The sequence below is a fragment of the Actinoplanes sp. NPDC089786 genome, assembly GCF_040684855.1.
Lineage (GTDB): Bacteria > Actinomycetota > Actinomycetes > Mycobacteriales > Micromonosporaceae > Actinoplanes.
This window is the reverse complement of the sequence record NZ_JBFBGU010000015.1, coordinates 115,344-173,014: the sequence shown is the minus strand read 5'-3', so window position 1 is coordinate 173,014 and position 57,671 is coordinate 115,344. Positions and strand designations below refer to the sequence as shown.

The following is a 57,671-nucleotide window of genomic DNA, read 5'->3' as shown; positions in this document are numbered from 1 at the left end:
CGCCGGCGAGCTGGCCGAGGCTCTCCAGCCGCTCGGACTGCCGCAGGCGTCGTTGCAGCTGCTCCCGCTCGGTGATGTCGTCGAGAATCGCGCAGCGCACCGTGCGCCCGGCGAAGACGGTGAGGTGTGAGGTCACATCGACGTCGGTAACCGTGCCGTCATGCTTGACGTGACGCAGCCGGCGGCCGCGTTCCACCGGTGCTGCCGTGGATACTGCCTGCGCCACAAGCGCGGCGTCGTCGACTGGGCACAGGTCGGTGACCGCCATGCTGAGTAGTTCGTCCCGAGTGTGCCCGAAATAGCGGACGGCGGCATCATTCACCGCCACGATGTGCAGTGTCTCGACGTCGAACAGATAGACCGGGTACGGACTGGCGTCGAACATCTGCCGGTAGTTGCGCTCGTGCTCCCGCGCGACTTCCTCGGCCTTGCGACGCTCTCCCAGCTCGCTGTCGACCGTGGCGAGCAGGGCGGCGAACTCCGCTCCGAGGCCGCTGACCTCTTGCGGCCCGGAAACGGTGACGGCCCTGTCCAGGTCACCGGTCCTGGCCGCGACGTGTACCGCCGCGCGCAACCGCCCGATGGGCCGGGTAATACGCCGATACACCAGCAGCGTCGCCAGTAGTCCGGCGAGCAGACCGACCGCGGCGATCACCGCCTGCCGTTGCGCCAGCCGGTGCCCCGCGGTCAGTGCCGCCGACCGCTCCGCGCCGGCGAACACATGCCAGCCGGCCCCGGCGACGTCGGCCTGCTCATATACCCGGCGCAAGCCCGAAACATCCACCCCTTCACCGGCAGCGCCCGGCGCACCGAAGCGGCTGGCACGCACCGCTGTGCCGGCCCACCGCGGGCCATCGGGCCATCGAGTCAGAACGGTCCCGCCGTCGCCGGTCGTGACCAGGAACTCGAGCCCACGCGTACCGCCGAACAGGTCTGCGACCGTCGCACCGAGCCCGACCAGGTCCACGAACGCCACCACCACCCCCAGACCAGGTATCGGGGCGCTGACCAGCACAGCCGGGCGACCGGTACGGCCATCCGCCACCGGGCCCAGCACCTGTTGCGCCCGGGTCGCGGCCGGCAGCCATGGCGCCCTCCGGTACACGGCGGCGTCGTCACCCGTCAGTTGATGCGACGAGCATGCGACCGTGCCGTCCGGGCGCAACAGATCCAGATGGCCGTCGTCGGGGCCGCCCAGGGAGAACGACAGCCGGCAGGAGGCCGGATCCGCGAACACCTGCCCGGCGCCCGGGCTCGACGCCACCGCATCGACACTCGACCGGACGACCGTGAGATTTTCCCCGATCTTGTCGGCCGCCTGTCGGGCGCCGTACCTCGCGTCCGCGCGGGCGGCCGACATCCCGTCTCGCTCGGCAAGGGCCCAACCGGAGCCAAGCGAGATCACGCCCGCCAACACGAACAGCCCCATCAAACCGGCCAGGTACGTTCGCAGCGGCCACTGCCCACGATGTGCGAGCATGCCGCCCAACATGTTTCCCCGCTGCATCGATGCCTCGATTCGGTGACCGCGACAGCGTGCCGCCACCGACCAGTACAGCATCAACCCGCGCGCAGCCAGCCGCAGATGAGCAGACCCGCCGCATGCGCCCGCGCGGCAACCGCTCACGCTCAGCCGAGCGGGGCTCCTCGAAGACCGTCACCTCCAGCCGCGGGAAACGACGGCGAAGCTCAATCAGCGCACCGGAAGCTGGCGTGTAACGAACCCCATCTGCACCGCTTCCACCAGCTGACTCACCAATGCATCGCAGCCCGACCGTCTCTCAGAAACGCACGGACGACGGTGGGCACCCGCCCGGACGAGTACGGGTGAACAAGCTGCATGCCGAGCTCCCGCTCCAAGGAGCGGATCTGCTGGGACACCGACGGCTGCGCAACTCGCATGAGGCACGCCGCCGAGGTCGCCGAACCCCGCTCAGCGACGGCCAGACGGCTTAATTGGAGAGACGTTGCCGATCGCCGGGCCGGCGGAAGGCGCTCGCGCTGTAGTAGCGGGTGACGTTGCCGTTGGTGTCGGTCTCGCGGCTGTAGTGCTTGAGGAAGTCCCACAGCATCGGGGACTCCTCGGCCATCGTGTTGTGCGATCGATAGAGGTTCTTGGTCAGCTTCAGGATGGGACGGCCGGTGCGGGTGTCGTTCCAGGTCCACGTCTGGAAGCGGTTCCGGTGGCCGCTGCGCCGCCCGGCGACGGTGTCCACGTCGTTCAGGGTGATCCCGTCGACCCGCAGGTGGTACCGCGCCCAGCTGTCGAGCAGGTGGGCAGGACCGTCTCGTCGTACCGGATCAGGTCGAAGCCGGGCGGGAAGTCGACCGGTGTGTAGCCGTCGGTCTCGCCACCGAACTCCCGCGCGGCGTAGGAGGCTAGATAGCCGGCGTTCAGGCCGGCGGAGTCAACGTACACCTGGCCGATGACGCGGAGCGGATGCGCGACGGCCCACGCCTCCAGGGCGGGGGCGCCCCGGCCGTACCCGACGAGGTAGTGCAGCCCGAAGATCGAGAAGTAGCGGTTGTTCTGGTGGAAGGCCATCGCCGCTTCGACGTAGGCGGCCTCGTCGCCGGGGCTGCCCCACCCGTCCGGTCCGGGCTCCAGGAGGAAAAGCCCCTCCTCCCGGCGGTCGGCGACCTCCCGCCAGGACGAGGACCGCAGGAACTCGGCGGTGCCGGTGTGGTCGGGCACCGCGATCACGGTGAAGTACGAGCGGATGGGAGTCCGCGGCGAGATGTACACCTTGGCCGTCCGGGTCGTGCCGCCGATGTCGAACGTCCTGGTCCAGTACCCGGTCATCTCGCGGGGCAGCTTGTTGGCGCGGGCGTAGTCGTAGGCGGGGAACGGGCGGTCGTCCAGGGATCGAGGCGGCGATGCCGACGCGGCGGTCTGCGGCAGGAGGGCGGCGGTCGTCGCGAGCGCGGCGGTGCCTTGCAGCAGACTGCGGCGGTCGATGGCGGTCATGAGATGGCCTTTCGGTTCGCGAGGTGGGCGCGCGAAGCGGCGATGGCGAGACGTGCGTGTTCCTTGCCGCCGACCTGGGCGACCAGGCGCGCCTTCGGGATTTCCAGCGCGTACGGCAGGCCGGGCGGCAGCGCGCCGAGGATGCCGTGGATGTCGATGCCGCCCTCGCCGGGAAAGAGCCGTTCGAACCGGGCGGTGTGGATGAGACCCTCGTTGGTGTCCGGCACGGCGGGCGGTGCGTCGCAGAGGTGTACGAAGTGGAACCACTCCGCCGGCAGCTCGCGAAGGTCGGCGACGCTCGACCCGGAGCGGGCGAAGTGCAACAGGTCGACCAGGATGCCCGCGTTGGACGCGCCGGCGCCGCGGAGCACCCGGACGGCCGAGTTCAGGTCGGGGGTCTCGGTCCAGGACGGGAATTCGAGGTCGACCGTGAGCCCGAGCGGCCGGGCCATCTCGCACAGCAGCGCGAACCGATCGGTCTTGCGGGCGCGATCGGGATCGGGCAGCTGCGCGATGACGTGGCGTGCCCCCAGCTCGGCCCCCGCCTCGAGGAACCGCTGGAAGTCACGTGGGTCCTCGTCGGGGCTGATCCGGGCCAGTTCGATGTCGAGGACCTCGACGCCGGTCGCGGCGAGCCGGACCTTGGTCGTACGCATCAGGGCGGGGTCGGTCGCGAGGGGGTAGTGCGGTTCCTGCGGGGTGACTCGGGTCAGCCGCAGGCCGACGTATCGGTATCCGGCCTCGGCGGCGGCGTCGACGAGCTCGGGTGGGGAGAGGCTGAGCGCGGTCAGATGGGCGAGCGAGAAGTCGGGTTGCTGGTCCGGGGCGGTGGGTGAGGGGTGCCGGAGGCTGAGCAGGCGGCGTTCGCGGTGGGCGGCCATCCGGACCGGGGCGCTGACCGGCCCGCCGTACCCGTCGTACCGATCGACGCGCTGCACCACCGCGAAGAAGACGCGGTGACCGAGCATCTCGGTGTAGAAGTGCAGGTAGGCGCCGGTGTCGTCACAGTCGTACAGGATCGAGTTGGCGCGCAGCTCGGCCAGCAGCTCGGGCGGCAGGGCGAGACGGGCGTCGAGGTCGCTGTAGTAGTTGTCCGGGATCTTGAGCAAGGGCGCGCCGCGCGCACGCATCGAGCGAGCGCTGGCTATGGCGTCCATGGTGCGGAAGGCGACGTGCTGGGGGTTCGGGATCACCGGCGCCCAGTCGCCTCGGCGGAGCGGCGCGGTGTTGAGCGAGATCCGCACGTGGCGGCCCGCATCGCCGACCGCCCGGGAGCGGATCATCCCGAACGGTGCTGCCACCTCGGAGCTCACACCCGCCTGCAGGCCCAGCACCGCTTCGTAGAAGAGGGCGGCCTCGTCGAAATCGTCGACCGAGCCGGTGAGGGAGATGTGGTCCGTACCCGTGATGTGGCCGGCGTCGGAAACAGGCTCGTCGCGGGGTTCGAAGTCCTGCAACCAGTTGCCGGCATCGGCGCCGGTGCGTACCAGAAAGACCGAGGTGCCGTCGGGTGCCGCGATCGAGGCCAGATCCGCCTCGGCCGGCTCGCGCAGGCGCGGGAGTACGGGCGAGAGCAGTCGTTCGGCCCGTTGGGTGGACCGCAGCGGATCCGTGCTCTCGACGGCCAGCGCGCAGACCGTGGCCGTGCCGGGGGTGACCGTACGTTCGGCGGCGAAGTTCAGCAGTACGCGGGCCTTGTCCTGTTGCCACAGTTGCACCGGCTTGGAGCGGTGCTGGCCGGCGTGCCGGAAGCCGAGTGCCGTCAGAGCGCGTTCCAGCACCGGGCCTGAGACGGTGTCGACCGCGAGTTCGGTGAAGACGATGCCGCTGACGCCGGGCGCGGGTGGCAGACCGTGCACCCGGAGCTTGTCCCGGACCGGGGGAGCGGCCGCCACGGCGACCGCCTCCCGCAGGCTGAGCAGCGACCGCATGCCGTTGATGGCGGCGTGACGTGGATCGGCTTGCCGATAGACGTCGTCCGAGACCTCGAGCACCAGGGGGCCGGCGTATCCGGTACTGAGAACATGCCCGACGAAGGCGGTCAGATCGAACGACCCCAGTCCGGGGAAGAGGCGCTGATGCCGGCTCCGTTCGGCCACGTCCATGGTGGAGGTGGCCGCGTCGGCGAGCTCGAGCTGGAAGATCTTGTCGCCGGGGATCACCCGGATGCCGGCCGGCGCCTCGCCGCGCGACAGGACGTGGAAGCTGTCCAGGCACAGGCCGAGTGCGGCGTGGCCGGCCCGGCGGACGATCCGCCAGGCGTGCGGGACGGTGTTGACGAAGCGGCCCCAGGCGAGAGCCTCGTAGGCGAGGCGCAGCCCGCGGGTCTCGGCGCGGGTGGCCAGCACGCTCAGCTGTTCGGCGGCGAGATCGTCGTCGTCCACGGCCTCGGCCGACATCGAGGAGCAGACGACGACCGTCCGCACGCCGATCTGCTCGAGGACGTCGAAGGTACGTTCGGCCCGCCGCAGGTTGGCGGCGAAGGTGTCCGGCGCCACCGCCTCGACGTCGGGCAGGGCCTGGTAGGCGTCGACGGTGAGTCCACGCCGGGCGCATTCGCCGCGGATGCGGTGCGGCGACCAGGATGTGGTGGCGAGATCGCTGCCGGCGAGGGTGATGCCGTGGAACCGTGCGGCCGCCGCGGCGGCGAGTTTGTCCTCGAGGGTGCCGGAGAGACATGTCGTGCCGACGGAGAGCTGGAATCCGGTCATGGATGTCCTCCTCGACCTAAGGACGTACTAGATAGTTCATTACCGGCCCAGCATTGAACCCTCAGCCCAGGTAGGTCGGGCGGATGGACGGCGGGATCGGTCCCTTGTTGCGGCGGCCCTGGCCGGTCTCCTCCCAGGCGTGAGCGAGGATGCCGACGCTGCGGCTGAGGACGAACAACCCGCGGGCCAGCGGTGCCGGGAATCCCAGTTCGGCATAGACGACGGCGGTGGCGCCGTCGATGTTCATCGGTACGGGCTTGATGCGACCGCGATTCAGCACGGCCTCGACCGCCAGGGCGGCTTGCCGGTGAGCGCCGCCCACCACCCCCGCCGCGGCCGCCTTCTCGACCAGGTCCAGTAATGGATCGCGACGAGGGTCGTGGGTGTGGAAACGATGCCCGAAGCCGGGAAGGTACTTGATGCCCCGGGTCCGCCACGCGCCGATGACGTCCTCGGCTGCCTGTGGCAACGCCGTTCCGGCCGTCACCCGCTCGCAGATCTCGTCGAGCAGCGTCACGCACTCCTGCCCGGCGCCGCCGTGTGAGTCGCCGAGCGTGTTGATCGCGCTGGCCATCGCGTTGTTCAGGCCGACGCCGCAGGTGGCGGCCATCCTCGCGACCGCGATGGAAGGGGCGTGCGGGCCGTGGTCCACGCCGGCGACCAGGGCCGCCTCGAGCAGGCTCGCCTGCGCGTCGCTGGGTCGTTCGCCACGCAGCATCAACCAGATCATCGAACCGAACCCGATGGTGCCGATCAGCTCCTGAACCGGGATCCCGCGCAGTTCGACATGATCGGGCTCGATGCGGGACACCGCGGTGCCCCACCAGTCGGCCGCCGCCGCATCGCTCATGGCGTGACATTAGCCGCCGGTCCGAGCTGTGGTCCATAGGGACCGCAGGGTGGATCAGAATTTCGGGAAACCTCTGGTTGTGCGGCACGAAACGTCGTCTTTATATTGAGCCGGACCTTACAGCGGACCGTATGGTCCGTCCAGTGGACCTCAAGAGGTGAAAGATGACCGAATTTCCACGGCGGGCGGTCCTGCGAGGGGCAGCGGTCACGGCAGCGGCGACCGCGGCAGCGGCGACGGCCGGGGGCCAACCGGCGGCGGCCGGCCCCGGGCACGGCGGCGGCACCGAACCGAGGACCAAACAACCGATCACCAGCCGAGTCCCGCGCGGTCTGGACGAGTACTTCGACCCCTACTACAACGTCGTGCGGGGCCAGGTTCCGGCGTCGTACCACCCGTGGGTGGCCGACCGGCAGGACCGCATCCTGCTCTACACGCGGACCGCGGGTCCGCGCCACGCCCACCTCGGCCCGGCGCTGCCGGCCGGTCTGAACCCGGCGCTGACCGCCGCCCATGTCCTGCAGAACGCCGTCATCACCTGGATGGGCGAGGTCGGTGTCCAGGTGGACTGGACCGAGGACGTCACCCAGATGCCGGGGATCGGCAGCACCTACAAGGCGGTCGTCTTCGGCAGCACCAGCCGCGACACGTTGTGGAAGCACGGCACCGCGGTGCTGCCGGCCGCCGCGGTGAACACGACGACCGGCGCCCACCTCGACGCCGCCAAGACCGCTCTGCGGCAGTACATGCGGGCCGGCGGTGGCTTTGTCGGCATTCACAACGCCATCGGTGGCACCGAGTACAACTGGCCGTACTACGAGGGCCTGTGCGGCGGAACCCAGTACTACGACCACGGCGCCAATCAGGAGGGCACCGTGGTCACCTACGCCAAGGACTCGTCCACCGAGGGACTGCCGCAGCGGTGGCAGTTCAAGGACGAGTGGTACAACTGGATGCCCTTCCCCGAGCGGGTCAAGTTCCTGCTCGGCGTCGACGAGTCGACCCTCGCCACCAGGTCGAGCACCCATCCCGGCCATGGGCGATTCCATCCCATCTCGTGGTGCCAGTACTACGACGGCGGCCGTTCCTGGGTGACCGCCCTCGGCCACGACTCCGCCGCCTGGACCGACGGCTCCGGCTTCGTCGGACAGGCCTTCTTCAAGAAGCACATCGTCAACGGGATCCTGTCCGCCATGGGCAAGCTCCCGTTCTGCGTCTGAGCCGCCGTGAGCGTTATACGTCTGAGCCGCCGTGAGCGTTCTGCGTCTGAGCCGCCGAGAGAATGAGAGACCGCAGTGGAGAGACGTAAATTCCTGGCGGGCGCGGCCGGTGCGGTCGGGGCGACAGCTCTGACGGGTACGCCCGCCGAGGCGACTCCGGCCATGCCCGCACAGCCGCAAGCCTTCGGGCGGCCGGGCCGGAACTTCCCCAAGGTCGGTGGCGACCTGGGTAACACCAACCACTCGAACCTGGGCCGGATCACCAGGCGAACCGTCCATCGCCTCGGCGGAGCGTGGCACACCAACCTCGAGGGCGGGAGCACCAGCAGCGCGCAGCAGAGCACCGCGGTGGTCCAGGACGGCATCCTCTACGTGCAGACGACCCAGCAGAACGTGTTCGCCGTCGACGGCCGCACCGGGGCCGTCAAATGGCGGACCAACCTCGGCGACAAGAGCACCAACATGCGCGGCGTGGCGTTGGGCGAGGGCAAGGTCTTCTCCAGTTCCGGTTCCAACGTCGTGTACGCCCTGGACCAGCGCACCGGCGCCGTGGTCTGGCAGAAAGCCCTGATCACCGCGGACGAGGGCGGCTCCGACAGCGGCTGCGATCCGGCCAACGGGCAGTGCGGAGGACTGGCCGGCACGCTCGCCGGCGCCGTCGTCTACTTCGACGGGCTCCTCTACGTCGGCATGCAGGGCAGCACCGGCGGCGCCCGTGGCCGGGCGTACGCGCTGAGAGCCGCGACCGGCGAGATCGCCTGGACCTTCTGGTCGGCGCCGGGCCCGGGCGAGTTCGGGCACGACACCTGGGAGGGTGAATCGTGGAGGACCGGCGGTGCGGTGCCATGGATCCATCCCGCCATCGACCCCGAGCTCGGCCTGGTCTACTGGACGTTCAGCGGTCCGTACCCGCGCACCGACGGCTCGTCGCGCGGCGGAGACAACCTGTTCGCCAACTCGATCGTCGCCCTGGACGCGAAGACCGGCCGGCGGCGCTGGCACTTCCAGTCCGTGCACCACGACATCTGGGACATGGACAACGTCATGGCCCCGGTACTGGTCGATCTGCGGATCGGCGGCAAGCCGCGCAAGGTCGTCGTCTACGGCAGCAAGGTCGGCATGTACCACATCCTCGACCGCCGCACCGGTGAGGCGGTGCACGGCATGACGGAGCGGCCGGTGCCGCAGGAGGTACGCCAGAAGACCGCGGCCACGCAGCCGTTCCCCGGCGGGGAACCGTTCGTGCCGCAGGAGCCGCGCATCGACAAGGCGACCCGGCCGGTGCCGTTCTACGAGACCGGCGGGCTCTACACACCGCACTGGGACCGGCCGGTGATCATCTTCCCCGGGGCGGGTGGCGGCGCCGACTGGTCACATCTGTCGTTCAACCCGCACACCGGCTGGATCTACGTGGGGTACGGCCTGATCAACTCCGGGTTCTCCAACGCCCGCGACGGCCGGGTCAACACGTCCCGGCCGCTGGGGGAGTACTTCGCCGGCGGCATCGCCGCGGTCGACCCGGTCACGAACACCCCGGTCTGGACCAAGGATGGCGAGTGGTCGCTCGCCCACGGCAACGGCATCCTCACCACCGCGGGCCGCGTGATGTTCCAGGGCGGCCCCGACGGAGTCCTGCACGCCATGGACGACACGAACGGCGAGGGCCTCTGGAGCTTCCAGACCGGCGCCGGCGTGCACACCAGCCCGATCTCGTACGAGATCGGAGGTGAGCAGTACATCGCCGTGTTCGCCGGAGGCAACGGCCTGCCGTACCCGGACATCCCCAAGGGCGACCACCTGTGGGCGTTCAAGCTGGGCGGCACGGTGGCGCCGGCCCCCGCGCCGGTCCCGCCCTCGAAACGCAACGACGTACGCAGCGCGCCGGTCACCGGTACGGCGGCGAACAACACCGTGACGATCGGCCGGGTCTGGGACGCGGCCAAGGGCGCTCCCGGCGCGACCGAGAACACGGTCGCCCAGAACGCGATGTCGCCCCAACACCTGACGATCCCGGCCGGGACGACGGTCACGTTCGTCAACCCGGCCGGCAACGCCTCCGCGCACGCGGCGGTGTCGTTCTTCGACGACGAGTTCGACACCGGCGTGCTGATGCCGGGCCGGAGCTGGTCGCACACCTTCGGCAAGCCCGGAACCTACTTCTACAACGACGCCATCTACCCGCAGAACACCGGCAAGATCGTCGTCACCTGACCGGGATCAGTAAACCTCGACCTTCCCGGTCGGACGGGGGCTGTAGCAGTCGTTGTAGAAGTACTCACCGCGCCGGTGGAAGGTGTAGGAGAAGGACTCGCCCGGCTGCAGTCGTACGTCGAAGAGCCCTTCGAAGAACTGTGTGGCGCCATGCTCGTGCACGTTGTCCGGCGGATTGACGAACGTGACGGTGGTGCCGGCCGGGATCCGCAGCCAGGTCGGCGCCATCCCGTTGACGGCGGTCGACTCGGTGCCGCCGACGGTGCCGGTGGCCCGGTCGTAGGTGCGGGCGAGCACCACGGTGTTGTTGACGGCGCTGCCCTCGACGGCGGCGCCGGACACCGGCCGGCGCACGGTGGGCGGCGTCGGGGCGGGCGCCGGGGCGACCGTGCCGCCGAGTTTGAACGCCCAGAGGAAGTCGCCCCGGGGCGCGGAGTCGCCGTAGGGGATGCCGGTGCCGCCGGCGTAGACGGCCAGATACTGCTCGCCGTCGACCTCGTACATGATGGGGCTGCTGCTGATCGCGGCGCCGCACTGCCAGCGCCAGAGCTCACGTCCGCTGGCGGCGTCCAGGGCGAGCAGGTTCCCGTCCGGCTGCCCGATGTAGATGACGTTCCCGGCGGTGCTCAGGACACCGTTGCCGTGCGCCATCGAGTACGGCAGCCGGCGCTTCCAGCGGACCAGGTTCGTGCTGGGGTCGACCGCCACGACGCCGCCGGTCTGGTACTCGCCCGGCGGCCGGAGCCCGTTGCTGGACTCGGTGAGCGAGTGCGCGGCGGCCACGTACCCGAAGCCGGTGTAGACCAGCCCGGTGCGGTGGCTGAACGAGTGCGCGTTCCAGCATGCCCCTCCGCCATGGCCCGGGATCGACAGCACCGGCACATCCCAGTGCGGGGTGTAGATGCCCGCCTGGACATAGTTGGGCACGGCCCGGTTGGGGTCGCCCGGTACGGAGGTGCCGAGCGGCTGGTCCACCACCCGGTTCTCGGTCCAGCCACCTTGACGGGGGAACGGCTGCGTGGGCCAGGTCTTCTGGCGAGGGTCCTGGGGCACCGGCACCTCGTCGATGCCCAGCGGCGCCGAGCCGTCGACGCGGTCGAGGATGAAGTACATGCCGGACTTGCTGCCGTACACGACGACCTTGCGCAGCCGGCCGCGGATGCGGACGTCGGCCAGGACCGGCGCCATGACGTTGTCCATGTCCCAGATGCCGTGGTGGATCGACTGGAAGTGCCAGCGATACCTCCCCGTCCTGATCTCCATGGCCACGATGGAGCTGGAGAACAGGTTCTGCCCGCCGCGTCCGGAGCCGTCCTGCGACGAGTTGCTGCCGCGGGCGTTGCCGAAGGTCCAGTAGACGAGTCCGAGCTCCGGGTCCAGGGCCGGGTGCATCCACGGCGTCGCCCCGCCGGTCTGCCACGAGTCGCCTTCCCAGGTGTCGTGTCCGAGTTCGCCCGGGCCGGGGGCGCCCCAGAAGTGCCACACGACCGAGCCGTCGGCCGCGCTCAGCGCCAGTGCGGCGGCGCGGTCGCCGTCGTGCGTGCCGACGTGCAGCAGGTTGTCGTGATACGTGACGGCGACCTTCTCCATGTTGCCGTAGCCGTTGATCTGCCGTTCCCACAGCACGGCACCGGTGCCCTGGTCCAGGGCGATGATCCAGTTCCCTTTGCCGTGGGTGAAGACCTTGCCGGCGCCGACCGCGACCCCGCGGCGGGTGAGCGGGCCGCGCGTCTGGGTGTAGGTCCATGTGGTGACGCCGGTGCGGCCGTCGACCGCGTGGACGTTGCCCAGCGCCGACTCGATGAAGAGCACCCCGTCGACGGCGACCGCGGTGCTCTGATTCGTGCCGGTGGTGAGGCCGCCCTCGATCCGGTTGACCCACGCGCCGCCCAGCCGTCGGACGTTCGCCTGGTCGATCCGGGAGAGCGCCGAGTAGTTCTGATTGCCGTAGTTGCCGCCAACCTGGGGAAAGTCGCGACCACCGGGCGTGGCGCAGGACGCCGGCGCGAGCTTCGGGGGCGCGGGAATCCGGCTGAGCGGGGCCGCGGCGGTCGCCGCGAGCGCGCCCTTCAGAACGTTCCGGCGGGGAACCTCCATGGAAGACCTCCTCGATACGGCGGCCCCTTGCGCCACCCGAAATCCGGTCTTTATATTGGGCCGGACCTCACAGTGGTGCAAGTGGTCCGCCTGGCGGACCGTGATCGGAGGGTTGATGAAGAAGAAGACCTGGACCAAGCCGCAGATCGAGTGCCTCGAGTCGCGCGCCGAGATCTCCGCCTACGCCGGGGTCGGCGAGCCGTGGCGCAAGCGGCGCTGACCCGCGACGAGTTCGCCGCGGCCCTGCGCGGGCTGTCGGTCCGCTACTGGGACCGGCACCCGTTCCACCTGCGGCTGCACGCCGGACGGTGTACGCCGGCCGAGGTGCGGTCGTGGGTGGCCAACCGCTGGTACTACCAGAAGATCCTGGCGCGGAAGAACGCCGCGGTGATCGCCGGCTGCCCGTTGCCCGAAGTGCGCCGGCGGTGGTTGCGGCGGATCGTCTTCCACGACGGCCTCGTCGATGGCGATGGCGGTCTGACCGACTGGCTGGTGCTGGCCGACGCTGTCGGGCTCGACCGCGGCGAGCTGACCGGCGAGCGGCACGTCGCCCGGGGAACCCGGTTCGCGGTCGACGGCTATCTGCACTTCTGCCAGACCCGGCCCTGGACCGAAGCGGCGGCCGCCGCCCTGACCGAGTTGTTCTCGCCCGACCTCATGACCGAGCGGGTGCTCGCTTGGCGCACCCACTACGACTGGATCAAACCCGACGGCTACGCCTACTTCGAGAAGCGGATCCCGGTCGTACGCGACGACGCGAGCTACACCCTCGACCTGGTGCTGACCCACTGTGCGACCGCCGACCAGCAGGAAGCCGCCGTTCGCGCGCTCGCCTTCAAGTGCGATGTGCTCGGCGCGATGCTGGATGCCATCGACTATCAGGGCGGGGTGGCGTGAGACCGGGCCTCGTGAACGGTGTCCGGCTGGTCCACGATCCCGTCCGCGACGCCGACGCGCTGCTCTACCCGGAGGGCAGCCTGGTGCTGGACGGACCGGCGGCCGACGTGGTGCGCGCCTGCGACGGCGACCGCGATCTGCCGGCGGTGGCCGAGATGCTGGCCCGTGACTACGACGACGTGGTCCTGTCGGACGTGGCGGAGCTGGTCGGCGACCTGGTCGGACGCCGGTTGCTGACCGACGGAGGAACGCCGGCCCGATGCTCCGACGCGGCTGGGCGTCCCGATCCGGACGGCGGTCTCGCCGACGGCATGGTCGCCGAGCTGACCTACCGCTGCCCCCTGCGCTGCACCTACTGCTCGAACCCGGTGCAGATCGCACCGCAGGACCAGGAGCTGACCAACACCGAGTGGTGCGACGCGCTGGAGCAGGCCCGCGATCTGGGCGTCCTGCAGGTGCACTTCTCCGGGGGCGAGCCGCTGCTGCGCCGCGACCTGAGCGAGCTGGCCGTGCAGGCGCAGCGGCTGGGCATGTACACCAATCTGATCACCAGCGGCTCGGGGCTGACCACGGCGCGCCTGACCGGCGTCGACCACGTCCAGCTCTCCATCCAGGACTCGGTCGCGGCCCAGGCGGACGCGGTCGCCGGAGTCCGCGCACATGAGAGGAAGATCCGCGCCGCCGCCGTCGTCCGTGGCGCGGGCCTGCCGCTGACGGTGAACGTCGTGCTGCACGCTGGGAACGTCGACCGTCTCGGCCCGATCGCCGACTTCGCGGTCGGCCTGGGAGCGGACCGGCTCGAACTGGCGCACACCCAGTTCTACGGCTGGGGTCTGGTCAACCGGGCCGCGTTGATGCCGACATCCGAGCAGATCGAGCGGGCCGGCGAGGCCGCCGCGGAGGTGCACGCCCGCTACGGCGAACAGACCGAGATCGTGTACGTGGAGCCGGACTACCACACCGGCCGGGCGAAACCGTGCATGAACGGGTGGGGCGCCCGGCAGTTCTCCATCACGCCGACCGGCGCGATGCTGCCGTGCCTGGCCGCCCAGCAACTGCCCGGTCCGGCGGCGCCGCAGCTGCGCGAGCAGCCGATGGCCGACATCTGGCGACGGTCGGAGCTGTTCAACCGGTTCCGCGGCACCCACTGGATGGCCGCGCCCTGCCGCGACTGCGCGCTGCGTGAACTCGACCACGGCGGATGCCGCTGCCAGGCATTCGCCCTGACCGGCGATCCGGCCGCCACCGACCCGGCGTGCTCGCTGTCCCCACGGCACCGCGACCTCGCCGCGGTGATCCGGACCGCCGGCTCCGACCCGCGGCCACCGGCCGTACCGCGGTGGTATCGGTGAAGGTACGGATTCTCGGCAGCGCGGCCGGTGGCGGCTGCCCGCAGTGGAACTGCGCCTGCCCGGTCTGCACGACCGCGCGCCGATCCGGCCGGCCGCGGAGCCAGGACTCGGTGGCGGTCAGCGGCGACGGAGCAGCCTGGTACCTGCTGAACGCGTCGCCGGACATCCGTACCCAGATCCTCGCCGCACCCGAGCTGACCCCCGGACCCGGCCCGCGCCAGACCCCGCTGCGCGGTGTGCTGCTGACCACGGCCGAGCTGGACCACACCCTCGGCCTGATGAGCCTGCGGGAGACGGCCGAGCTCACCGTGTACGCGACCGAGCCGGTACGCGCCGCGCTGGAACCGATGCGGTGCATGCTGGCCGCCTACACCAGGACCGATTTTCGGCCGATCGAGCCGACCCTGGACGGCGGATTGACCGTGCGGCGTCTCACGGTCGGTTCCAAACGCCCGCGCTACGCCGACGGCCGGCCCGGGGTGGACTGGATGTCGGCTCTCCGCCTGACCGACACGCGGACCGGCTCGTCGTTCGTCTACGCCACGTGCCTGCCGGCCTGGACCGGGGAGTTCGACGAGTTCCTGGCCGGCGCCGACGAGGCGCTCCTGGACGGCACCTTCGGTCATGACGACGAACTGACCCGCACGACCGGTCGGCTCGGCAGCGCGGCCTCGATGGGTCACCTGCCCATCGAGGTGACGCGGAAGCACCATGCCCGGCACCCGGGCACCCGGTTCCGCTACGGCCATCTCAACAACACGAACCCGGCGATCGGTGAGGACATCGCCGAGGACGGGCTGACGCTTCCGGTCCGCTGACCGATGACGGTCTTGACATCGGCATGTGTCGAGGTCAATAACTAACGTACCAGTCCGTACAAAGCCGCCGGGAGGTCGAGAGCGTGACCAGCGGTCGCCGATGTCGTCTACCGACCACCGTCCGGACGGTGACCGGATGCACCGTGACTTCGCAGAGCTGACCGGAGCCGGCGATGAATGATCCGTCAGCGGCCCGCGTCCTCGGCCAGCAAGCGGGCGCCCCGGGCCCGCCACCGGCGCAGCACATCGGGCAGCTCGCTGTTGTGCTCGCCGAGCACCGGAGGCGCGGAGTCCGGCGCGAGCGGAACCTCGTCGAACAGGACCCCGCTGCCGCTGACCCGCAAGGCCCTGGTGGCGTCACCGGGCGCGCCGGACGGGAACGGCAGATCGGTGACAAAACCACGGCCGCCGAGCTGCTCCAAGGCGACCGCCTGGGCCACGGTGAGGATGCGTGCGGCGGGCACACCGGCTGCGGAGAGCCTCCGCTCCCACTCCAGCGCCGGACGGGCCCGCAGGGCTTCGTTGAGCAGGTCGTTGAGCTCGTGGCGGTGCGCCTTGCGGGCCTCCCGTTCGGCGAACCGGGCGTCGGTGATCAACTCCGGCCGGCCGACCAGGCGGCACAACGACTCGAACTGTTCCTGCCGGTTCGCCGCGATGTTCAGCGGGCCGTCGGCGGTCTCGAACGTCCCGGACGGCGCCGCGGTGGCGTTCTGGTCGCCCATCGGGGCCGGCTCGACCCCGCCGACGAGGTAGTTGGAGACCGCCCAGCCCATCGCCGACATGGCGGCCTCGAGCATCGAGACGTCGAGGAAACGGCCCCGGCCGTCACGCTGCCGCCCGGCGAGCGCGGCGGCGATGGACAGCGCCGCGGTCAGCCCGCCGACCGTGTCGGCCACCGGAAAGCCGACCCGCAGCGGCGCTGTCTCCGGCGTACCCGTCACGCTCATCATCCCGGACAGTCCCTGAATGATCTGGTCGTACGCCGGCGATTGACTCATCGGGCCGATCTGCCCGAACCCGCTGATGGCGCAGTAGATCAACGCCGGGTTGAGCTCGCGCAGCCGCTCCCACGGATATCCGATGCGGGCCAGCACTCCGGCCCGGTAGTTGTCGACCAGGACGTCGGCGCAGTCGAGCAGCTCCTCGAACGTGGCGCGACCCGCGGGCGACTTGAGGTCCAGCTCGACCGACTTCTTGCCGGCGTTCTGGGCCAGGAACGACGCCCCGAGCCCGGCCTCGTTCAGCTCCGGTACGGGGCCGAGCTGGCGGGCCAGGTCGCCGCGGCCGGGCATCTCGACCTTGACGACCTCGGCGCCGAGCAGCATCAGGTGGTAGGTGCAGTACGGCCCGGCGAGGACATTGGTCAGGTCGAGGACGCGGACACCGTCGAGTGGACGATCTTGCATGCGCGACGCTCCTTCATGTGTTCAGTAGGACGAGCCCAGGGGATGCTCGAAGCCACGCTCGTTCATCTGCGCGGCCGCGGCCTGGAGTTCCTTGACGAACGTGGCGACCCGGTCCTCGGTGAACCGGACCGTCGGCCCGCTCAGCGAGAGCGCGGCGACCACGGTGCCGGAGCGACCCAGGATCGGTACGGCCACCGCGGACAGGCCCTCCTCGCGCTCGCCGTGACTGACCGCGTAGCCCTGCTCGGTGGCGGCGTCGATCCACTCCCGCAGCTGCCGGACGTGCCCCTCGCCAGCGGGCGAGGAACGGGCGACGCGTTCCAGCAGCGGGTCGGAGGCGTTGCGCAGCAGCACCTTCGCCGAGGCGCCACCCCACAACGGCAGCTCGTCACCGACATGCACCACGTGGCGCAGCGGTTGCGGGCTCTCCTGCTGGGCGATGCAGATCCGGACGATGTCGCGGACGACGTAGACGTTGACCGTCTCCCGCTCACGAGCGGCGAGTTCCCGCATCATCCGCTGGGTCTCCGGTGGGAGCTCCCAGCTCCGGCGGGCGAGGTGGGCCCAGCGCCAGAGGCCGGGACCGGCCATGTACCCGGAACTGGTCGCCCAGAGCAGACCGCTCTGCTCCAGCGTCTGCACCATGCGGATCACGGTGGTCTTGGCCAGGCCCGTCGCGGCCACGATGTCCCGGATGGCGATCAGCGGGCGGTCCTCGGTCAGCAAGGCCAGGATGTCGAGAGCCCGCTGGACGCTGCGCACGCCGCCGGCTTCCGCGGGCGGCTCCTCCGGAGCGGTGGTGGGGGTCGGGCGCTGGGAAGCGGGTGTCACGGCGGCTCACTCTCTTTCGGTCGCACCGGGAGCCCCGGTGTCGCGGACTCCCCGATTCTGCCGCCCGAAGGGCGGGTTCATCGCTCCGTAACTTTCCCGACCCGGCCTATTGCCAGGACCTTGCGGCCGCCCGTACGTTACACCGTAGTCCGCACAGCGGTCCATAACCGCCCATCGCGATCCATCTAGCGGACCTCAGAGGAGGAACACATGCTCGACTCGATCGGCGTGGCGCCGGCGCCGGCGCTGCTAGGCGGCAAGTGGATCGACGACGGACCGGTCGCCGAGCGGGTGGGCCCGTTCGTCCGTACGGTGGTCAGCCGGGCGCGAACCGCTGACCGCGCCGACGCTGTCGCAGCAGCCGAGTACGCCCGGTCCGCGGCCCGTTCGGTCGCGAAGCTGGCCCCGGCCACCCGGGCCGCGACTCTTGACCGGGCCGCCGCCCTGGCGACCGAGCGCCGGGAGGACATCGCCCGGCTCATCGCCTTGGAACTGGGCAAGCCGATCAAGGACGGTCTCGGCGAGCTGGACCGGGTCGCCGACACGTTCGCGGTCTGTGCCGCCGAGGCCCGCCGGATCGGCGGCGACGTGCTGCCGGTGGCCGGCTGGGAGCGGGGGATCGGCAACACCGCCCTGACCTATCGCGCTCCGGCCGGCGTGGCCCTGGCGATCACACCGTTCAACGCACCGGCCAACCTGCTGGCCCACAAGCTGGGAGCGTCGTTCGCCGCCGGCAACAGCACCATCGTCAAGGCGCCACCGCAGGCCCCGGCGGTCTCGGCCGCCGTCGTGGCGCTGCTGCTGGAGGCCGGAGCGCCGGTCGAGGCGATCCAGTTGCTGCACGGCGGCGGTGACATCGGCGCCGCGCTCTGTGCGGCGCCGGAGGTCGCGGTCATCAGCTTCACCGGCAGCGCGGAGACCGGAGCCGCGGTGGCCCGGGCCGCCGGCGCCAAGCGACTCGTGCTCGAGCTGGGCGGCAACGCCGCCACCATCGTCTGCGCCGACGCCTTCCTACCCGCCGCGGCCCGCAACTGCGCCCGTACCGGTTACACCAACTCGGGGCAGAGCTGCATCTCCGTACAACGGATCTACGTGCAACGGTCGCGCTTCGCCGAATTCGTCGACCTGCTCACCGCCGAGGTACAGGCCCTGAAGGTCGGCGACCCGCTCGACCCGTCGACCGACGTCGGATCCATGGTCGACGACGAAGCCGCCGAACGTGTCCTGTCCTGGGCGACCGAGGCGGTCGACGGCGGCGCCCGGATCACCGTCGGAGGCACCCGCGACGGCGCCACGCTGACCCCGACCGTCGTCGCCGACCCGGCCGCCGACGCCTCGATCGTCGTCCGAGAGGTCTTCGGCGCGCTGGTCACGGTCCTGCCGTTCGACGACTTCGACACCGTCCTGCAGACCTGCAACACCAGCCGGTTCGGGCTTCAGGCCGGGCTCTTCACCAACGACATCGGCCGCATCCTCACCGCGTGGCGTGAACTCGAGGTCGGGGGCCTGGTGGTCAACGGCTCGTCCAACTTCCGGCTCGACCACGTGCCCTTCGGCGGCGTGAAGGACTCCGGTTTCGGTCGCGAGTCCCCCCATCACATGGTCGAGGACTACACGGTGGTCAAGACGCTCCTGCTGCGAGACCTGTCGATCTGGGGAGAGAACTGATGACCGCCGCGGACGCTCTGGTCGCTCAACTGGCCGACTACGGGGTCGAGTACATCTTCGGCACCTGTGGCCACACCAACATCGCCCTGCTCGACGCCATCGGGCGCAGCCCGATCGAGTTCGTCATCGCCCGGCACGAGCAGACCGCCGCGCATGCCGCCGACGGGTACGCCCGCGCCAGCGGCAAACCCGGCGTGGTCCTCATGCACGTCGGCCCCGGCATGATGAACGGGGTCACCGGCGTGGCCACGGCCGCGCTCGACTCGGTGCCGCTGATCGCCATCTCCGGTGACATTCCCTCCTACCTGTACGGCCGCCATCCGCACCAAGAGGTGAATCTGCACGCCGATGCCGACCAGACGGCCATCTACCGGCCGTTCGTCAAGCGGGCGTGGCACGTGCACCGGGTCGAGGACCTGCCCCGCTTCACCGAGCGGGCGTTCTGGACAGCCACCTCCGGCCGTCCCGGCGCCGTCCTGCTCAACGTACCGATGGACATGTTCTCCCGGGAACTGCCCGGCACCGTGCCGGCCTATCCCCTGCCGCACCCGGCCCGCCCGGACCTCGCCGCGGACGACGCCGACCGCATCGCGGCAGCCCTGGCCACCGCCGAGCGGCCGCTGATCTACCTCGGAGGTGGGCTCGGCGGACCCGACGGCCGTACCGCGCTGCGTGACCTCGCCGAGCACCTCGACATCCCGGTCGCGCATTCGTTGATGGCCAAGGGCGCCCTGCCCGACAACCACCCGCTTCTGCTGGGCATGACCGGCTTCTGGGGACTGGCCGAGACCAACGCGTACGCCCGGGACGCCGACGTCGTGCTCGCCGTCGCGACCCGGTTCGCCGAGACCGACGCCAGCTCATGGGATCCGGACCACACCTGGCGCTTCCCGCCGAGCCGGCTCATCCAGATCGACATCGACCCCGCCGAGATCGGCCGCAACTACCCGGTCGAGATCGGCGCCGTCGCCGACGCCGGCCGCGCGGTGCGGCAGATTCTCGCCGCGGTGCGTAGTCACCTACCGGCCGGCACAGACCGCCCGCGGATGAGGGAGGACATCCGAGCCGCACGGTCGGAGTTGTTCGCCGCAAGCGCCGACCGTGGCCGCAGCGATCAGTTCCCGCTGCGGCCCGAACGCATCCTCGCCGACGTCCGAGCCGCCCTGCCGGACGACGCCGTGCTGGTCACCGATGTCGGCTGGAACAAGAACGGGGTGGCCCAGTGCTACCCGTTGCCGGAGGGCGGCCGATTCATCACGCCCGGCGGCGCCTCCACCATGGGGTTCGGACCGGCCGCCGCGCTGGGCGTCCAGGTCGCCGAGCCGGGCCGGGTGGTGGTCGCCCTGATCGGCGACGGCGGCATGAGCGCCCAGTTGCCCGCCCTGCCCCTCGCCGTCGAGCAGGGGCTGCCGGTCATCTTCCTGGTGATGAACAACCGTGCCCACGGCACCATCTCCGACCTGCAGGCAGGCGCCTTCGGCCAGAGCTACGGCTGCGACTTCACCGACCCGGACGGCAACCCCTACAGCCCTGACTTCGCCGCGCTCGGCCGCGCCTGTGGCGCCGACGGCTACGCCATCGCCGAGCCCGGCGAACTGATGACCGCCCTCAAGACGGCAGTGGAACGCCGACGCCCCGCGGTGATCGACGTCCCCATGGTCAACGAGCCGGTCCCCACCCCCGGCCACTGGAACATCAAAGACATCTACCAGGGCAAATTCGACTGATACCTCCTGACAGAAGGTGACCCGCCCATGCTCCGACGCCGCGCCACCGCCATATTCGCCATCGCCGTCCTCGCCGTTACCCTCGCCACCGGATGCAGCGCCCCCGGCTCGGACTCCGAGTCGTCCGGCGACAAGTCCGGACCCATCAAGATCGCACTGGTCGACGCCCAGAGCGGACAGCTCAGCTCGCTCGGCGGGTGGGAGCTCAAGGGCGCCCGCCTCGCCATCGACGAGTGGAACGCCCAGGGCGGGATCGACGGCCGCCAGATCGAACTCGGCGTCTTCGACGACCAGGGCGACCCGACCGTCGGCACCAACCTCGCCCGCAAGATCGACAGCGAGGGCTACATCGCGATGATCGGCACCGCTGAGAGCGCGGTCACCATCGCCATGGCGCCCATCCTCAAACAGGCCGAGATCCCCAACATCACCTCCGGGCAGTCACCGGGACTGGTCGCGGCCGGCAGCGATTTCCTCTTCCTCAACGGCCCGACCAGCACCACGTACGACGAGACCCTGGCCAAGCACATCGTGGATCAGCAGGGCATCAAGAGCATCGCCATGATCAGCAACAACGGCGGGTACGGCAAGGGCGAGCACGACGCGTTCCTCAAGGCCTTGACGAGCCGCGGCGTCACACCGGTGGTCGACCAGGTGGTCACCACCGACCAGAAAGACTTCAGCGCCGTTCTCACCGGGATCCGGCAGAAGAACCCCAAGGTGATCTTCTTGGGCGCCGAGGAGGTCGAATCCGGCCTGATCGTCAAACAGGCCCGCGACCTCGGCATCACCGCCACCTTCGCCGGGGCCGCGCCGCAGGGCACACCGGTCTTCCTCGACACCGCCGGCGCGAAGAACGCCGAGGGCACGATCGTCAGCTCCCCCTACCTGAGCAACGACATCAACGACGCCGCCAAGAAGTTCGCCACCGACTACAAGGCGAAGTTCAACGAGGACGCCGAGCTGCACGGCGCAAAAGCCTACGACGGCACCCAGATCCTGCTCACCGCACTCAAGAGCAGCAACGTGGCCACCGGCAAGGAACTCGCCGAGGCGATCCGCGGGACCAGGTACCAGGGCCTGCTGGGCGACTTCGCGTACGACAAGACCGGCGTCGGCATCTTCGTCACGTCGATCGGCACCATCCAGAACGGCAAGCTCGTCGCCGCCGCGAGCTGACGGGCACAAGGAGAACCATGCAGGTCTTTCTGCAGACGATCGTGGGCGGCGTCAGTCTCGGCGCCGTCTACGCCTTGGTCGCGCTGGGCTTCTCATTGGTCTACCGCACCATGGGCCTGGTCAACTTCGCCCACGGCAACGTCGTGACCGTCGGCGCCTACCTCGCCTCCACCTTCTACCTGTCCACCAAACTGCCGTTCGCCTTGGCCATGGTGGTCGCGATCGGGCTGACCGGCGTCATCGGCCTGGTCATCGAGCGTGTCCTGCGGCCGTTGGAGAACCGGGACTTCGACCTCATGCTGATCGGGACGATCGGCTTCGGCATCGTCCTCGACGCGCTGATCATCATGATCTGGGGCGCCACCGGCCGGGCCGTCCCCTCGCCCGTGCCGTCCGCGCCGCTCGACTTCCTCGGCCTGCGCATCCGCACCTACGACCTGGTCGTGCTCGCCATCGCGGCCGCCGCCACGGTGCTGCTGGTGCTCTTCCTCTCCCGTACCAAACGCGGGGCGGCGATGCAGGCGGTCGCCATGGACCACGAGGCGGCCACCGCGGTCGGCATCCACGTCGGGCGTAGCAACGCCATCGCGTTCATGATCGGCGCCGGCCTCGCCGCACTGGCCGGCGGGCTGGTCGGGCCGCTCCTCTACGTCAGCCCGGCGCTCGGCGGGACGCTCGGCATCAAAGGGTTCGCGGCCGCCATCCTGGGCGGCTTCGGCAGCATCCCCGGCGCGATCGTCGGCGGGCTCGCGATCGGCATCCTCGACTCCTTCATGGCCGGCCACTTCCAGGGCTACGGCGAGCTGTTCACCTTCCTGATCTTCACGGTGATCATCATGGTGCGGCCGACCGGCATCTTCGGCGAGCGGACGGTGAACCGGGCATGAGAAAGAAACTCGCGACGGTCGCGCTGGTCGGTGCCGGCGCTTGGTTGTTGCCGTACGGTCTCGACTCGTACGCCATCCACGTCGCCAACGTCATCCTCATCTTCGCCGTCCTCGCCATCGGCCTCGGGCTCTGCATGGGCGTGGCGGGACAGGTCAACCTGGCCCAGGTCGCCTTCTTCGGCGTCGGGGCATACGCCACCGCCATCCTCACCACCAAGGCCGGCCTCGGCTTCTGGGTCGCCGCACTGCTCGCCGTCGCCGCTACCGTTGCGGTCGGCCTGGTCGTCGGCACTCCCGCGCTACGCGTCCAATCGCACTACCTCGGCATCGTCACCCTCGGCCTCGCGCTGGCCTTCACCAACTGGGTCACCAACGCGCAGGTCTCCGGCGGCGCGGAGGGAATCTCGTCGATACCGGGGCCCACCCTGCCCGGCGTCGATCTGGACAGCGAATACCTGTACTACTACCTGGAACTGATCGTCTTCGCCCTTGCCCTCGCATTCGGGCTGTTCCTGGTCCGGACCCGGCTGGGCCGGCGCATGCGGGCCATGCGCGACGACTCACTCGCCGCCGGCGCCCTGGGCGCCGAGGTGCCTCAGCTCCGCATGACGGCGTTCCTCCTGGCCAGCGTCTACGGCGGCGTAGGCGGCGTGCTCTACGCCGGGCTCATCCGCTACGTCGCCCCGGAGTCCTTCGGCATCGCCAACATGTTCCTGCTGCTCGGCATGGTGATCATCGGCGGCCGGCAGAGCCTGATCGGCTGTGTCGTCGGGGCCGTGAGCCTCGCCCTCGTGCGCGAGGGACTGACCGACCACCCGACGGTCGCCCAGGTCGCATACGGCGCGGTGGTGGTGCTCGTGGTGGTCTTCGCGCCCACCGGCCTCGCCGGCCTGCCCGCCCGCGTACGCGCCGCACTGGCCCGCCGCCGCCGGCAGCAGAGCGCCGCCGCCCGGCTCGGCCCGTTCCAGCCCTACCCGGCTGCGGGCATCGCGCCTTCCGGTCGTCCGGTCCTGGAGGTAACCGGGTTGACGATGCAGTTCCGGGGGATCAGGGCCCTGGACGAGGTGGCGCTGACCGCGTCCGAAGGCGAGATCCGCGGCATCGTCGGACCGAACGGCTCCGGCAAGACCACGCTCTTCAACGTCGTCAGCGGGCTGTACCGGCCAACGGCGGGACAAGTGCGGTTCCGCGGCCAGGACATGACCGGCAGCCGCCCGTACCGGCTGGCCCGGGCCGGGATGTCGCGCACCTTCCAGAACCTGCGCCTGTTCGGCGACCTCACCGTCGAGGAGAACATCCTTGTCGCGCTCGACCGCAGTCCCACCCTCGCCAGCTGGCGTTACCTGCTCGGGCCGATCAGCATCCTGCGGCAGGACCGGACCCTGCGGCGACAGGCCGGTGAGGTGCTCGACCGGTACGGGCTCACCGAGTTCGCGCAGTCCCGGCCCCGATCGCTGCCGTACGGCATCCAACGGCGGGTGGAGATCGCCCGCGCGGTGGCGGCCGCCCCGTCGCTGCTGCTGCTGGACGAGCCGGCCGCCGGCCTCAACGGCGAGGAGGTACGCCAGCTCAGCGAGATCGTCCGATCCATCCGCGACAGCGGCATCACCGTCATCATCATCGAACACAACATGGGCCTGGTCATGTCCCTGTGCGAACGGGTCACCGTCCTGGCCGGCGGCCGCATCATCGCCGAGGGCGAGCCCGCCGACGTCGCCGCGACCCCCGCCGTCATCGAGGCCTACCTCGGCGACTCGATGAGCACCGAGGACCTGCCGTCCGTCCCGGAGGTGACCGCATGACCGCACTGTCCGAGCCGGCGACCAGCACCAGCCAGGCCCTCACCGTCGAAGGGCTCACCGTCCACTACGGCGGCGTCTGCGCCGTACGCGAGCTCAGCTTCTCGGTCCCGGCGGGTGAGGCCATCGGTGTCATCGGCGCCAACGGCGCCGGAAAGACATCAACCCTCAAGGCCGTCATGGGCCTCATCCCACGCCGGGTCGCCACGTTGCGCTTCGGCGACATCGACCTGAGCCGGGTGAACGCCCGTTCGATGGTCCGCCACGGCATCGGGTACGTGCCGGAAGGCCGCCACGTCTTCGCCGGTCTGCCCGTCGAGAAGAACCTTCTGCTCGGCGCCTACGCCCGCAAGTGGAACGCCGAGACCCACGCCACCCTCGGGCAGGTGTACGAGCTGTTCCCCGTGCTCGGCGAGATGCGGCACCGGCTGGCCGGGGCGCTGTCCGGTGGCCAGCAGCAGATGCTCGCCATCGGGCGTGCGCTGATGTCCCGTCCCCGGCTGCTGCTGCTCGACGAGCCGTCCATGGGACTCTCGCCGAAGCTGGTCGAGGACATCCTCGCCGTGCTGCAGCGGCTGCGCGCCGAGGGGCTCAGCCTGCTGCTGGTCGAGCAGAACGCCAAGCTGACCTTCGAGGCCACCAGCAGCTGCCTGGTCGTGGAGAACGGCGAGGTGGCGATGAGCGGGACCTCCGCCGACCTGCGCCACGACCCGCAGGTGCGCCGCATCTACCTGGGCCTGTGAAACTCGGCCAACCGCTTCAACTCGGCGGGCACCGGCTCCGCAACCGGGTGGTCAGCCCGCCGATGGAGCGCAACTACGGCACACCCGACGGCCGGGTGGCCGATCCCGCCGTTTCCGGCTTCCAGCCGGTGGCCCCCTCGCCGGTGCCCTTCCGGGGGCGTACGCCGCGCGAATTGACCATCGCCGACGTCGAGGAGCTCACCGTGGCCTTCGGGGCCGCGGCCCGGCGCTGTGCCGAGGCCGCGGTCGACGTCATCGAGGTGCACGCCGCCCACGGTTACCTCATCCACCAGTTCCTGTCGCCGCGAACGAACCGGCGCACCGACCGCTACGCCGACCCGGTCCGGTTTCTCGCCGACGTCCTCCAGCAGGTCCGGGCCGTAGCGCCGCACGCCGCGGTGGTTCTGCGCCTGTCCGCGTTCGAGGGGGTTCCCGATGGTCTCGACGCGATCGCGACGCTTGCGCTGACCGGGAGGCTGCCGCTGCACCTGGTCGATGCCCTCGACATCTCGGCCGGTTGCTACGAGGCGGGGGAGTGGATCGTGCAGCCGGGCGAGGTCGATCGAGGCGTCCTCGCCCCGTACGCCGCCATGTTCCGGGTGTTCGGCAAGCCGGTCGGCGTGGCTGGGCGGATCGTTACCGGGGACACCGCCGAGGAGATTCTGGCGTCCGGCGCCGCCGACTTCGTGGCCGTGGGCCGGGCCCTGCACGCCGACCCCGGATGGACGGCCGCCACTCTCGCGGGCGTGCTGCCCCGCCCGTGCATCGGCTGCAACCAGGGATGCATCGACGTGCTGCACACCCAGCAGCCGATCTGGTGCCTGGTCAATCCCGGCGCCGGTCGCGAGGCGTCACGCGGCGCCGGTCGCGGGGCGTCACCCGGGCGCCGCCGCGTTCTCGTCGCCGGGGCGGGCGTCGCCGGTCGCGCGTCGTCGACCTGCGTGACCGGCTACGGCACCCGGATCCACCACGACCGGACAGCGTCGTCACGATCTGGGGAGCCGACCGCGCCGGAGTCGCCGCGGCCGACGCCGCCGCGGCCGCCGGTCACCGGGTGCTGCTTCTCGCGGCCGGCGAGGAGCTCGCGCCCGAGGCCGGACCACGGGAGAAGAGCATGATGCTCCGCCGGCTGGCCGACCATCCGGACGTGGAGATCAAGCACGGCACCACGGTCGAAGCCGTCGAACCGCGCCGGCTCCTGCTCGGCCACGCCGGTGACCGCGGGTGGCTCGACGTCGCCGGCCCGATCGTGGTGTCCCAGGGCACAGTGCCACGACCCGTCCCCGTCACACCGGGGCGCAGGCGCACGCTCGTGGTGGGCGAGGCCGGATTCGCGGGATCGGCGGCCGAGGCCATCCGGCAGGCCAGTGCGATCACGGTGTGACGCCGCCACCGTGAAGTCGGCTCACCTTCGACCATCATGAGTCACATCAGGATGTGGATCGCCTCGTCATACGGCATGCCAGACTCGCAGTGTGGTAACACAGCAGCGAACTGACGAGGTTCAGTCGGTCGTGGGCGAGGTCGTTCGGTGGGCGACCGAGCACCAGGATGTACGAGGGGTTGTCGTTGTCGGCTCCTGGGCGAGAAACGCCGCCCGGATGGACTCCGACGTCGATATCGTTGTGCTCACCGATGGCCTTGCACACGTCGATCCGGACATGTGGTCGCTCCTACTCGCGGGACGCGTCATCCGCGAGCGGGATTGGGGGCCGCTTCGTGAGATCCGGCTCGTTCGACCATCGGGTTTCGAGGTAGAGGTGGGTGTTGTGCCGCTGAGCTGGGCCAACACCAACCCGGTCGACGCCGGAACCTTTCGGGTGATCAACGATGGGCATCGCATCGTCTACGACCCTGATGGAGCCTTGACGGACCTGTCAAACGCGTGCCGGTGATCGGCTGTCAGTCGACGCCAGCAGATCAGCGCGCAGGCGAGACTGACGAAGCCGTCATGGATGTCGAGACGCCGTTCCCAGCGTACGGCCAAGCGGCGGAACTGGTGCAGTAGCGCAGCTTGCCCAGGCCCTTGATCCGAGTGATCTTGCGGCGCGGGATGATCGGCTGGGTGCCGCGTTCAGGGCACGCAAGGCGGAAGGCGTCGCTGCCGGGCAACTAGACTGGACCCGTGACGGATGCTGAGCTCATCGCCATCGCGCGGGCGCAAGCGGCCGAGCTACGTCGCCTGTCCTTGCGCGACGCCGCGGTGGAAGTCCACGGGCCGGAGGCGGAGGTTCTGCTGAGCGACCCACGGTACGCCCGCGGTGGCGGGCTCCTGGTGGTCATCGATACCGCCACCGGCGCCGTCCTGCGGGTGATACCGCAGCTGTGACGGGCGCCGCCCGATCCGCTGCCGGACGAAGACCTCCCCATGCGACACCGCCGTTCTTGGCGTTCTCCTCGAGTCTGGCGTGACCTATCGTCGTGGGGTGTCGCTCGCCGAAGACCTGAACGACCCGGATGACATGACCCGGTTGCTGGCCGTCGGGAGAGCCGCGCGGGACGGTGGGCCCGAGGTCATCGGCAAGCTGCTCGACATGGCGCTGCACGACGGTGCCGAGGTGCAGACGGCGGGTGGCGTGGCCGAGCGCTGGGATAACGTGAGCGACGCCGCGGCCGGAGCCCTGGCAGCCGTCCTCCGCCGGCATGCGACGGTCGACCGACGGATCGGCCGGGCCGTCGTCGACCTGGCCGAGAACGACGACCGCGTCGCCCGGCTGCTGCACGTCCTCGGCCCCGACGCCGAGCCGGTGCGCCGCGAGCTGGAGACGAGCAGCGAGGAACGGCTTCGTATGCGGGCGCTGCGGGCGGTCCGTCCCGTCGACCGTCCCGTGGAGCTCAACCGCCGCTTTCTCGCCGACCCCTCGCCGATCGTCCGGCTCGAGGCGCTGCGCGGAAGTTCCCGGTTCGGCCCGGAGGACGCGCACCGGGCGCTGACCGATGTGAGCGTGGAGGTGCGGCTGGCCGCAGTGCGGAAGTTGCAGTGGCGGGACACGTCGGCGTTTGCCGCCGCAGCGCGCGTCGAGACGGTACGCGAGGTCCGGGAGCAGTATGTCCAGGCGCTGGTCGACCGCCCGCTGACCGACGATGTGTTCCGGGCGCTCCTGGGATACCTTGCCGACGACGGCTGGGTCGGGCGCATGGCGGCCCGGCGCCTGCGCCTGATCGACAGCCCCGGGGTCGTTGCGGCGGTCGCTTCCCGGATCCTGGTCGTCGACGACGAGGCGCACCTGTCGACCTTGGCCGAGTTCCCCCACCTGCTCGAATACGCGCCGGAACTGTTGGAGCCACTCCAGTGTCTGCGCCGCAGCGCGACGGACGCCGAGCTGTTCGGCATTCTGGATCGGCTGCCGCGTTGGGAGCGGTCCGCGTACCCCCTGGAAGATCCGGCGGACGGCCTGGACCCGGTGCAGCAAGCGCGGCTTCTCCGCGCCGTCCTGGGTTGGGCCCACAGCGTCGTGGAATCGGATGGCCTGGCGGCGTGGCTGGCGGCGCCGGACGACCACACCGCTGCGGAGTGGATCACCGAGCACGACTGGTTCGGCACCGGGCCGGCCGCCGACCTGCTGCACGCGGCCGTCGACGGCGACCTGCGGCGCGCGCTGGGCGTCGACCTCGGCTCGGATCTGCTGCGCCTGGCCCACCTGTTCACGGCCCGGCAGATCCGCGCCGGTCTCGACCCGCTGCCGCCGAGACCGCTGAGTCGCCTGTTGACCGAAGGCCCCGACCTGCTGCGCGTGCGCTTTCAAAGGGGCCGCACCGTCGTCCTCCGGCTGCACGGATCGGCTGCCGTCGGCCCGCGCCTCGAACCGGCGAACGCGTTGCTGCACGTGCAGTGCACGGATTGCGGCACATCCACGCGGGTGCAGGGTCCACCCGCGTGGACGTATCGCGACGAGGACCGGGTGCGCGCGTTCGAGGACGGTTACGCGGCCACACTGATCGGCGCCTGCCCGGCCTGCGGGGCGTCGGTGCGGACGGAGGTGCTGATGTCGGTGACGGAGGGACGATTCGAGGGCCCGCGCGAGGTCAGCTGGGACGCCCGGTCATGAGGGTGGTCACGGGCATTCTGCTGCTCGCCGTGGGAGCCACGCTCTTGGCCGGCGGGTTCGCGTGGCCGGAGGGCCGGATCACGGCGATCGCCGTGGCCGTGCTCACGCTCGCCGCCGGCTTCGCCGTCCTGGCCGGGCGGATCACGCTGTTCGCGGCCGCGGTCTGGGGTGTCGGGTGGGTCGCGCTGGTCGGCGGCATCGCGGCCGGTGAGTGGGTGGCGATGTCGGGCGGCGCGGTCGCGGTGGTGGCGGGCGGGGTCGCGTTCGCGACCAGCAACTACGTAACCTGGTTCGGGGTGGCCGCGCTGGGCGACGCGCTGGCGCTGGGCGCGATCGCCTGGTGGGCTTGGGGTACGGGCGAAACCGTCGCCACAGCGGGAGCGGTCGCCGGTGCCGTAGCGTCGGCAACCTACGGCGCGGTGAGCTTGCGCTCGTGACCCCTCTGGACTGCGCCGCCGGGGACCCGGGGAGGGCGCCTGGCGGACGGGGAGCTCCGGCGGCGAGGGCGGTCACATCCAGCCGCTGTCGACGATCCAGTTCTGGGCGGTGCACGAGCGTGAGTCGTCCGCGGCCAGCCACAGCATCATCCGGGCCACGTCGTGCGGGAAAAGTTTGCCAGGCAGGCACTGGTTGCGCGCGATGGATGCCTCGGCCTCGGGCGTCACCCATTCGGTGAGTTGCTTCTCCGTCATGATCCAGCCGGGGATGAGGCAGTTGACCCGGATCTGGAACGGACCGAGTTCCCGTGCCAGTGTCCGGGTGAGCCCTTCGATGCCGGCCTTGGCGGTGATGTACGCGGGCAGGTCGAGCAGGTCGATGTGCGCGCTGATGGAGCCGAGGTTGATGATCGACCCGCCGCCGGCGGCCCGCATCATCGGGGTGACCGCCTGGGCGGCGAAGAAGTGGTGCCGGACGTTCACGGCCATCCGGTCGTCCCACAGCGCGACGTCGAACTCCTCGACCCGGTACCGCCGGTCATCGGCGGCGTTGTTGACGAGTGTTCGGACCGGCCCGAACCGGTCCGCGGTGCGGGCGATGGCGTCACGCAGCGCGGGGATGTCCCGGACGTCGCAGGGAAGGAAGAGCGTGTCGTCGCCGAGTTCGCGTTGCAGGGCCGCGCCGCGCTCGATGTCCACGTCGGCGAAGGCCACTCGGGAACCTTGGGCCGCGAGGTGGCGGACGAACTCGGCGCCGAGTCCCGACGAGCCGCCGCTGACGAACGCGACCCGTCCGTCGAGCGACGGGTAGCTCGCGTAGCCGGTCATGAAGCGAGTTCCTCTCAGCGCGAAGGCGGATCGAGCCACAGGTCCGGGCCGGGGACCAACGCCTCCAGGTCCGCCCAGAGCTCGTCGGGGATCGGTGTGCCGGTCAGGTCGAGCGTCTGCTGCACCCGCTCCGGCGAGGACACTCCGACGACCGTTGAGTCGATGAACGGCGCGCGCAGCGAGAACTGCAACGCGGCCGCGGCGAGCGGTACCCCGAACCGGTCCGCGGCCGCCGCCATCGCGATTGCCGCCGCGGCGATCGCGTCGTTGCGTTCCCGGTAGGCGTACTTCCCTTGGGTGGCAGGTCCTCTGGCGAGCATGCCGCCGCCGTACGGTGCCGCGTTCAGGACCCCGATGCCGCGTTCGTGCGCGACCCGGAACAGCTCCTCGGCCGACCGGTCGAGCAACGTGTACCGGTTGTGCGTGAGCACCACCTCGAACACGCCGGTGTCGAGGTACTGCTGCATCAGGGCGACCGGGCCGCCGGCCACGCCGAGATGCGCCACCACTCCCTGTCGTTTCAGGTCTGCGAGCGCCTCCACCGGGCCGCCCGGTGCGGTTGCCTCGTCGAAACTGATCCGTTCGGGGTCGTGCAGGTGCAGCAGCTGGATGTGGTCGACGCCGAGGCGCTGCAGGCTCTCCTCGAGTGATGTCCGTGCCCGCCGGCCGGAGAATTCGCCGGTACGCGGATCCGGGTCGACCTTGGTGGCCAGAACCGTGCCGGTGGGCAGACCGCCCCGGTCGCGCAGGGCGATTCCGATGCGGCGTTCGGCCGTGCCGTCCACGCCGTATCCGTTCGAGGTGTCGATGAAGTTGACGGCTGGGCTGTCCAGTGCCGCGCCGACTGTGGCGACCGCCCGTTCCTCGCTCACCTCGTACCCGTACAGGTGCGGCATGTTCGCCAGCGGGCTGGTGCCGACGCAGAGCGCGGTCACGGCCAGGCCGGTGCCGCCGAGCGGGCGGGCGGTCATGCGGCGCCCCGTGCGGCGAAGACGTCCCGGGCGGCGTGGTAGGCGCCGACGATCCGGGTGAGGACCGCCTCGGTGTCCGCATCGGGCTTGGTGGTGTCGGGGTGGTCCCGTCGCCACCCGACCATCCGGGATGCCGCGCGATGGAAGGTCAGCCGGGGGGAGAAGCCCGGCACGAAGGTACGGATCTTCGTGGTGTCGAACACCGCGCTGTGCCCGATGTCGCCGAGCATCTCGCCTGACCAGAACCAGCCGGGCGCCACCAGCGGGTACATCTCCGAGGCGACGTGGACCAGCCGCGCCGTCACTCCCAGCGCCTCCCCGACGATCGTGTAGATCTGGTCCCAGGTGTAGACGTCGGAGCCGGTGATGTTGAACGTCTCGCCGATCGCGCGGGGGTTGCCGAGCAGACCGACCAGGCCCTGCGCGAAGTCCTCGGCGTGCGTGAGTGTCCACAGCGACGTGCCGTCGCCGTGCACCGGAATCTCAGCGCCCCGCGCGATTCGGTCGACCACCGTCCAACCGCCGGGCAGCGGCGGGTTGGCGTCGTCGTAGGTGTGCGACGGCCGGACCACGGTGAGCGGAAAGCCCTGCGTCACATGTGCGTCCTGGAGCACCTGCTCGGCGCGCCATTTGGCGGTGGCGTACGCGAGGTGCGGGTTCGGCGCGGTCGGCGTCGACTCGGAAATCGGTATCTGCCGCACCGGCTTGGCGTAGATCGAGGCAGAGCTGATGTGTACGTACTGACGGGCCCGCCGGCCGAACAACGTCACCATTCGGCGTGCGTCGTCGATGTCGTACGACAGAAAGTTGACGACGGCGTTGAACGTGCGGTCGCCGATCGCGGCGGCCAGCGCGGCACTGTCGCCGACGTCGGCGATCAGCGTCTCGACGCCGTCGGGCAGGCTCCGATCCTGGTCGTTGCGGCCGCGGTTGACCACCGTGACGCGCATGCCGGTCTCGACCGACAAGCGCACGCAGGACGCGCTGATCGTTCCGGTTCCGCCGAGGTAAAGCACGCTCAGATGCGCGGCGTCGTGGTGCAACATGTGTTTCTCCTCGGTGCTCAGATCTTGCCGGCGTACCAGTCTTCGAACCCGTTCTCGGTCAGGCTGATGAGAACGTCCTGCGGGCGGATGCCGAGCGGCTCGAGCTTGTCCACCACTGCCTTGAAGAAGGCCTGCTTGGTCGCCGCGGGGTACATGTGCACCGCGGTGACCCGGATGACGAGCAGGTTGCGCCGTTCGACGCCGTTGTACCCGGCGTCGAACTTGAGCTCGCCGGCGTCGTGCGCCTGGAAGATCTGGAACCGGTCGTCGGCGGGGATCCCCAGGGCCTCGATCTGCGCGTCGTGGATCGCGTTCCCGATGTCCTCGTGGGACTTGTCGAACACCTGCCGATCGAGGTGTACGTGGATAAGCGGCACGATGGTCACCCTTCAGGTAAAGATCATTTGATGGCGCCGGCCGACAGGCCGCGCTCGAACAGCCGCTGGAGACTGAGGTAGGCGATGACCTCGGGGATCGCGGTGATGACCGCCGAGGCGAGGATCTTCGTCTGGTCGTTGCTGAACTGCCCGACGAAGAACTGCGGCACCAGCGTGATCGTCTGCATATCCGGTGATTGCAGGAAGACCAGCGGGAAGAGGTAGTTGTTCCAGGCCGCCACGAGGGTGAAGATGATGACCGCCGCGGCGATCGGCCGGGTCAGCGGCAGGACCAGATGGATGAAGCCACGGTACGAGTTCGCGCCGTCCACCCGCGCCGCCTCGAACAGCTCGTCCGGCAGGCCGTTGATGAAGTTGCGGGTGAGCAGCACGGCGAACGGCACCTGCAGCGCGGCCAGTGGGAGGACCACCGCCCAGTATGTGTCGTACAGCCCCAGCCGGGTGGCCGTGGCGAACAGCGGCGCGAGCAGCACGACCTCGGGCAGCGTCAAGCAGGCGAGCAGCAGCCAGAAGTAGACCTCGCGGAACCGGAGGTGCAGTTTCGCGAAGCCGAACGCGGCCATCATCGTCACCGCGTACACCAGCGCGATGACGACCCCGGCGATGATGAGGCTGTTCAGGAAGAACCGCCCGAAGCCGGGCACCTGCAGTACCGCGGTGAAGTTCTTCGGCCCTTCGCCCGCGAACGCGCCCTTGACCATCACCACGAGGGGGAACAGGAACGGAATGATGAGGATTGTGGCGACGAGCTGCAGCAGGATGCGGCCCCGCCGGCTGCGGATCTCGAACATCGTCTACCTCGCCTCCCGTCCGCGCCCCACGAGCTGCAGGATCACCGCCACGATCAGCGCGACCACGAGCAGGATGACGGACAGCGCGCCGCCGTATCCGACGTGGCCGAGCGGGATCGTCTGGCGGTAGATGTAGGTGCCGAGGAACTCGGTCGCATAGTTGGGTCCGCCGATGGTGACCAGATACGGCACGTCGAACGTCTTCAGCGCCCCGATGGCGCCCAGAATCCCCAACGCGATCGTGGTTCCGCGCATCTCCGGCCAGATGATGCTCAGCAGCGTCCGGAGGTTGCTCGCGCCGTCCATCCGCGCCGCCTCCAGGACCGACGGATCGATCTGGGTCATCGCGGCGAAGTAAAGGACGAACGTGACACCGGTCCACTCCCAGATCGTGATGAACATGATGACCGGCAACGCGGTGCTGGTCTGTCCGATCCAGGGCTGCGCGAGCGCTCCGAGGCCCACGTGCTGCAGGACGGAGTTGAGCTCGCCGTCCGGGGCGAACATGTGCCGGAACACCGGCGCCATGATGGCCGGCGCGAGCACCACCGGAATGAAGATGATCACCTTGTACAGCGCCGCCAGCCGCAGCCGCGCGTGCATCAGGACCGCGAAGACCAGACCCAGCAGCGTCTGAACCACGAACGTGACCACGAAGAAGACGGCTGTGTGGCGCACCGTGGCCCAGAAGACCGGGTCGCGGATGATGCGCGTGTAGTTCTGTCCACCGACGTGAAGCGGGTCCGGGCTGATCCCGTCCCAGTTCAGCGTCGAGATGTACGCCGTGTACCCGATGGCGTAGTAGATCAGTCCCACGCTGAGGACCAGGGCGGGCAGGATCCAGGGCAGGCCCGGAGGGCGTCGCGGGCGGCCGCGTCCACCGCTGCCCGCAGCCCCGGACCTCTCCTTGCCGATCTCCCGCTTGCGCGTCGATGTCTCGGTCATCACGACTCCGTGGGTCCGGCCGCATTCATCGGACTGCCGGTCACTTGAAGGTCACTCCGGCCGCCTCGGCCGCCTGCTGCAGGGTCTTGGCCGCGTCCTGCGGAGACGCCTTTCCGGTGGCCACGGAGGTCGCCGCCGCGAGGATGCCGTTCTGCACATCCGCGCTCAGCAGTGCCTGACGCGGCTCGGTCACGGCGCTGGCCTTCGTGATGAGCTGCCGTACCGGGCCCTTCTGGATCGCCGGGTCGACGAGTTCGACGTTGTCGAAGTTCGGTGTCACGGAGGTGAGCGACGGCAGGTCGTTGAGCTGGTCGGCGATCACCTGCTGGCCCTCGGCCGAGGTCGCCATCCACTTGACGAACGTCTCCGCGGCGGCCCGGGCCTTCGACTTCGTCGAGATGGCCAGGCCGAAGTCGGCGTCGCCGTACATCTCACTGATGTTGCCGGCGCCGGCAACATCGGGGAAGGCGACCGGCAGGATCGGGAACGGCTTGGCGCCGCTGACCCCGGCCGCCGAGAGCGCCGCGGTCATCGCCTTGGTCGTGGTGTACTGCGTGTACCAGGTGCCCATCATGACCATGCCGTACTTCCCGGTGAGGAAGTCGTTGTTGGAATCCGGGTACTGCTGATAGCCGACCGCGCCGGGCTGCATGATCCCGCTGTCGAACAGGTCCTTCCAGATGGCCAGCGTCCGCACGATGCCGGGGTCGGTCCACCTGGCCTCGCCGTTGGACACCTTGGTCCACAGGCCGGGCTGGACGGAGTTCGCGATGGACTGCAGGGTGTCCTGGTCGAAGCCCTCCTGAGCGGCGCCCTGGACGAAGCAGCCCACCTTGTTCCGTTTGAGCACCTGGCAGACCTGCTTCCACTCGGACAGCGTCGTGGGTGGCCGCAGGTTGAACTTCTTGAAGATGTCCGCGTTGATCCACAGCGTCCCGGCGTAGACCTGGCCGACCGACAGCGCGGTGAGCTTGCCGTCGGCGCTCAGGCCGCTGATGCCGATCGGGGCGACCTTCGTCTTCCAGTCACTGCCCAGCGCCTGCCCGGCGAGTGCGGTCTGGTCGACGGCGAACGATTTGAACTGCGTGACGTAGGCGCCGGGCTGCATGTCGAAGACGTCCGGGCCCTTGCCGGAGGCGAGGGCCGGGCGCAGCGCGGCCACCCAGTCGGAGATGTTGACCAGCTTGTAATTGATCTTGATGTTCGGATACTGCTTGTTGAAGGCTGCGATGTAGGTGTTGGCGGTCGCGGTGTCGGTCGGCGTCCAGCCCCACCAGTTGACCGTGCCGGAGGTCGCGCTCCCGGCGTTCGACGAATCTCCGGAATCCCCGCCGCAGGCAGCCAGCGTGGTGACGGCGAGCGTCGCGGCGGCAAGGATGGACAGCGGCCGCAGTCGTGCCTTCTGCGTCAGCAAGAGTCGCATGTATCCCTCTCCATTCTCCATGGAGCTAAGAAATGTTTCGCGCCCCGACGGGCGCCGTATACCCAGGCGTTCTCGATGCCAGCGCTCGCTGTGAAGGGGTGATGATCGCCTGAAGCCGCTGCGAACGAAGGTCGATTCGGCGTCGTTACGGGTGGATCACAGGCTAGGCCGATCGCAACTTTCCCGTCAACGTTTCCTTACGAGTTGGAAACTTTCGTACGGGAGGTGCGCCGCACTGGTGCGCCGGTGCTGGCCCGCACCACGAGCGACGTGTCGATGTCGAGCCGGGTGAACGTCAAGTCGGGCTCGTCGGCCAGGCGGGTGACGAGTTCCACCGCCTGCTCGGCCATCGCGAGCAGAGGGACGTGGATCGTGGTCAGCGGCGGGCCGGCCCACTGCGCGATCCGCAGATCGTCGTAACCCACCACGGAGAGGTCGCCCGGGATGGTGTGACCGAGCGACCGGGCCGCCTCGTAGACGCCCAGGGCGTACAGATCGGAGGAGGCGAAGATGGCCGTCGGCCGATCCGGCAGCGACAACAGCGCCCGGCCCTCGGCCAGTCCGTCGGCGTGGTGGAACTCGCCCGGCCGGATCAGTTCTGGATCGCCGGCGATCCCGGCGGAATCCAGGGCCGCGCGGTACCCGGAGAGCCGGGCCGTGGAGGCGAGCATGTCCTGCGGTCCGGTGATGATGCCGATCCGGCGGTGGCCCAGCTCGATCAGATGGCGGGTGGCCAGGTAGCCGCCGTTCCAGTCGGCGGAGCCGATCGACGGCACGTCCGGCCCGGGGTTGCCGGCCGGGTCGAGCATCACGAGCGGGATGTTGCGGGAACGCAGCCGCTGCTTGTCCTTGGCCGGGAGCACACAGGCGACCAGGATGATCCCGACCGGCCGGCGCCGCAGCACGTCGTCGACCCAGGACGGCTCGGGCAGGTGCCGCTCGGTGGCCCCGGTCAGCACCATGCCGATCCGCCGCCGGCGCGCGACCTGGTCGATGTTCGCCAGCAGATCGCTGGCGAACGGGCTGTCGATCTCATAGCAGAGCACCTCGAGCAACGGCGCGGGCTGCTGCTTGCCGCCGCGGCGGTTGTACCGGTGGTCCTGGAGCAGTTCCTCGATGCGCTGCCGGGTCTCGCTGGACACCCCAGAGCGACCGTTGAGCACCTTGGAAACCGTGGAGACCGAAACGTTGGCCCGCGCCGCCACCTCGGACAAGGTGGCGCGGGAACCGATGTCGTCCGCGGCGGGCTCGCTGGGCATGCGCATCAGCCAATCTAGGTGTCGCCGGGCTTCTTGACCGCCCGGCCCGGCCGATCCTATGCTGCCGTTCATCCCGACAATTTCGCAACGTCTAGCGAAACTTTCTAAGAGGGTGACCGGGTGACGACCTCGAATCCGAGGAATGCCGCCGTGCCTGACGAGAGCCTGCGACACCGGATCGGCGAGGTCACCCTCACCGTGCTCGGGCCGGACCGGCGGCCGCTGACCGACCGGGTCGTCACCGTGGCCCAGCAACGGCACACGTTCGCCTTCGGCAACATCGGCTTCGACTTCGTCAGCCTCGTCGGTGGCCCGCCGCCCGAGGCGGCCGCTCCGGCGTTCGGCGGCGCCACCGGCCTGGACCTGGACCGGCTGGGCGACCTGTGGCTCAACCTGTTCAACACCGCGACCCTCCCGTTCTACTGGGGGCCCTACGAGCCGCGACAGGGCGCCACCGACGTCGAACGCCTGACCAGGACCGCGCACTGGCTCGCCGCCCGCGGCGTCACCGTCAAGGGTCACCCGCTCGTCTGGCACACGGTGCAGCCGGCATGGCTGCTCGATCTCGACAACGACGAGGTCGAACGGTTGCAGCGCAACCGGATCCGCGAACTGACCGGCGGATTCGCCGGCGTGATCGACCTCTGGGACGCCATCAACGAGGCCGTGATCATGCCGGTCTTCGCGAACGGGGACAACGCCATCACCCGGCTCGCCCGGGCCCGGGGCCGCATCGCCATGGTGCGGATGGCGTTCGAGGAGGCACGAGCGGCCAATCCCGCGGTGACCCTGGTGCTCAACGACTTCGACCTCAGTTCGGCGTACGAATGCCTGATCGAAGGGGTTCTCGAAGCCGGCATCCGGGTCGACGTGATCGGGCTGCAGACCCACATGCACCAGGGGTTCCGCGGCGAGGAGTACCTGCGGGACGTGCTGGACCGGTTCGCCCGTTACGGCCTGCCGCTGCATCTGACCGAGAGCACCCTGGTGTCCGGGCACCTCATGCCGCCCGACATCACGGATCTCAACGACTATCAGATCCCGGACTGGCCGACGACCCCGGAGGGCGAGGCCCGCCAGGCCGACGAGATCGTGCGGCACTACCGGACGCTGATGGCGCACCCCGCCGTCGAATCGATCAACTACTGGGGGCTCACCGACGACGGCGCCTGGCTGGGCGCCCCGGTCGGGCTGGTCCGCGCGGACGGCAGCCGCAAGCCGTCGTACGACGCGCTGGAAAGCCTGATCAAGGGGGAGTGGTGGCTGCCACCGACCGAGATGCGAACCGGACCCGACGGCACGGTCGTCGTGCGGGGGTTCCACGGCGACTACACGGTCGCCGGAACCCCGTTCACCATTCGCCCCGGGCAGGCCAGCGCGTCGGCGTACGTCGATGAGTAGGCTCATGCGAGCGGCCGTCTGCGGCACGGTCGGCGGCGGCATGGTCGTCGAGGACGTCACCCTCGCCGAGCCCGGCCCGACCGAGGTGGTGGTCCGCATCGACGCCGCCGGGGTCTGCCACAGCGACCCGCCACTACCTGACCGGCGACCTGGTCTGCCCGCTGCCGGTGGTGCTCGGCCACGAGGGGGCGGGCGTCGTGGTCGAGACCGGCGAGCGGGTCAGTGTGGTCCGGCCCGGCGACGGCAGCGGTGTCGTGCTGCGCCGGCAGTTCCGCGCCGGTACTCCGCGCAGCGAACCGCTGACTCGGCTGGAAAGCAGGATCGCCGGAATCGGTACGGCCGATCTGGACGATCGGACGCTGGTGGGGGTCGCGACCGAGGACGGAACCTTCCGGATCTGGGATGCCGTGACGAGCGAGCCCCACGCCGAACTGCACATCGGCGCCGACATGGCGGTTCGCCGCGCTGACCTTGGCGTGCTGGACGGACGCCCGGTCGCGCTGACGATCGCGGACGATCGCTCCGGCGACTGCGAGAGCCCGACGCTGACCCTGTGGGACGTGTCGGCCGGCGAACCGTTGTACGAACCCATGACGGTGCCCGAGGAGTGCGAGGTGGGCACCCTCACCATGCTGGACGGACGGCTCGCGGTCATCCACGGCATCGACGCCGGCGAAAACCACCACCCGGAGCAGGCCACCGACGTCCAGGTGATCGACGTCGCCACCCGCAGGGTGCTCGGCCGGCATCGGCACAAACGCGGATGGAGTTACCACGCAACCATCGCCCGCTCCGCCGGCGGCACCGTTGTGCTCGTCGCGGCGGAGAACTGGGTCGCCGTCATGAACCCGTACGACATGGGCGGACCCGACATCGAGGAATTCGAGTACGCCGGGCACAACGCTTTCGTGGACTGCGTGGCCACCGCCGATGTCGCCGGACGCACCATCGTCGCTTCCTGCGACAGGGGCAACGACGTGCAGTTCTGGGACCTGGACACCCAGGAACGCCTCCGCCCGCTCTGACCGCCGTCGCCGGTGTGCTGCACGACGTTCTGCACCAACTGGGTGATCACCAGCAGGGTGTCCGCGACCGCTTCGGGGGGTTCGTCACTAGTGCAGGATCGTGGCCAGGCTGATGCGAGCAGCCAGCGAATCCTCCTCAGGTCTCGCCGCCATCGAGGTGGCGGTTCACCCACGCGGGCTGCCAATCGGCGTACCCCGCGACGATTACAGCGGATCAGGCCGGCGACGTCCTCAGGCAGGCCGCGTGAAGTCATGACATGGCCCATCCGGGGCACGATCGGCAATACCGCGCCCGGAATGGCGGCAGCCAGGGCTTCCCGTGAGCAAGCCGAAACACCGAATCTGATCGCCGTGCACGTCGAGGTCGGGCGCCGTGATGACGACGCCGAGGCGGGCAGGTCAGGGTCGTCCATATACGCGGCCCGGTCAGGTGCTAGGCGTGGTGTCGGGGCGGTCGGCGGCTGGTTCCGGGATTGTTGTGGCTGTCGATCGGTTGTGGATGAAGGCCGCGGCGTCGGTTGCGGTCATGGGTTTGGCGAACAGGTAGCCCTGGCCGGTGTCGCAGCCGAGCATGGCCAGTTCGGCGGCCTGTTCGGGGGTTTCGACGCCTTCGGCGACGGTGCTCAGGTGCAGGACTTGGCTGAGTCGGATGACGGCCTCGGTGATGGCTGAGCCGTGGCTGGTGCCGTCGAGTTCGGCGACGAAGCTGCGGTCGATCTTCAGGATGTCGACGGGCAGGCGGGTGAGGTAGTGCAGGGAGGAATAGCCGGTACCGAAGTCGTCGACGGCGATGCGCACGCCGTGGGAACGCAGGTTTTCCAGGGTGGGGATGGCGACGCGTTCGTCGATGATGGCGGACTCGGTGATTTCCAGGACGAGGTCGTGCGGGTCGAGGCCGGTGTGGTTGAGCACGTCGAGGACGTCGGCGACCAGGGTGCTGTCCTGCAGCTGGCGGGGTGAGAGATTGACTGAGGCGTACAGCCGGTGTGGGGTTGCGGGTTGGGGTTGCTGCCAGGCGTGTACTTCGCGGCAGGCTTGTTCGAGCACGTAGCGGCCGATGCCGGTGATGGCGCCGGTGCGTTCCGCGACGGGGATGAAGTCGAGCGGGCTGACCAGGCCGCGGGTGGGGTGGTGCCAGCGGACGAGGGCTTCGGCGCCGACCGGGCGACCGGTGACCAGGTCGATCATCGGCTGGAACAGCACGCGCAGCTGACCGCTGGCCACGGCGTCCTCGAGGTCGTTGCTCAAGGTGGTGTCGTCGCGGCGGCGGTCGATCATGTCGGGGTGGTAGACGGCGACGCCGTGGGTGCCGGCCCGTTTGGCGTGGTACATCGCCATGTCGGCGTGGCGCACCACGGTGTCGCCGGTGTCGCCGGGCGCGTCGGTGGCGACGCCGATGCTGCATCGGTGCGCGATGGTGTCGGCGCCGAGCCGCACCGGCCGGGCATGGGCGGCACTCTGCAGGCGATCGGCGATCTGGGTGGCGTCCTCGGGCTGGGTCAGGTGGCGCAGCAGCACGAGGAACTCGTCGCCGCCGACTCGCGCGGCGGTATCACCCGCGCGGACGCAGGCGCGCAGCAGGTGAGCGAATTCCATGAGTACGACGTCGCCGGCGGAGTGCCCGTAGGTGTCGTTGACGCTTTTGAAGCCGTCCAGGTCGACGGCCATCACCGCGACGTGCTCGCCGCGCCGTAGTGCCCGGTCGAGCGCGTGTTGCAGGCCGGCCCGGTTGGACAGACCGGTGAGGTTGTCGGTGAGCTGATACTGGCGGCTGTCACGCAGCGACACGAGCTGCCGGATCGCGACGCCGGCGGCCATGACGACCAGGCCCAGGACGAGGCCGCCCGAGGTGCGCAACTCGCCGCCGGTGATGGTGGTGGTGATCATCAACACCAATCCCGCACCCACGGCGACGTACGGGAAGTAGGCCAGCCAGGGTGACAGTGGTACGCCGGTCGGTGTTGCGGCCTGGCTCGGCCGGTCGGTCCGCGACGTTTCCAGCACAGCGGCGATGGTCATGGCAGACAGCGCGGCGACGAAGGTCATGGTGGCCGGCAACGGGCCGGTGGCGTAGTTGCCGTCATCACCGATGGCGTTGAACCCGGCGTCGGCGAGCAGGTAACCGCCCATTCCGGCGATCAGCAACCAGGTCGGCGGCGAGGATTCCCGTACGCCGCCGCGCAGCAGGTAGACGCTGATGCCAGTGAGCAGCAGCAGGTCACCGATCGGGAACCCGATCCAGGTCAGCGCGGTCGACCAGCTCGCGCCGGCGGCGATGTGTGGTTGCACCGCGAAGTCCCATACGAACATGAACCCGCAGCCCAGCACCGCGACCGTTTCTCCGGCCAAGGCCCACTGCTGCCGGCTCGTCAGATGCACCGCGGGAAAGGTGACCGTGGCCAGCGCCAGAAGCACGAAGGTGAGCACGGCGGCCGCCGCTGTGATCCACCACCAGAATGTCCGCGGCCCGGCGGCGGCCAGCCCGACGTCGGCCACGGCCGAAAGCCCTCTGCCCACGGCGGTGAACTGCCAGGCCCGGCGGTGCAAACCGGTGCGCGACGCCCGCCAGCTGAAGGCCGCGCCGAGCAGGTCGAGACCGACCATGGTCGTGACGGTGACATCGTTCTGCAGGCCTCGGTGTACCAAGACCACGATCTGACCGGCCACCACCGGGACCAGGATCACCATCACCACGGCGACGCGACGAGAACTCACCCCAGTCAAAGCCATGCACCCACACCTCAGCAATCACGGCCCCAGCACCACTCCTGATTCCCCCATCGGCGCGGAATCGCCCGGATCAAGCCGCAACGACCGCAATTTGCGACCCGTCCACCACCGTCCTGTTACCGGCCGGTCCGGGCGCAGCGTGGATCAGGCACTCGCGGCGGCGCGATCCGGCCGGAGTCGATGGGGCGAGGCGAGCCAGGTCGTGAACTGCCCCGCCGGCAACGGCCTGGCGATGTAGTAGCCCTGGATGGTGTCGCAGCCGCGCTCCCGCAGGTACTCGAACTCCGCTTGGGTCTCGACGCCCTCGGCGACGATCGTGAGGTCGAGGGTGCGGCCCAGGTGCAGGATTGCGTCGGTGACCGCCTGCCGGTCTCGCTTGGTGGTGAGGTCGCGTACGAAACTCTTGTCGATCTTGACTTCCTGGATCGGCAGCTCGGCGATCCGGCCCAGCGACGAGTGCCCGGTGCCGAAGTCGTCGATCGAGAGCTTGACTCCCAGCGTGTGGAGGGCCTCCAGGGTGAGGAGGCTGTGGGTGGGGTCGGCGATGATGCCGGTCTCGGTGATCTCCAGGGTGAGGGCGTTCGCCGGCAGCCGATACCGGTTCAAGGCGGTCCGGACATCCTCGACCAGGGTCTGGTCGGTGACCATCTGCGGGGACAGGTTCACTGCCACGGTGATGTCGTGCCCGGCGTGCCGCCACGAGGCGCACGCCTCGAGCGCGGTGTCGAGCACCAGGCGGGTCAGCGAGCGGATGAGGCCGGAGCGTTCGGCGAGCGGGATGAACTCTTCGGGTGGCACGCTTCCGTCGGGGCGGTGCCAGCGGCTGAGGGCCTCGGCCCCGACGACCTCGCCGGATCGCGGATCGACCTTCGGCTGGTAGACGACTTCGATCCCGCGTTGCTCGATGGTGCTGCGGAGGTCCGAGAGCAGGGTGAGGCGCCGCGGCGTGTTCTGGTCGTCGTCCGGCCGGTAGACGTGTACACCGGTTCGTGCGTCCTTGGCGGCGTACATGGCGACGTCGGCGCGTTGCAACAACTGGTCCGCGTCGGTGCCGTGCTCGGGTGAATAGCAGACGCCGATGCTGGCCGGCGTACTCAACGTGAGGCCATCGACCTCGATGAGTTCCGCGGCGGACCGGCGTACGTCCTGGGCGATGGCGAGGATCTCGCCGGTCGAGTCGGCCTGGGGGATGACCAGGGCGAACTCGTCTCCTCCGAGTCTGGCGACGGTGGCACGGTCGCCGAACCGGTGGCGCAGGCGGGCGCCGATCTCGCGGAGCACCCGGTCACCGACGGCGTGGCCGAGCGCGTCGTTGATCTCCTTGAAGCGGTCCAGGTCGAGGAGCAGGACGCCGACGACGCCGGGCCGCTGGATGCCCCGGCTCAGATCGTCGAGCAGGCGCGACCGGTTGGGCAGGTCGGTGAGGGCGTCGTGGGATCCGGTGTGCCGCAGGCGATCCACCAGCCGGGCGTTGGTGAGCGCCACCCCGGCGTGGGCGGCCAGCGCCTGCAGCAGGCGCAGGTGTTCGGCGGTGAAGGCCGCGGTGTCGGCGAGGTTCCCGCTGACGGCCAGCACACCGGTGGCGCCTTCCAGCGCGACCGGCACCGCCATCGCGTCGCGGTGCTCGCCGGCCGGCAGCAATACCGGCGTACCGTCGAGGGCCGGCCGCCACCAGTCGTCCGACCCCGGCTCGAAGGCCGTGGACTGGAAGTCGTCCTGCCCGCTCATCCGCAACCGGGCGGCACCATCGACCAGCAACTCGGCGGATTCCGCCCGGACCAGGTCACGGACCTGCCTCAGCACGGTGCGGGCCACGTCGTCGGCATCCTGGGAGCCGCTCAGCGTGCGGGTGAACTGGTACAACGCCTCGACCTGGGCGTGGCCTTGGGTCTGCTGGGCGTAGCGCTGGAACACCCGGTGGATCGCCAGGGCGAGCACAGCGAGCAGCACGGCCGCCGGCAGCTGGTCGCGGACGACGATCGCGGTGACCAGGCCCAAGGCCGTGGTCACGGCCACCAACGGCAGCTGGAACAGCCCCCGGATGTCGGCGCTGAGCAGCCGCCGCAACTCCTGGCTGTCGTCGTGGATCGCGATCACCGCGCTGATCGCGACGACGGACAGCAGGTCGGCGGCGAACGCCGCAGCGAACGCGGCCGTCCAGCCGACCGGGCCGAGCGGGTCCGACGAGCCGTTCACCAGGTGGAAGACACCAGCCGCCAGGGTCACCTGGGCGGCGTACAGGGCGAGGTTGAAGACGAGTTTGCTGCCTCGCTGGCGGCGGAAGACGGTCAGCCCGACCAGGCCGCCGACGAGCCGCACGAGGACCAGCAGAGCCGGCGAGAGCATCACCAGACCCAACACGAGCGGTACTTCGCTGAGGCTGAGCGTGTGCGCGCCCCGGCGAACCGGGAAGACGACGACGAACCGGTCGGCGAGCGCGAAGAGCACCGCCACGGCGATCAGCTTGACAAGTTCCCCACCGGCCACCGGAGGGACGTCGGTGAACCACAGGGCCTGCGCGGCGACGACGGTGCCCACCAGGCCGGCGCTCAGGGCGTTCACCCTGGCGTCCGGGTTACGGCACCAGCCGCGCACGCGGTGTACAGCCGAGACGGGGGCAGGCGCGTCTTGCATGAGCCCACCCCCTTCGCGGTATCCGACTCCATCCCAGTCGGCTGTCCGTCGGCGCACTTGAGCCTTGTCCAGTGGCGCCGCCGGGTCAGGTCCAGCTGCGGCCGGTCCAGGAGCGGCCGGTCCAGGTGCCGCCGGTCCAGGAGCGGCCGGTCCAGGTGCCGCCGGTCCACGACCGGCCCGTCCAGGTGGGCGAGGTCCAGATGACCGGACTCCAGGTGAGTGAGGCCCACGACGTACCGGTGAAGGCCGTGCCGGTCCAGACCCGGCCGTTCCAGGTTCCGCCGGTCCATGCTCTGCCGTTCTTCGCTGCCGCGGTCCACGTCGCCGGAGCCCACGGGGCGCCGAAAATGTCCTTCTCCCCGGCCAGGGTGACCCCGGTTGCGGCGTCGACGACATGCGAGCTGCCGCGGGCGCGTTCGAGGGTGCCCAGGCCGGTCGCCGCGGTGAAGGTCTGTGTGGCGTTCATCGGGATGGAGACCGTGGCGGCCTCGGCGATGTCGAGCTGGCCGGCGCCGGCCGCGATCGGGTCGGCCCCGCTGAGCGGGTCGGCCGTCTGCACGAGAAGCTTCTTGACCTGGTCGGGGTTCAGGCCGGGGCGCTGCTGGAGCAGCAGCGCCACCGATCCGGAGATCACCGCGGTGGCTTGTGAGGTGCCGCTGCCGCGGAAGAACCGGACGGTTCCGGCGGCGTCGGCGACCCGGGCGCCGGGATAGGTCGTGTCGATGTACGAGCCGGGCACCCGCAGTGACACCACGGACCGGCCGGCCGCCAGCAGGTCGGCGTGCCGGGTGGCGCTGCCGCGGGTGCTGAAAGTGGCCACCTTGTCGTCGGTACGCACATCGGTGCCGTTGGGGTCGGCGGCGCCCACGGCGATGACGTACGGGTTGGCGGCGGGCATGGTGACCCGCGTCGCGGTCGGACCGTCGTTGCCGACAGCGACGACCACCACAATGCCGTTCTTCCAAGCCGCCTCGACCGCGTACGAGAGGGGATCGAGCTTCTCGTCCTGGATCGAGTCGGTGCCGAACGACAGATTGAGCACGCGGATGTTGAGTCCCGGGTCGTTGCGGTGCTGCACCGCCCAGTCGATGGCCGCCACCACCTGCGAGACGTCGGCGGCGCCGTCCGCGGCCGCCACCTTGAGACTGATCAGTTTCGCGCCCGGGGCGATGCCCTCGAAGCCGGTGGAACCGCTCGCACCGGCCGGATCGCTTCCGGCGATGATGCCCGCCATGTGCGTCCCGTGCCCATAGGTATCGATGTTGGCCAGGCCGGGGGTCTGCGACTCGAACGACAGGTCAGGGCCGTTGACCACCTTGCCAGGCTGATTGAGCCCGGTCACCGGGGCGACACCGGAGTCGATCAGGGCCACACCGATCCCGGCGCCGGTCAGCGAGGCCGTATCGACGGTGCTGTCCTTCTTCTTGCCGCCGGCGGCCTTCTTGACCGCCGGCACGGTGATATTGGTCCCGCCGTCGTCGATCCACTTGTCCGCCTTCATCCGGACGGACCCGTCCGCGGTCACCTCGGCCACCCCGCGCGTGGCGCGCAGCCCCGCGAGCGCTTCCGAAGGGACCGTCGCGGAAAATGCCGAGATCAACGGAAGGGACCCATCCACCGTGCCGCCCACCTGCCGGATGGCCGCTTCCACCCGACCGGAATCCCGACCCGAGTCGGCCCGCACGATCACGTCGACCAGCGGGCCGGACCGGCCATCCGCTGATGCCGGCGCCCCGATCGTTGTCACGCCGACCAGCAACCCGATCAGCCCGGCCACCACTCGCCCGGCCGGCCGCCGCAGATTTGATGTCGCCATCTCGCTCCTCTTCCACCCGCCCGGGAGCCCACAGAGATCCCAGTGACGCAAGTGCGAGCATCGTCCAGCCGCGTTGAGACTTGAGGATTCCGGCAGCCGTTTCCGGGCCTGCGCCACGCTGGTGACCGTGTGCGCCGAAACGTCGGCCGCCCGCCCGGCGGAAACTCCCGGTGACTGGCGGCTACGAGTGCACTGATCGGTATCAGCGGCGCCGGTAATCGAGAAGCTCTTCGACGCGCGGCGACTGACACTAAGGTCCGGACTATGACGGGAACCATGCGGCGCTGGCGGATCGCCACGCGGGTCGTGCTGATCGCGGTGCTGGGCGTGGCCGTCTCGGCCGTCCTGCTTCTGACCGCGGTGTCCGGATTCCGTACCCAGCTGCGGGCCGGGGAAAAGACGCAGCAGGTCATGGAACTGACCCGTCAGGCCCTGGAGGCCAAGTTCCGCACCGCCGACGTGGCCGGCTGGCAGACCGGCTACGCCTTCGACTTCACCCGCGGCGTCCCCGACGCGTTGTCCGACAACGCCGGGCAGCGTAAGGAGTTCCTGGCGTCGGCCGCCGCCCTCAACGAGCTGTACGAGAAGCTGGCCCAGGGTGACCTCGACGGCGACGAACGTCGGCTGCTGGACCAGGCCCGCCAGTCCTTCACGACGTTCCTGGAGATCGATCAGCGCATCGTGCAGGGCTACCGCACCGGCACGACGGCGTCCGTCGAGGCGGCCAACGACCTGGCCTCCGGGGAGTCGCTCGACGCCTTCGGCCAGGCTTCCACCGCCACCAGCACGCTCGCCGACAACGTCAGCGCCGAGGGCGCCCGGGCCGCGCGGGAAGCCGCCGCCGCGGCCCGGGACGGCCGCCAGACCATGATCATCACCGGGATCGCCGGACTGCTGCTGTCCGTGCTGATCTCGCTGGTCGTGATCCGCAGCATCAACGGGCCGATGCAGGCGTTGCGGCTGCGGCTGGCCGACATCGCCGAGGGCGAGGGCGACCTGCGGGCGCGGGTGCCTGAGGCCGGCAACGACGAACTGACCAGCGTGGCGCGGTCCTTCAACCAGTTCGTGGCCACGATCGCCGACGCCATGCGGGCCGTCCACGAGCGGTCCCAGCTGCTGGCCGGCAACTCGCAGCAGCTGACCACGGTGTCCGGCGACCTCTCGGCCTCGGCCGAGGAGACCAGCCGGCGGGCCGAGGCGGCCAGCAGCGCGTCGGAACAGATCACCGCGAGCGTGCAGGCCGTCGCCGCCGGCGCCGAGGAGATGGGCGCGTCGATCGGCGAGATCGCGCGCAGCGCCGGCGAGGCCGCCCGGGTCGCCTCGGACGCCGCCACCGTCTCGGCCACGGTCACCGGCACGGTCGGCAAGCTGGGCGACTCCAGCCGGCAGATCGGCGAGATCGCCAAGGTGATCAGCGCCATCGCCGAGCAGACCAACCTGCTCGCCCTCAACGCCACGATCGAGGCGGCCCGCGCCGGCGAACAGGGCAAGGGCTTCGCCGTGGTCGCCGGTGAGGTGAAGGAACTGGCCTCGGAGACGGCCCGCGCCACCGCCGACATCGACACGCGCATCGCCGCCATCCAGACCGACACCGCCGACGCGGTCAACGCGATCGCTCAGATCACCGACGTCATCGACCGCATCAACGCGCTGCAGATCACCATCGCCTCGGCCATCGAGGAGCAGACCGCCACCACCGAGGAGATGACCCGCAGCATCGGCGACGTGGCCACCGGCTCGGCCGGCATCAGCTCCGACGTGACGGCCGTGGCCACGACCGCGGGCGCGACCACGGCCGGCGTGTCGGCGATCCGCGGGGCCGCCGGTGAGCTGAACCAGGTGTCCGGCGATCTGCGTACGCTGGTCGGCCGATTCCGCTTCTGACCGGCGGCAACCAAGAGTTCAGCGAGTAGGTTTGGGATCCGCGCGAACAGTGAGATCTCGCCGGTGGCGCGTTTCAGAAGTGGTAAGCGCCGAGCAGGTCAGCGAATTGGCTCGACGACAGCTGGGCGCCTCGGGATCCCTCACCGGAGTGGCTTGTCAGCTTTGTCGACCACGCCATAGCCTCGAGGAAACTGTGCAGTGCCTTCTCCGGACTGATCAACGCCGCGAGCCGTTCGCCTGCCCCCTGCTCGAAGCTGCGTACAGCAACCAGGACCTCCCCGAGTTCACCCGAACCATCGACAAGCGCCCGCCTGACGTCATCTGTCAAGGGCAGACGGCTGGCCAGGTCGGACGGTCGGTGACCGATGAGGTCGGCGACGCCGGACAGCAGGCCCGTCGTGAACGCGGCATCCGCCGGCAAGCTGCGGTGGTGAGCAACGGTCTCGCACATCCTCGCCCTGGCCATGGTGTTGGTGAGCTGTTCCTCGGTAGCCTCCGCGACGTCGCTCAACACCATGAGTGTCACCCACTGCCGGATCTTGTCGAGACCGAGAAGGGCGGCGGCCTGCTTGATGGTGGACACCCGTGCGGTCAAGCCCGACGCCGCGGCGTTGCATGCCTGTAGCAACCGGTAGGCGATGGCGGCATCGCGCGCAATCAGCCCAACGACCTCGTCGAAGTCGGCCTCCGCTGCGTTGAGCGCGCCGAGAAGCTGCAAACGGTGCAACCGGCCCGGGGCGATGCTGGTCGTCGAGGCGACGTGCGTACGGCCAAGGATGTGGCCCTGGAAGAACTCGAAACCGCGGTCATATGCCCGCCGGAGGTCATCTTCGGTCTCCAGCTGTTCGGCGACGAGCTGAAGTTGAGGATGTTCCCGGCAGACTTCGACAACGCGATCGAGCGTCGTCTCGTCCAGCTCGCGTACGACGACTTTCACGTAGGTCGCCAAACTCAGAAGCCTTTCATGGCGGCCGATCATGAAGTCGTCGAGCGCAACGGTATAACCATCGTCGACCAGCCGCGTCACACCGCCGACGACCTCATCGTCGATGTCGACGGTTTCTACCACCTCGATCACCGCATCGTCAGGGCCGAAGGGAACGGGCAGCTCGCCGACCAGGAACTCCCGGGTGACATTGACGAAACAAGAGCGACCGCCCACCAATTGTTCTATTCCGAACTCGGTGAAAGCAGCAACGATCACCCGGCTCGTCGCCGCGGCGGAACGCAGTGTGGCGCTGGTCGCGTTCTCGGCATCCCGGAAGAGCAGCTCGTATGCAACGAGGGCGCCGTCGCGGTCGTAGATCGCCTGACGGCCCACATGAGTCACCGGCAGTCGCGCCGTTTCCACCTGTTGCTGATGGTCCATAAGTCAATGTTAATCGTCAGCAGAGCGCATCATAGCCAGTTTAAATCAATTCACTCAGGCAACTACCCGTCCGCCCACTGCGATCATGCCATCACGTCCGGTGGCGTGACGGAAAACGCGGAAATGGAGTTCGGCTGAGCCGGCCGGCGACGTCTCGCCCGACGGATGCGACGGCTGCTGCCGATGGAGCGCGAAGATCGATCTCGGCCAACGCGGCGAGCCTGCGATGGGCAACCGGGCGCAGGCCCCCTGGTCGCCCGTTAGGCGCCTTGGCTTGCATCGGCCCTGTTGCGGGCGGAAACGGGACGAGCCGGCACTCGCGGTGGGCGGGCGCCTGGGGCCGGGTCGGCGGTGCCCGCGATCGGTTCCTGTTGCAACTTGCACGAGCGATCATCGAGTCGTGCGTGGGCTGCGAGAGTATCGGCCGTCCTGGCTGCGGTGGCGGTTCGTGGCCGTCCCGGTGGTCATCTGGCTGGTGCTGACCACGATCGGCGCGGCGGGCCTTTTGCATGCTCAGCACAACAGTCGCGAACGGCAGGTCCAGCTTTTCGAGCTGCGGGTCGCGCTGATGGGCGACTTCGTCACCAGCTACGTCACCGATCTGATCGAGCGGGAACGGGCCGTCGCACTCGCGGTCCTGACCGGACCCGCGGTGAGCAGACACGACTTCAACCGGATGGTGTCCGGATTCGGCTATCCGGCGGCTGTCCTGCTCGACGAAAGCGGCCGGGTTCTGCACGTCGCCCCGGACAATCCCGCGATCGACGGCACGGACCTCACCGATCGGTACGCGCACCTGCGCACCGCGGTGAAACAACGGCGCCCGGCGGTGTCGACGGTGGTGCCGTCCGCCGCCCGCGGCACGCCGGTGGTCGCGTTCGCGGTCCCGTTCGACACCGCTTCCGGGCCTCGGGTGTTCTCCGGCGCCATCGACATCCGCCACAACCAGCTGTCGTCCTACGTATCCACCGCACTGTCGCTGTCCGGGGTACGCATCCAACTGGTCGACTCCTCCGGCGCCATCGTGGCCGCCAACCGGCCCTTGTACGACGCGATACCAAACTTCACGGGCGACGACCCCACCCTGGCCGCCGCCCTGCGGCACCAGCCGACCGGCCGCTACGAGCAGGACGGCAACACCTGGCGCTACGCCTCCGAAGCCATCCCTGGCACACCATGGCGGCTCTCCGCCACCGTGCGCGAAGACGTCCTGGGCGCCGCCAGTGCCGATAGCCAGCTCGCCGGCAGCCTCGCCCTGACCGCCGCCGCGGTCGTCGGGCTGATCGTCGTCGCCGCCGTCGCCCGCAGCCGCCGCAACCGCCGCGACCTGCAACGCAACGAAGCCGAACTAGCCCAACGCGCCGAACAACTGCAACAGGCCAACGCCCAGATGTCGGACTTCCTCGCCATGCTCACCCACGACGTCAGGCAGCCCCTGGCCAACGTGGTCGCCACCGGCGAACTCGTCCTGGCCGACTGGGAAGAGATCGACCAGGACACCAAACATCACTACCTACGGCGCATGATCCACGCCGGCCACCGCGCCAGCGACCTGGTCGGGGAAATCCTCACCCTCGCCCAACTCGACGCCGGCGCCCTGGTCGCCCGCCCCGTCCGGCTCGACATCGCACACGCCGCCCGGGAAGCAGCCGGCGCCCACAACACCACCCTCGAACAGCCGATCATCGTGGTAGCACCCGACCAATGCACCGCACTGGCCGACCCGGCCCTCCTGCAACTGATCCTCGGCAACTTGCTCGGCAACGCCACCAAATACGGTGCCCCACCGGTCACCGTCACCGTGGTCAACGATCCGGACCACGTCCGCATCCACGTCGCCGACCACGGCGAAGGAATACCCGAAGCGTTCCTGCCCCACCTGTTCGACCGGTTCAGCCGCGCCGGGACCGGCATAGCCACCACCAAACCCGGCACCGGCCTAGGCCTGTACTTCGTCCGCCAATTGGCCAACGCCAGCGGTCTGACCATCGACTACCGACCCAACCACCCCCACGGGGCTGTCTTCGACCTGACGCTTCCCCACGCCCCACCACAGCGAACCGCCGCCGGCCGGGACGGTCTCGCCAACGGCGTGCCCGGCATCTTCGGTTAGTCGGTCAGGAACCTGTTAGCCCGGAGCAACGATCCGTACGGCGAAATCGCTCGCCTCGTCTGCCTATAGTGCCGCCCGTGTGCGCATACGTGCTGATCGCCGAGGACAACGAGCGCCAGGCTGAGGCGCTGCGGCAGTACCTGGAGGCCGATGGCCACCGGGCGGTAGTGGTGCACGACGGGCAGTCGGCGCTCGATCACGCGCTGCGGTCGGCGCCGGATCTGCTCGTGCTCGACGTGATGCTCCCGGTCATGAACGGGCTGCAGGTGTGCCGGCGGCTGCGGGAGGGTTCGTCGGTGCCGGTGCTCATGCTGACCGCGCGCACCGAGGAGGAGGATCAACTCGTCGGGCTGGAGCTGGGCGCCGACGACTACCTGACCAAGCCGTACAGCCCCCGGGTCCTCGCCGCGCGGGTCCGCAGCCTGCTCCGCCGCGCCGCGGCGACGCCGGACCCCGGCGGGATCCGCCACGTCGGGCAGCTGACCGTGGACCCCGGGCGGCACGAGGTGACCGTGGCCGGGCGGCGGATCGAGTGCACGCGGGCCGAGTTCGCTCTGATCGACGCGATGAGCGCGCAGCCCGAGCGGGTCTTCACCCGCCTCCAGCTGCTGGAAGTCATCAACGGCCTGGACCGCACCTCCACGCGCCGGGCGATCGACGTCCACGTCCTCAACCTGCGCCGGAAGATCGAAGCGGATCCGCATCGGCCCGAACTGCTGGTCACCGTGTACGGCGTCGGATACAAGCTCACCGGCGGCGCGTGATGGCCTCCCGCGGCGTTCCGGTGCACCGCAGCATCGTGGTGCGGCTCCTGGCGACCTCGATCCTCGTGGCGATCTGCGCGGTCGTCGGCACGGCGTGGCTCGCGGTCGAGACGACGACCCAGGCGATCCGCCAGGAGCAGGGCCGCTCGCTCGCCGACGATCAGCATGTGTACGACGTCCTGACCGGCTTCGCCGCCACTCACCGCGGCTGGGAAGGGGTCGCCCCGGTGCTGGACGGGCTGGCGCGGCGGACCGGGCAGCGCATCACGCTGCTGACCGCGGACCGGCAGCCGATCGCGGACACGCACCCCGGACCGTCGCCCACGGACCGCCGGCCGACCGCGACGATCGATCCGCTGGTCGGCCCGGACCCCAGGGCGGTCGGGCCTTATCGGCTGGCGAAGGACGAGCGGGCGATCATGCGCAAGTGGGCCGACGGCGTACTCGGCTGCATGCGGAACAACGGCGTTCGCGGCGAGGCGGTCGAGGAGCCGACCGGGCAGTTGGTCGTGCGGCCGCGGCCCGCCACCGTCGGGGACGTCGCCGCCGAGAGCTGCGGCGGCGTCCGGTTCCCGAATCTCATCCGGACCGAGTCCAGGGCGCTGGACGACCTGGGGCGCCGGATCACCCGGTGCATGGGCGCGGACCCGCCGATCACCATCGGGCCGGGCTTCGTCACGAAGGAGATCTCGTCGCCGAAGCTCGACGCGTGCGTCATGAGCGCGCGCCGGGCCCAGCTGCGACCGTACGTGGCCCCGCCCGCGCTGCTGTACGTCGGCGATCCGGTCGCGCCGGGCGAGCCCGAGGTGTTCAGCCTGTCCGGTGACAACGTCGGCCGGATCGCCTGGGTCACCGGCGTGGTCCTCGCGCTGACCGTGGCGTTCACGGTCGTCGCGGGACTGCGCCTGGTCCGGCCGCTGCGGGCACTCGCCGCCGCGGCGGGCGCCCGGGAGCCGATGCCGGTCGCCCGCCGGGACGAGATCGGCCATCTCTCCATGGTTCTCAACGACCTGTCGGAGCGCCGCGACCGCTCCGAGCAGCAGCGCAAGGCCATGATCAGTGACATCGCGCACGAGCTGCGCAGCCCCATGACGAACATCCGGAGCTGGCTGGAGGCGGCCGAGGACGGCGTGACGCCCACCGATGGGCAGCTGCTGGCGCTGCTCCTCGACGAGACCTCGCAGCTGTCCCGCATCCTCGACGACCTGCGGGACCTGGCCGCCGCGGACGCGGGCACGCTGCGCATCCACCCGGAACCTTTCCGGCTCGGCGACGTGCTGGGGGTCGCGGCGGACGCGCACCGGGGCACCGCGGAGGCGGGCCGGGTGCGGCTGACGACATCCTTCGACCCGCGCGAGCCGGTCGTGGCCGACCCGGTCCGGATGCGCCAGGTCGTGGGCAACCTGCTCTCCAACGCCGTCCGGCACACGCCACCCGGCGGCACGGTCGCGCTGCGGGCCGGCGTGACCGGCCCGGCCCTGCTCATCGAGGTCTCCGACACGGGTACGGGCATCGCGCCGGACGACCTGCCGCACATCTTCGACCGGTTCTGGCGGGCCGACCGCTCCCGCGGGCGCAACACCGGCGGGAGCGGCCTGGGCCTGGCCATCGTGCGCGATCTCGCGGAGGCGCACGGCGGGACGGTCGAGGCGGTGAGCGCGCTCGACGCCGGAACGACCGTCACCGTACGCGTCCCCGCCCGGCCCCTCAGCGGTACGTCTTGATCCGCTCGGCGAACGCCTCGTCGATGCACTTGTCCTCGGTGTCGCCGGCCCGCATGAACTCGCCGGAGTCCCGGTAGGCGAGCCGCAACTCGGGCTCTTGGACGACCCGGGCCTCGAACCCCTTCTTCTTGAGGCACTTGGCCGCGCTCCGCAGCAGGTCGGCGAACTCCGGGTTGGTGCGCCGCTCCACCTCCAGCCAGCTCATCGGCTCCTTGCCGGCGCAGGCGGTCTTCGCGGCCCGGACCTTCTCGGGGGAGGGCGAGGGCTGCCCCGCCTTGGTCTCGCCGTCCTTCGACGACGGTGCTCCGTTGTCGCGAAGGCACTTGAAGTAGATGCGTTCGAGGTCGCGGATCTCCTCGCTGCCGGCGTCGGGCCGGATGATCGCACCGATCTCCGGCCCGGCCGGCGCGGAGGCCGGCGCGGAGGCCGGCGCGGAAACGCTGGGCGGCGCGCTCTGCAGGGTGGCGACCTCGTCACTGCTCTTGCCGGCGGTCCGCGGCCCGGCCTCGCCCCCGCAGGCCGTGACGGCCAAGACGGCGGCGGTCGCCGCGAGGAGGAGGGGCACTCTGCTGAATGTCATGCCGACGAAGATCGCAGCGGCATGTCAGCGAGTGGTTAGCGTTGCCGAACGGTCCGCCCTTGTCGCACGGACGGGCGCCCGGACCTGGGTGCGGCAATGGAGGTCACCCGCGTCCATCTGCGCCGGCCGCCCGTCTCGCGAGACCGCGGCGATGTCGCCCGGCCGCCGCCCGTCAGCTGGTCAGCCGACCGTGGCGAACCTGGTCAGCTGTTCCTGGCTGCCGTTGAAGACGTTGAGGTCGACCTCGCCGTTGATGCCCGGTACGGAGCCGGACTGGCTGTATTGCCAGAAGGTGTAGCGGCTCCAGCCGTTGGGCAGCTGCGGCTGAGGGTCGGGTTCGGCGTACCAGAGGGGGTTGTTCGCGGCGAACTCGCCGTTGCCGCCGGTGCAGCTGTTCCACCAGCTGCGGTTGGTGTAGATCACGACGTGCCGGCCGGTGCGTTCGCGGTAGCGGTCGGCGAACTGGTGGATCCACTGCACCATCGCCGCCGGTGACAGGCCGGCGCAGTCGCCCTCGAGGTCGAGTGCGCCCGGCAGGGTCCGGCCGTCGGCCGACCAGCCGCCGCCGTTGGCGAGGAAGTAGTCGGCCTGGACCATGCCGTTCGACCGGGCCGGCCGGGCGAAGTGGTACGCCCCGCGGATCATCCCGACGAGGTAGGCCTGCAGGTAGTTGACGTCGAAGTAGGTGTCCTTGATGGTCGTTCCCTCGGTGGCCTTGATGTAGGCGAAGCGTTTGCCGTTGAGCGCGACGGTCGCCCAGACGACGACCGTCTGGTAGTGCGACACGTCGATGCCCTCCGGGCCGGTCTGCTGGATCTGTGGCTGGGCCGGCGCGGCTGTTGCCGCGCCGGCCGGCAGACCCAGGCTGAGGGCCAGAGCGGTGACCGCGGCTGCGGCGGCCTTGACAACGCGCATGACTGTTCTCCCCTTGCTCGCACGCCCGTCAGGGCGCTGGTGGCTGCTGAGGAGTCCGATTACACCCAGTGTGGATCGCACCCGGGCATGCCATTCGATTTACATCGAAACGGCATCGAAGGCTGTCACGATGGGACTTTCGGAGAAGCGAGGGTTGTACGCCAACGCGTGTATGCCCTCGCCGAGCGGGCCGAACAGGCCAGGGATCTTCCGCATGCCATCGTTCGCGGGCGGGATAGGCGCGTTCTTCGCGCCCGGCTGCGCCGATCCGCCAACCGATCGGCGCCGCCGCGGCAACGGTTCGCATAGTCCACATCCGCCTTCTGGCGCGACCACCGGAAGCTCTCGCAGTCGATGATCGGGTGCACGCTCATCGGCAGATGCGTGCGGTGTTGCGTCTATCGAGACTCGAACCACATGACGACGACCTTCTCGCCCCTGCTGGACACGGCACTCGGCGGAGCAGCAAGATTGACGCACCCCGATGCGGAGGTGCCCAACATCATGACGACGCTGTCCGTGGACGCGGCGCGCAAGGTGTGTGAGATCGGGCTGACCGTCATTCCCGTGTTCGCGCTCGCGTTCCTCGTCAGCGAGCGCGACAAGCTCCGGATTCCCCTGATCGAGCCGCCACCCGCGGGCGAGTCACCGGAGGAGAGCAACCGGCGGGGCCGGCCCGGCACCTACCGCCAGCGCAACTCGGATCCCGTCGAGTTCATCCCTGCCACGGATCTTTCGACTGCTGTCCAACTAGCCACTGGACTTCCGTTTCTGCTGGCCTCGCTGATCGGCTTCATCGTGGCCCTGCTCGGGCTGATTGTTCGGCCCGCACCGTGGCTCCTGGCGATAGTGACGTCATGTCTGCTGATCGTCGTGTTCTTGTTCTTCGTTCACGTGGCACTCAATATCGCCCAGTCTTCCTTCCAGCAGGCCGCCACCGGAACGACGCCGGCCGAGCGCGTCCGAGCCGTGTTCCTCGGTCGAGAGCGCGGATATCTGGGATCAACTCCGAATGATGCCAACGCCTATGAACGGATCGGCTTGGCGGCCCTGCGTATCGGATTTCTCCTGTCCGCGTTGGGCGTACTGACTTTCGTCGGAATCAACGTGTTGATCCTTGGCTTCGTACGCCTCGGCTGAGCGGACCGCCGGCCGACGCCCAGTAGGCAGGTCGAGCTACGATTTGCTAAGTAATCATGCAGACG

47 protein-coding genes and 1 pseudogene (1 of these 48 only partly in view) are annotated in these 57,671 nt (G+C 69.8%); 25 read left to right on the top strand and 23 right to left on the bottom strand.

All coding sequences use genetic code 11. The annotated features are described in order from the left end of the window. From AB0O15_RS32795 to AB0O15_RS32770, 6 genes are all read right to left on the bottom strand, one after another. A protein-coding gene (locus AB0O15_RS32795) for an ATP-binding protein (protein ID WP_364326570.1) crosses the window boundary here: on the bottom strand, positions 1-1,507 show its 5' portion. Its footprint begins 1,130 nt before the window's first position; 1,507 of the gene's 2,637 nt are visible here — the first part of the coding sequence; the start codon lies at positions 1,505-1,507; the stop codon falls past the left edge of the window. A 245-nt stretch (positions 1,508-1,752) separates the two neighbouring features. Continuing rightward, a complete protein-coding gene (locus AB0O15_RS32790; protein ID WP_364326568.1) occupies positions 1,753-2,067 on the bottom strand; it encodes a LysR family transcriptional regulator in 315 nt (104 codons plus the stop codon). Continuing rightward, entirely contained in the window at positions 1,953-2,216 is a 264-nt protein-coding gene (locus AB0O15_RS32785; protein WP_364326565.1) for a hypothetical protein, read from the bottom strand. The genes AB0O15_RS32790 and AB0O15_RS32785 overlap by 115 nt, the downstream gene beginning before the upstream one ends. Positions 2,217-2,221: 5 nt before the next feature. After that, complete coding sequence (locus tag AB0O15_RS32780) at positions 2,222-2,968, bottom strand: hypothetical protein (protein WP_364326562.1); 747 nt, start codon at positions 2,966-2,968, stop codon at positions 2,222-2,224. Next, positions 2,965-5,679: a TIM barrel protein gene (locus tag AB0O15_RS32775; protein ID WP_364326559.1), complete on the bottom strand. Its 2,715-nt coding sequence runs from the start codon at positions 5,677-5,679 to the stop codon at positions 2,965-2,967. The genes AB0O15_RS32780 and AB0O15_RS32775 overlap by 4 nt, the downstream gene beginning before the upstream one ends. A gap of 61 nt (positions 5,680-5,740) precedes the next feature. Further along, entirely contained in the window at positions 5,741-6,529 is a 789-nt protein-coding gene (locus tag AB0O15_RS32770) for a citryl-CoA lyase (RefSeq protein ID WP_364326556.1), read from the bottom strand. A gap of 164 nt (positions 6,530-6,693) precedes the next feature. Here AB0O15_RS32770 and AB0O15_RS32765 point away from each other — a divergent pair, with 164 nt between their 5' ends. After that, positions 6,694-7,749: a ThuA domain-containing protein gene (locus AB0O15_RS32765; protein ID WP_364326554.1), complete on the top strand. Its 1,056-nt coding sequence runs from the start codon at positions 6,694-6,696 to the stop codon at positions 7,747-7,749. A 75-nt stretch (positions 7,750-7,824) separates the two neighbouring features. Beyond that, positions 7,825-9,960: a PQQ-binding-like beta-propeller repeat protein gene (locus AB0O15_RS32760; protein ID WP_364326551.1), complete on the top strand. Its 2,136-nt coding sequence runs from the start codon at positions 7,825-7,827 to the stop codon at positions 9,958-9,960. A 6-nt stretch (positions 9,961-9,966) separates the two neighbouring features. Here the strand turns inward: AB0O15_RS32760 and AB0O15_RS32755 are convergent, their stop codons facing one another. After that, positions 9,967-12,057 (bottom strand): PQQ-binding-like beta-propeller repeat protein, encoded by a 2,091-nt coding sequence (locus AB0O15_RS32755; protein WP_364326548.1) that lies wholly within the window; start codon positions 12,055-12,057, stop codon positions 9,967-9,969. Positions 12,058-12,258: 201 nt separating this feature from the next. On the opposite strand from AB0O15_RS32755, the gene pqqC reads away from it, so the two are divergent. Genes pqqC through AB0O15_RS32740 form a run of 3 tightly spaced genes read left to right on the top strand, consistent with a single transcriptional unit; the run spans position 12,259 to position 15,124 of the window. After that, a complete protein-coding gene (gene pqqC / locus AB0O15_RS32750) occupies positions 12,259-12,954 on the top strand; it encodes a pyrroloquinoline-quinone synthase PqqC (protein WP_364326545.1) in 696 nt (231 codons plus the stop codon). Further along, entirely contained in the window at positions 12,951-14,306 is a 1,356-nt protein-coding gene (gene pqqE, locus AB0O15_RS32745) for a pyrroloquinoline quinone biosynthesis protein PqqE (RefSeq protein ID WP_364326542.1), read from the top strand. Before pqqC ends, pqqE begins: the two co-directional genes overlap by 4 nt. Then, on the top strand, positions 14,303-15,124 hold the full coding sequence (locus AB0O15_RS32740; protein ID WP_364326539.1) for an MBL fold metallo-hydrolase: 822 nt from the start codon (positions 14,303-14,305) through the stop codon (positions 15,122-15,124). Before pqqE ends, AB0O15_RS32740 begins: the two co-directional genes overlap by 4 nt. 185 nt (positions 15,125-15,309) lie before the next feature. Here the strand turns inward: AB0O15_RS32740 and AB0O15_RS32735 are convergent, their stop codons facing one another. Together AB0O15_RS32735 and AB0O15_RS32730 are read right to left on the bottom strand one after the other, a co-directional pair. After that, positions 15,310-16,530 carry a CoA transferase gene (locus tag AB0O15_RS32735; RefSeq protein ID WP_364326536.1) on the bottom strand — a complete coding sequence of 407 codons (1,221 nt, stop codon included), beginning with the start codon at positions 16,528-16,530 and terminating at the stop codon, positions 15,310-15,312. 21 nt (positions 16,531-16,551) lie between these two features. Beyond that, positions 16,552-17,361: an IclR family transcriptional regulator gene (locus AB0O15_RS32730; protein ID WP_364326533.1), complete on the bottom strand. Its 810-nt coding sequence runs from the start codon at positions 17,359-17,361 to the stop codon at positions 16,552-16,554. Between the two features lie 210 nt (positions 17,362-17,571). Here AB0O15_RS32730 and AB0O15_RS32725 point away from each other — a divergent pair, with 210 nt between their 5' ends. The 12 genes from AB0O15_RS32725 (at position 17,572) to AB0O15_RS32670 (ending at position 29,850) form a co-directional block, all read left to right on the top strand. Next, positions 17,572-19,029 carry an aldehyde dehydrogenase family protein gene (locus AB0O15_RS32725; RefSeq protein WP_364326530.1) on the top strand — a complete coding sequence of 486 codons (1,458 nt, stop codon included), beginning with the start codon at positions 17,572-17,574 and terminating at the stop codon, positions 19,027-19,029. After that, positions 19,029-20,756 carry a thiamine pyrophosphate-binding protein gene (locus tag AB0O15_RS32720; RefSeq protein WP_364326527.1) on the top strand — a complete coding sequence of 576 codons (1,728 nt, stop codon included), beginning with the start codon at positions 19,029-19,031 and terminating at the stop codon, positions 20,754-20,756. Before AB0O15_RS32725 ends, AB0O15_RS32720 begins: the two co-directional genes overlap by 1 nt. Before the next feature lie 27 nt (positions 20,757-20,783). Beyond that, positions 20,784-21,935, top strand: a complete 1,152-nt coding sequence (locus AB0O15_RS32715; RefSeq protein WP_364326524.1) for an ABC transporter substrate-binding protein — start codon at positions 20,784-20,786, stop codon at positions 21,933-21,935. Between the two features lie 17 nt (positions 21,936-21,952). After that, positions 21,953-22,822 carry a branched-chain amino acid ABC transporter permease gene (locus AB0O15_RS32710; RefSeq protein ID WP_364326521.1) on the top strand — a complete coding sequence of 290 codons (870 nt, stop codon included), beginning with the start codon at positions 21,953-21,955 and terminating at the stop codon, positions 22,820-22,822. After that, positions 22,819-24,624, top strand: coding sequence for a branched-chain amino acid ABC transporter ATP-binding protein/permease (locus AB0O15_RS32705; protein ID WP_364326518.1), 1,806 nt, complete (start codon positions 22,819-22,821; stop codon positions 24,622-24,624). The genes AB0O15_RS32710 and AB0O15_RS32705 overlap by 4 nt, the downstream gene beginning before the upstream one ends. Continuing rightward, on the top strand, positions 24,621-25,364 hold the full coding sequence (locus AB0O15_RS32700) for an ABC transporter ATP-binding protein (RefSeq protein WP_364326515.1): 744 nt from the start codon (positions 24,621-24,623) through the stop codon (positions 25,362-25,364). Before AB0O15_RS32705 ends, AB0O15_RS32700 begins: the two co-directional genes overlap by 4 nt. Then, positions 25,361-26,482 carry a hypothetical protein gene (locus AB0O15_RS32695; protein ID WP_364326512.1) on the top strand — a complete coding sequence of 374 codons (1,122 nt, stop codon included), beginning with the start codon at positions 25,361-25,363 and terminating at the stop codon, positions 26,480-26,482. Before AB0O15_RS32700 ends, AB0O15_RS32695 begins: the two co-directional genes overlap by 4 nt. Further along, on the top strand, positions 26,479-26,748 hold the full coding sequence (locus tag AB0O15_RS32690) for a hypothetical protein (protein ID WP_364326509.1): 270 nt from the start codon (positions 26,479-26,481) through the stop codon (positions 26,746-26,748). The genes AB0O15_RS32695 and AB0O15_RS32690 overlap by 4 nt, the downstream gene beginning before the upstream one ends. A 91-nt stretch (positions 26,749-26,839) precedes the next feature. Beyond that, entirely contained in the window at positions 26,840-27,259 is a 420-nt protein-coding gene (locus AB0O15_RS32685; protein ID WP_364326506.1) for a nucleotidyltransferase domain-containing protein, read from the top strand. 230 nt (positions 27,260-27,489) lie between these two features. Then, complete coding sequence (locus AB0O15_RS32680) at positions 27,490-27,693, top strand: hypothetical protein (RefSeq protein ID WP_364326503.1); 204 nt, start codon at positions 27,490-27,492, stop codon at positions 27,691-27,693. A gap of 97 nt (positions 27,694-27,790) precedes the next feature. Further along, positions 27,791-29,413 (top strand): hypothetical protein, encoded by a 1,623-nt coding sequence (locus tag AB0O15_RS32675; RefSeq protein WP_364326500.1) that lies wholly within the window; start codon positions 27,791-27,793, stop codon positions 29,411-29,413. Next, positions 29,410-29,850: a hypothetical protein gene (locus AB0O15_RS32670; RefSeq protein WP_364326497.1), complete on the top strand. Its 441-nt coding sequence runs from the start codon at positions 29,410-29,412 to the stop codon at positions 29,848-29,850. Before AB0O15_RS32675 ends, AB0O15_RS32670 begins: the two co-directional genes overlap by 4 nt. Before the next feature lie 72 nt (positions 29,851-29,922). Here AB0O15_RS32670 and AB0O15_RS32665 read toward each other — a convergent pair whose 3' ends face one another. The 8 genes from AB0O15_RS32665 to AB0O15_RS32630 form a co-directional block, all read right to left on the bottom strand. After that, positions 29,923-30,678, bottom strand: coding sequence for an SDR family oxidoreductase (locus AB0O15_RS32665; RefSeq protein WP_364326494.1), 756 nt, complete (start codon positions 30,676-30,678; stop codon positions 29,923-29,925). Between the two features lie 14 nt (positions 30,679-30,692). Then, the gene (locus AB0O15_RS32660) at positions 30,693-31,649 is read right to left on the bottom strand and encodes an aldo/keto reductase (protein ID WP_364326491.1); all 957 of its coding nucleotides are present in this window, start codon (positions 31,647-31,649) and stop codon (positions 30,693-30,695) included. Beyond that, complete coding sequence (locus AB0O15_RS32655; protein ID WP_364326488.1) at positions 31,646-32,695, bottom strand: NAD-dependent epimerase/dehydratase family protein; 1,050 nt, start codon at positions 32,693-32,695, stop codon at positions 31,646-31,648. The genes AB0O15_RS32660 and AB0O15_RS32655 overlap by 4 nt, the downstream gene beginning before the upstream one ends. 17 nt (positions 32,696-32,712) lie before the next feature. Then, positions 32,713-33,072 (bottom strand): tautomerase family protein, encoded by a 360-nt coding sequence (locus AB0O15_RS32650; protein ID WP_364326485.1) that lies wholly within the window; start codon positions 33,070-33,072, stop codon positions 32,713-32,715. Positions 33,073-33,095: 23 nt separating this feature from the next. After that, complete coding sequence (locus tag AB0O15_RS32645; protein ID WP_364326482.1) at positions 33,096-33,884, bottom strand: carbohydrate ABC transporter permease; 789 nt, start codon at positions 33,882-33,884, stop codon at positions 33,096-33,098. A 3-nt stretch (positions 33,885-33,887) separates the two neighbouring features. Next, positions 33,888-34,829 carry a sugar ABC transporter permease gene (locus tag AB0O15_RS32640; RefSeq protein WP_364326479.1) on the bottom strand — a complete coding sequence of 314 codons (942 nt, stop codon included), beginning with the start codon at positions 34,827-34,829 and terminating at the stop codon, positions 33,888-33,890. Positions 34,830-34,869: 40 nt separating this feature from the next. Beyond that, entirely contained in the window at positions 34,870-36,252 is a 1,383-nt protein-coding gene (locus AB0O15_RS32635; RefSeq protein WP_364326476.1) for an ABC transporter substrate-binding protein, read from the bottom strand. A 197-nt stretch (positions 36,253-36,449) separates the two neighbouring features. Then, on the bottom strand, positions 36,450-37,511 hold the full coding sequence (locus AB0O15_RS32630) for a LacI family DNA-binding transcriptional regulator (protein ID WP_364326473.1): 1,062 nt from the start codon (positions 37,509-37,511) through the stop codon (positions 36,450-36,452). 150 nt (positions 37,512-37,661) lie between these two features. Here AB0O15_RS32630 and AB0O15_RS32625 point away from each other — a divergent pair, with 150 nt between their 5' ends. The 3 genes and pseudogenes from AB0O15_RS32625 (at position 37,662) to AB0O15_RS32615 (ending at position 39,937) form a co-directional block, all read left to right on the top strand. Further along, positions 37,662-38,912 (top strand): endo-1,4-beta-xylanase, encoded by a 1,251-nt coding sequence (locus tag AB0O15_RS32625; RefSeq protein WP_364326470.1) that lies wholly within the window; start codon positions 37,662-37,664, stop codon positions 38,910-38,912. Between the two features lie 137 nt (positions 38,913-39,049). Then, positions 39,050-39,145 (top strand): annotated as a pseudogene (locus AB0O15_RS32620) (alcohol dehydrogenase catalytic domain-containing protein); the annotation flags it as partial. Positions 39,146-39,166: 21 nt separating this feature from the next. Next, the gene (locus tag AB0O15_RS32615) at positions 39,167-39,937 is read left to right on the top strand and encodes a hypothetical protein (RefSeq protein WP_364326467.1); all 771 of its coding nucleotides are present in this window, start codon (positions 39,167-39,169) and stop codon (positions 39,935-39,937) included. A gap of 426 nt (positions 39,938-40,363) precedes the next feature. On the opposite strand, the gene AB0O15_RS32610 is transcribed toward AB0O15_RS32615, so the two are convergent. From AB0O15_RS32610 to AB0O15_RS32600, 3 genes are all read right to left on the bottom strand, one after another. Next, positions 40,364-42,667 (bottom strand): EAL domain-containing protein, encoded by a 2,304-nt coding sequence (locus tag AB0O15_RS32610; RefSeq protein ID WP_364326464.1) that lies wholly within the window; start codon positions 42,665-42,667, stop codon positions 40,364-40,366. Between the two features lie 144 nt (positions 42,668-42,811). Further along, complete coding sequence (locus tag AB0O15_RS32605) at positions 42,812-45,229, bottom strand: EAL domain-containing protein (protein ID WP_364326461.1); 2,418 nt, start codon at positions 45,227-45,229, stop codon at positions 42,812-42,814. A gap of 157 nt (positions 45,230-45,386) precedes the next feature. After that, positions 45,387-47,117: a S8 family serine peptidase gene (locus AB0O15_RS32600; RefSeq protein WP_364326458.1), complete on the bottom strand. Its 1,731-nt coding sequence runs from the start codon at positions 47,115-47,117 to the stop codon at positions 45,387-45,389. A 264-nt stretch (positions 47,118-47,381) separates the two neighbouring features. Here AB0O15_RS32600 and AB0O15_RS32595 point away from each other — a divergent pair, with 264 nt between their 5' ends. Further along, positions 47,382-49,001, top strand: coding sequence for a methyl-accepting chemotaxis protein (locus AB0O15_RS32595; protein ID WP_364326455.1), 1,620 nt, complete (start codon positions 47,382-47,384; stop codon positions 48,999-49,001). A gap of 73 nt (positions 49,002-49,074) precedes the next feature. Here the strand turns inward: AB0O15_RS32595 and AB0O15_RS32590 are convergent, their stop codons facing one another. Then, positions 49,075-50,370: an HDOD domain-containing protein gene (locus tag AB0O15_RS32590; protein ID WP_364326452.1), complete on the bottom strand. Its 1,296-nt coding sequence runs from the start codon at positions 50,368-50,370 to the stop codon at positions 49,075-49,077. A gap of 400 nt (positions 50,371-50,770) precedes the next feature. Here AB0O15_RS32590 and AB0O15_RS32585 point away from each other — a divergent pair, with 400 nt between their 5' ends. The 3 genes from AB0O15_RS32585 (at position 50,771) to AB0O15_RS32575 (ending at position 54,971) form a co-directional block, all read left to right on the top strand. After that, entirely contained in the window at positions 50,771-52,483 is a 1,713-nt protein-coding gene (locus AB0O15_RS32585) for a sensor histidine kinase (protein WP_364326449.1), read from the top strand. A 77-nt stretch (positions 52,484-52,560) separates the two neighbouring features. Then, on the top strand, positions 52,561-53,247 hold the full coding sequence (locus AB0O15_RS32580) for a response regulator transcription factor (RefSeq protein ID WP_364326446.1): 687 nt from the start codon (positions 52,561-52,563) through the stop codon (positions 53,245-53,247). After that, positions 53,247-54,971 carry a HAMP domain-containing sensor histidine kinase gene (locus AB0O15_RS32575; RefSeq protein ID WP_364326678.1) on the top strand — a complete coding sequence of 575 codons (1,725 nt, stop codon included), beginning with the start codon at positions 53,247-53,249 and terminating at the stop codon, positions 54,969-54,971. The genes AB0O15_RS32580 and AB0O15_RS32575 overlap by 1 nt, the downstream gene beginning before the upstream one ends. Here AB0O15_RS32575 and AB0O15_RS32570 read toward each other — a convergent pair. Continuing rightward, positions 54,955-55,551: a hypothetical protein gene (locus AB0O15_RS32570; protein ID WP_364326443.1), complete on the bottom strand. Its 597-nt coding sequence runs from the start codon at positions 55,549-55,551 to the stop codon at positions 54,955-54,957. The two genes, AB0O15_RS32575 and AB0O15_RS32570, sit on opposite strands and share 17 nt — an antisense overlap. Positions 55,552-55,731: 180 nt before the next feature. After that, complete coding sequence (locus AB0O15_RS32565; protein ID WP_364326440.1) at positions 55,732-56,466, bottom strand: GH25 family lysozyme; 735 nt, start codon at positions 56,464-56,466, stop codon at positions 55,732-55,734. Positions 56,467-56,883: 417 nt separating this feature from the next. Between AB0O15_RS32565 and AB0O15_RS32560 the strand changes: the two genes are divergently transcribed. Then, positions 56,884-57,606, top strand: a complete 723-nt coding sequence (locus AB0O15_RS32560) for a hypothetical protein (protein ID WP_364326437.1) — start codon at positions 56,884-56,886, stop codon at positions 57,604-57,606. The last annotated feature ends 65 nt before the right edge of the window (positions 57,607-57,671 follow it).

Coding starts and splice junctions, on each gene's coding strand:
- AB0O15_RS32575 (WP_364326678.1), top strand. CDS start 53,247: ATGGCCTCCCGCGGCGTTCCGGTGCACCGCAGCATCGTGGTGCGGCTC.
- AB0O15_RS32570 (WP_364326443.1), bottom strand. CDS start 55,551: ATGACATTCAGCAGAGTGCCCCTCCTCCTCGCGGCGACCGCCGCCGTC.
- AB0O15_RS32600 (WP_364326458.1), bottom strand. CDS start 47,117: ATGGCGACATCAAATCTGCGGCGGCCGGCCGGGCGAGTGGTGGCCGGG.
- AB0O15_RS32700 (WP_364326515.1), top strand. CDS start 24,621: ATGACCGCACTGTCCGAGCCGGCGACCAGCACCAGCCAGGCCCTCACC.
- AB0O15_RS32780 (WP_364326562.1), bottom strand. CDS start 2,968: ATGACCGCCATCGACCGCCGCAGTCTGCTGCAAGGCACCGCCGCGCTC.
- AB0O15_RS32765 (WP_364326554.1), top strand. CDS start 6,694: ATGACCGAATTTCCACGGCGGGCGGTCCTGCGAGGGGCAGCGGTCACG.
- AB0O15_RS32565 (WP_364326440.1), bottom strand. CDS start 56,466: ATGCGCGTTGTCAAGGCCGCCGCAGCCGCGGTCACCGCTCTGGCCCTC.
- AB0O15_RS32590 (WP_364326452.1), bottom strand. CDS start 50,370: ATGGACCATCAGCAACAGGTGGAAACGGCGCGACTGCCGGTGACTCAT.
- AB0O15_RS32630 (WP_364326473.1), bottom strand. CDS start 37,511: ATGCCCAGCGAGCCCGCCGCGGACGACATCGGTTCCCGCGCCACCTTG.
- AB0O15_RS32655 (WP_364326488.1), bottom strand. CDS start 32,695: ATGTTGCACCACGACGCCGCGCATCTGAGCGTGCTTTACCTCGGCGGA.
- AB0O15_RS32645 (WP_364326482.1), bottom strand. CDS start 33,884: ATGTTCGAGATCCGCAGCCGGCGGGGCCGCATCCTGCTGCAGCTCGTC.
- AB0O15_RS32755 (WP_364326548.1), bottom strand. CDS start 12,057: ATGGAGGTTCCCCGCCGGAACGTTCTGAAGGGCGCGCTCGCGGCGACC.
- AB0O15_RS32770 (WP_364326556.1), bottom strand. CDS start 6,529: ATGAGCGATGCGGCGGCGGCCGACTGGTGGGGCACCGCGGTGTCCCGC.
- AB0O15_RS32670 (WP_364326497.1), top strand. CDS start 29,410: ATGAGGGTGGTCACGGGCATTCTGCTGCTCGCCGTGGGAGCCACGCTC.
- AB0O15_RS32560 (WP_364326437.1), top strand. CDS start 56,884: ATGACGACGACCTTCTCGCCCCTGCTGGACACGGCACTCGGCGGAGCA.
- AB0O15_RS32775 (WP_364326559.1), bottom strand. CDS start 5,679: ATGACCGGATTCCAGCTCTCCGTCGGCACGACATGTCTCTCCGGCACC.
- AB0O15_RS32735 (WP_364326536.1), bottom strand. CDS start 16,530: ATGCAAGATCGTCCACTCGACGGTGTCCGCGTCCTCGACCTGACCAAT.
- AB0O15_RS32595 (WP_364326455.1), top strand. CDS start 47,382: ATGACGGGAACCATGCGGCGCTGGCGGATCGCCACGCGGGTCGTGCTG.
- AB0O15_RS32720 (WP_364326527.1), top strand. CDS start 19,029: ATGACCGCCGCGGACGCTCTGGTCGCTCAACTGGCCGACTACGGGGTC.
- AB0O15_RS32715 (WP_364326524.1), top strand. CDS start 20,784: ATGCTCCGACGCCGCGCCACCGCCATATTCGCCATCGCCGTCCTCGCC.
- AB0O15_RS32710 (WP_364326521.1), top strand. CDS start 21,953: ATGCAGGTCTTTCTGCAGACGATCGTGGGCGGCGTCAGTCTCGGCGCC.
- AB0O15_RS32690 (WP_364326509.1), top strand. CDS start 26,479: ATGATGCTCCGCCGGCTGGCCGACCATCCGGACGTGGAGATCAAGCAC.
- AB0O15_RS32610 (WP_364326464.1), bottom strand. CDS start 42,667: ATGGCTTTGACTGGGGTGAGTTCTCGTCGCGTCGCCGTGGTGATGGTG.
- AB0O15_RS32665 (WP_364326494.1), bottom strand. CDS start 30,678: ATGACCGGCTACGCGAGCTACCCGTCGCTCGACGGACGGGTCGCGTTC.
- AB0O15_RS32725 (WP_364326530.1), top strand. CDS start 17,572: ATGCTCGACTCGATCGGCGTGGCGCCGGCGCCGGCGCTGCTAGGCGGC.
- AB0O15_RS32705 (WP_364326518.1), top strand. CDS start 22,819: ATGAGAAAGAAACTCGCGACGGTCGCGCTGGTCGGTGCCGGCGCTTGG.
- AB0O15_RS32635 (WP_364326476.1), bottom strand. CDS start 36,252: ATGCGACTCTTGCTGACGCAGAAGGCACGACTGCGGCCGCTGTCCATC.
- AB0O15_RS32660 (WP_364326491.1), bottom strand. CDS start 31,649: ATGACCGCCCGCCCGCTCGGCGGCACCGGCCTGGCCGTGACCGCGCTC.
- AB0O15_RS32640 (WP_364326479.1), bottom strand. CDS start 34,829: ATGACCGAGACATCGACGCGCAAGCGGGAGATCGGCAAGGAGAGGTCC.